50 protein-coding genes and 4 pseudogenes (1 of these 54 running past the window's edge) are annotated in these 56,234 nt (G+C 72.4%); 23 read left to right on the top strand and 31 right to left on the bottom strand.

The genetic code is table 11. The annotated features are described in order from the left end of the window. The 4 genes from ACFXI4_RS21905 to ACFXI4_RS21890 form a co-directional block, all read left to right on the top strand. On the top strand, positions 1-622 hold the 3' portion of the coding sequence (locus ACFXI4_RS21905; RefSeq protein WP_384993370.1) for an ABC transporter ATP-binding protein. It extends 164 nt beyond the left edge of the window; only the last 622 of its 786 coding nucleotides appear in the window; its start codon lies beyond the left edge, outside the window; its stop codon occupies positions 620-622. Next, on the top strand, positions 609-1,487 hold the full coding sequence (locus tag ACFXI4_RS21900) for an ABC transporter permease (RefSeq protein WP_362719464.1): 879 nt from the start codon (positions 609-611) through the stop codon (positions 1,485-1,487). Before ACFXI4_RS21905 ends, ACFXI4_RS21900 begins: the two co-directional genes overlap by 14 nt. Before the next feature lie 8 nt (positions 1,488-1,495). Beyond that, positions 1,496-2,233 carry a sirohydrochlorin chelatase gene (locus ACFXI4_RS21895; RefSeq protein ID WP_384993368.1) on the top strand — a complete coding sequence of 246 codons (738 nt, stop codon included), beginning with the start codon at positions 1,496-1,498 and terminating at the stop codon, positions 2,231-2,233. A 287-nt stretch (positions 2,234-2,520) separates the two neighbouring features. Continuing rightward, positions 2,521-3,375 (top strand): transglutaminase-like domain-containing protein, encoded by an 855-nt coding sequence (locus ACFXI4_RS21890; RefSeq protein WP_384993365.1) that lies wholly within the window; start codon positions 2,521-2,523, stop codon positions 3,373-3,375. Here the strand turns inward: ACFXI4_RS21890 and ACFXI4_RS21885 are convergent. Then, complete coding sequence (locus ACFXI4_RS21885) at positions 3,356-3,907, bottom strand: DUF1697 domain-containing protein (RefSeq protein ID WP_384993363.1); 552 nt, start codon at positions 3,905-3,907, stop codon at positions 3,356-3,358. The genes ACFXI4_RS21890 and ACFXI4_RS21885 overlap by 20 nt on opposite strands. A gap of 395 nt (positions 3,908-4,302) precedes the next feature. Here ACFXI4_RS21885 and ACFXI4_RS21880 point away from each other — a divergent pair, with 395 nt between their 5' ends. Beyond that, the gene (locus ACFXI4_RS21880; protein ID WP_384993361.1) at positions 4,303-6,552 is read left to right on the top strand and encodes an MMPL family transporter; all 2,250 of its coding nucleotides are present in this window, start codon (positions 4,303-4,305) and stop codon (positions 6,550-6,552) included. A gap of 79 nt (positions 6,553-6,631) precedes the next feature. On the opposite strand, the gene ACFXI4_RS21875 is transcribed toward ACFXI4_RS21880, so the two are convergent. From ACFXI4_RS21875 to ACFXI4_RS21865, 3 genes are read right to left on the bottom strand one after another with little or no spacing between them, the layout of a single operon-like run. Then, positions 6,632-7,912 (bottom strand): ABC transporter substrate-binding protein, encoded by a 1,281-nt coding sequence (locus ACFXI4_RS21875; RefSeq protein WP_384993358.1) that lies wholly within the window; start codon positions 7,910-7,912, stop codon positions 6,632-6,634. Continuing rightward, positions 7,912-8,745 (bottom strand): carbohydrate ABC transporter permease, encoded by an 834-nt coding sequence (locus ACFXI4_RS21870; RefSeq protein ID WP_362723152.1) that lies wholly within the window; start codon positions 8,743-8,745, stop codon positions 7,912-7,914. The genes ACFXI4_RS21875 and ACFXI4_RS21870 overlap by 1 nt, the downstream gene beginning before the upstream one ends. After that, positions 8,742-9,656 (bottom strand): carbohydrate ABC transporter permease, encoded by a 915-nt coding sequence (locus ACFXI4_RS21865; protein ID WP_384993685.1) that lies wholly within the window; start codon positions 9,654-9,656, stop codon positions 8,742-8,744. The genes ACFXI4_RS21870 and ACFXI4_RS21865 overlap by 4 nt, the downstream gene beginning before the upstream one ends. Before the next feature lie 199 nt (positions 9,657-9,855). Here ACFXI4_RS21865 and ACFXI4_RS21860 point away from each other — a divergent pair, with 199 nt between their 5' ends. Further along, the gene (locus tag ACFXI4_RS21860) at positions 9,856-10,719 is read left to right on the top strand and encodes a phosphotransferase enzyme family protein (protein WP_384993355.1); all 864 of its coding nucleotides are present in this window, start codon (positions 9,856-9,858) and stop codon (positions 10,717-10,719) included. Between the two features lie 128 nt (positions 10,720-10,847). On the opposite strand, the gene ACFXI4_RS21855 is transcribed toward ACFXI4_RS21860, so the two are convergent. The 4 genes from ACFXI4_RS21855 to ACFXI4_RS21840 form a co-directional block, all read right to left on the bottom strand. Beyond that, positions 10,848-11,567, bottom strand: a complete 720-nt coding sequence (locus ACFXI4_RS21855) for a 3'-5' exonuclease (protein ID WP_384993351.1) — start codon at positions 11,565-11,567, stop codon at positions 10,848-10,850. A gap of 102 nt (positions 11,568-11,669) precedes the next feature. After that, positions 11,670-12,911 (bottom strand): SAV2148 family HEPN domain-containing protein, encoded by a 1,242-nt coding sequence (locus ACFXI4_RS21850; protein WP_384993348.1) that lies wholly within the window; start codon positions 12,909-12,911, stop codon positions 11,670-11,672. A gap of 102 nt (positions 12,912-13,013) precedes the next feature. Beyond that, on the bottom strand, positions 13,014-14,330 hold the full coding sequence (locus ACFXI4_RS21845; RefSeq protein ID WP_384993345.1) for a copper amine oxidase: 1,317 nt from the start codon (positions 14,328-14,330) through the stop codon (positions 13,014-13,016). Between the two features lie 68 nt (positions 14,331-14,398). Further along, positions 14,399-15,214: a Tat pathway signal sequence domain protein gene (locus ACFXI4_RS21840; protein WP_384993342.1), complete on the bottom strand. Its 816-nt coding sequence runs from the start codon at positions 15,212-15,214 to the stop codon at positions 14,399-14,401. A gap of 195 nt (positions 15,215-15,409) precedes the next feature. On the opposite strand from ACFXI4_RS21840, the gene glgX reads away from it, so the two are divergent. The 3 genes from glgX (at position 15,410) to ACFXI4_RS21825 (ending at position 21,566) form a co-directional block, all read left to right on the top strand. Then, entirely contained in the window at positions 15,410-17,518 is a 2,109-nt protein-coding gene (gene glgX / locus ACFXI4_RS21835; protein WP_384993339.1) for a glycogen debranching protein GlgX, read from the top strand. A gap of 94 nt (positions 17,519-17,612) precedes the next feature. Next, positions 17,613-20,039 (top strand): malto-oligosyltrehalose synthase, encoded by a 2,427-nt coding sequence (gene treY, locus ACFXI4_RS21830; RefSeq protein WP_384993337.1) that lies wholly within the window; start codon positions 17,613-17,615, stop codon positions 20,037-20,039. 273 nt (positions 20,040-20,312) lie between these two features. Further along, the gene (locus ACFXI4_RS21825; RefSeq protein ID WP_384993334.1) at positions 20,313-21,566 is read left to right on the top strand and encodes a M14 family zinc carboxypeptidase; all 1,254 of its coding nucleotides are present in this window, start codon (positions 20,313-20,315) and stop codon (positions 21,564-21,566) included. Between the two features lie 58 nt (positions 21,567-21,624). Here the strand turns inward: ACFXI4_RS21825 and ACFXI4_RS21820 are convergent, their stop codons facing one another. From ACFXI4_RS21820 to ACFXI4_RS21810, 3 genes are all read right to left on the bottom strand, one after another. Then, positions 21,625-22,041, bottom strand: coding sequence for a subtilase-type protease inhibitor (locus ACFXI4_RS21820; protein WP_384993331.1), 417 nt, complete (start codon positions 22,039-22,041; stop codon positions 21,625-21,627). Next, a complete protein-coding gene (locus ACFXI4_RS21815) occupies positions 22,038-23,363 on the bottom strand; it encodes a M14 family zinc carboxypeptidase (protein ID WP_384993329.1) in 1,326 nt (441 codons plus the stop codon). Before ACFXI4_RS21815 ends, ACFXI4_RS21820 begins: the two co-directional genes overlap by 4 nt. A 160-nt stretch (positions 23,364-23,523) precedes the next feature. Then, on the bottom strand, positions 23,524-24,075 hold the full coding sequence (locus tag ACFXI4_RS21810; protein WP_362727805.1) for a DUF1707 and FHA domain-containing protein: 552 nt from the start codon (positions 24,073-24,075) through the stop codon (positions 23,524-23,526). Between the two features lie 175 nt (positions 24,076-24,250). Between ACFXI4_RS21810 and treZ the strand changes: the two genes are divergently transcribed. Beyond that, positions 24,251-25,996, top strand: a complete 1,746-nt coding sequence (gene treZ / locus ACFXI4_RS21805; protein ID WP_384993326.1) for a malto-oligosyltrehalose trehalohydrolase — start codon at positions 24,251-24,253, stop codon at positions 25,994-25,996. 31 nt (positions 25,997-26,027) lie between these two features. On the opposite strand, the gene ACFXI4_RS21800 is transcribed toward treZ, so the two are convergent. The 3 genes from ACFXI4_RS21800 to ACFXI4_RS21790 form a co-directional block, all read right to left on the bottom strand. Beyond that, positions 26,028-26,972 (bottom strand): phosphotransferase, encoded by a 945-nt coding sequence (locus ACFXI4_RS21800; RefSeq protein WP_384993323.1) that lies wholly within the window; start codon positions 26,970-26,972, stop codon positions 26,028-26,030. 61 nt (positions 26,973-27,033) lie between these two features. After that, positions 27,034-28,164 carry an aminopeptidase P family protein gene (locus tag ACFXI4_RS21795; RefSeq protein WP_384993322.1) on the bottom strand — a complete coding sequence of 377 codons (1,131 nt, stop codon included), beginning with the start codon at positions 28,162-28,164 and terminating at the stop codon, positions 27,034-27,036. 118 nt (positions 28,165-28,282) lie between these two features. Beyond that, positions 28,283-28,855, bottom strand: a complete 573-nt coding sequence (locus ACFXI4_RS21790; protein WP_384993319.1) for a PDZ domain-containing protein — start codon at positions 28,853-28,855, stop codon at positions 28,283-28,285. A gap of 178 nt (positions 28,856-29,033) precedes the next feature. On the opposite strand from ACFXI4_RS21790, the gene ACFXI4_RS21785 reads away from it, so the two are divergent. After that, positions 29,034-29,867 carry a hypothetical protein gene (locus ACFXI4_RS21785; protein ID WP_362724101.1) on the top strand — a complete coding sequence of 278 codons (834 nt, stop codon included), beginning with the start codon at positions 29,034-29,036 and terminating at the stop codon, positions 29,865-29,867. A 68-nt stretch (positions 29,868-29,935) separates the two neighbouring features. Here ACFXI4_RS21785 and cyc2 read toward each other — a convergent pair whose 3' ends face one another. After that, positions 29,936-32,098, bottom strand: a complete 2,163-nt coding sequence (gene cyc2, locus ACFXI4_RS21780) for a germacradienol/geosmin synthase Cyc2 (protein ID WP_384993316.1) — start codon at positions 32,096-32,098, stop codon at positions 29,936-29,938. 219 nt (positions 32,099-32,317) lie between these two features. On the opposite strand from cyc2, the gene ACFXI4_RS21775 reads away from it, so the two are divergent. After that, the gene (locus tag ACFXI4_RS21775; RefSeq protein ID WP_384993314.1) at positions 32,318-33,577 is read left to right on the top strand and encodes a cytochrome P450; all 1,260 of its coding nucleotides are present in this window, start codon (positions 32,318-32,320) and stop codon (positions 33,575-33,577) included. Here ACFXI4_RS21775 and ACFXI4_RS21770 read toward each other — a convergent pair. Both ACFXI4_RS21770 and ACFXI4_RS21765 read right to left on the bottom strand, forming a co-directional pair. Continuing rightward, on the bottom strand, positions 33,549-34,700 hold the full coding sequence (locus ACFXI4_RS21770; RefSeq protein ID WP_384993311.1) for a damage-control phosphatase ARMT1 family protein: 1,152 nt from the start codon (positions 34,698-34,700) through the stop codon (positions 33,549-33,551). The genes ACFXI4_RS21775 and ACFXI4_RS21770 overlap by 29 nt on opposite strands. A gap of 53 nt (positions 34,701-34,753) precedes the next feature. Beyond that, entirely contained in the window at positions 34,754-35,401 is a 648-nt protein-coding gene (locus ACFXI4_RS21765; RefSeq protein WP_384993309.1) for a ScbR family autoregulator-binding transcription factor, read from the bottom strand. Positions 35,402-35,832: 431 nt separating this feature from the next. On the opposite strand from ACFXI4_RS21765, the gene ACFXI4_RS21760 reads away from it, so the two are divergent. Continuing rightward, a complete protein-coding gene (locus ACFXI4_RS21760; RefSeq protein WP_384993306.1) occupies positions 35,833-36,765 on the top strand; it encodes a lytic polysaccharide monooxygenase in 933 nt (310 codons plus the stop codon). A gap of 17 nt (positions 36,766-36,782) precedes the next feature. Here ACFXI4_RS21760 and ACFXI4_RS21755 read toward each other — a convergent pair whose 3' ends face one another. After that, entirely contained in the window at positions 36,783-37,433 is a 651-nt protein-coding gene (locus ACFXI4_RS21755; RefSeq protein WP_384993303.1) for a Tat pathway signal sequence domain protein, read from the bottom strand. 615 nt (positions 37,434-38,048) lie between these two features. On the opposite strand from ACFXI4_RS21755, the gene ACFXI4_RS21750 reads away from it, so the two are divergent. From ACFXI4_RS21750 to ACFXI4_RS21740, 3 genes are all read left to right on the top strand, one after another. Continuing rightward, entirely contained in the window at positions 38,049-38,747 is a 699-nt protein-coding gene (locus ACFXI4_RS21750) for a DUF6230 family protein (RefSeq protein ID WP_384993300.1), read from the top strand. Next, positions 38,747-39,199, top strand: coding sequence for a DUF6114 domain-containing protein (locus ACFXI4_RS21745; RefSeq protein WP_384993297.1), 453 nt, complete (start codon positions 38,747-38,749; stop codon positions 39,197-39,199). The genes ACFXI4_RS21750 and ACFXI4_RS21745 overlap by 1 nt, the downstream gene beginning before the upstream one ends. A 191-nt stretch (positions 39,200-39,390) precedes the next feature. Next, the gene (locus ACFXI4_RS21740) at positions 39,391-40,362 is read left to right on the top strand and encodes a sporulation protein (protein WP_384993294.1); all 972 of its coding nucleotides are present in this window, start codon (positions 39,391-39,393) and stop codon (positions 40,360-40,362) included. An 8-nt stretch (positions 40,363-40,370) separates the two neighbouring features. Here the strand turns inward: ACFXI4_RS21740 and tatA are convergent, their stop codons facing one another. The 3 genes from tatA to ACFXI4_RS21725 all read right to left on the bottom strand — a co-directional run bounded on the left by tatA (position 40,371) and on the right by ACFXI4_RS21725 (position 43,622). Next, positions 40,371-40,637 (bottom strand): Sec-independent protein translocase subunit TatA, encoded by a 267-nt coding sequence (gene tatA, locus ACFXI4_RS21735; protein ID WP_384993292.1) that lies wholly within the window; start codon positions 40,635-40,637, stop codon positions 40,371-40,373. 140 nt (positions 40,638-40,777) lie between these two features. Further along, a complete protein-coding gene (gene mgtA / locus ACFXI4_RS21730; protein WP_384993289.1) occupies positions 40,778-43,273 on the bottom strand; it encodes a magnesium-translocating P-type ATPase in 2,496 nt (831 codons plus the stop codon). After that, positions 43,263-43,622: an ArsR/SmtB family transcription factor gene (locus tag ACFXI4_RS21725; RefSeq protein WP_384993287.1), complete on the bottom strand. Its 360-nt coding sequence runs from the start codon at positions 43,620-43,622 to the stop codon at positions 43,263-43,265. Before ACFXI4_RS21725 ends, mgtA begins: the two co-directional genes overlap by 11 nt. 187 nt (positions 43,623-43,809) lie before the next feature. Between ACFXI4_RS21725 and ACFXI4_RS21720 the strand changes: the two genes are divergently transcribed. Next, positions 43,810-44,265, top strand: a complete 456-nt coding sequence (locus ACFXI4_RS21720; protein WP_362726591.1) for a TerB family tellurite resistance protein — start codon at positions 43,810-43,812, stop codon at positions 44,263-44,265. 51 nt (positions 44,266-44,316) lie between these two features. Here the strand turns inward: ACFXI4_RS21720 and ACFXI4_RS21715 are convergent, their stop codons facing one another. Together ACFXI4_RS21715 and ACFXI4_RS21710 are read right to left on the bottom strand one after the other, a co-directional pair. Next, a complete protein-coding gene (locus tag ACFXI4_RS21715) occupies positions 44,317-44,445 on the bottom strand; it encodes a hypothetical protein (RefSeq protein WP_384993283.1) in 129 nt (42 codons plus the stop codon). A gap of 20 nt (positions 44,446-44,465) precedes the next feature. Beyond that, complete coding sequence (locus tag ACFXI4_RS21710) at positions 44,466-45,428, bottom strand: ABC transporter substrate-binding protein (RefSeq protein WP_384993280.1); 963 nt, start codon at positions 45,426-45,428, stop codon at positions 44,466-44,468. Between the two features lie 343 nt (positions 45,429-45,771). Between ACFXI4_RS21710 and ACFXI4_RS21705 the strand changes: the two genes are divergently transcribed. Genes ACFXI4_RS21705 through ACFXI4_RS21690 form a run of 4 tightly spaced genes read left to right on the top strand, consistent with a single transcriptional unit; the run spans position 45,772 to position 49,738 of the window. Continuing rightward, entirely contained in the window at positions 45,772-48,228 is a 2,457-nt protein-coding gene (locus tag ACFXI4_RS21705; RefSeq protein WP_384993277.1) for an ATP-binding protein, read from the top strand. Next, positions 48,225-48,704: a roadblock/LC7 domain-containing protein gene (locus tag ACFXI4_RS21700; protein WP_362731920.1), complete on the top strand. Its 480-nt coding sequence runs from the start codon at positions 48,225-48,227 to the stop codon at positions 48,702-48,704. The genes ACFXI4_RS21705 and ACFXI4_RS21700 overlap by 4 nt, the downstream gene beginning before the upstream one ends. A gap of 34 nt (positions 48,705-48,738) precedes the next feature. Beyond that, positions 48,739-49,155 (top strand): DUF742 domain-containing protein, encoded by a 417-nt coding sequence (locus tag ACFXI4_RS21695; RefSeq protein WP_384993274.1) that lies wholly within the window; start codon positions 48,739-48,741, stop codon positions 49,153-49,155. After that, positions 49,142-49,738, top strand: a complete 597-nt coding sequence (locus tag ACFXI4_RS21690; RefSeq protein ID WP_362731916.1) for an ATP/GTP-binding protein — start codon at positions 49,142-49,144, stop codon at positions 49,736-49,738. Before ACFXI4_RS21695 ends, ACFXI4_RS21690 begins: the two co-directional genes overlap by 14 nt. An 87-nt stretch (positions 49,739-49,825) precedes the next feature. Here ACFXI4_RS21690 and ACFXI4_RS21685 read toward each other — a convergent pair whose 3' ends face one another. The 6 genes and pseudogenes from ACFXI4_RS21685 to ACFXI4_RS21660 form a co-directional block, all read right to left on the bottom strand. Further along, on the bottom strand, positions 49,826-50,494 hold the full coding sequence (locus ACFXI4_RS21685; RefSeq protein WP_362729999.1) for an ABC transporter permease: 669 nt from the start codon (positions 50,492-50,494) through the stop codon (positions 49,826-49,828). Beyond that, on the bottom strand, positions 50,491-51,141 hold the full coding sequence (locus ACFXI4_RS21680) for an ABC transporter permease (protein ID WP_384993271.1): 651 nt from the start codon (positions 51,139-51,141) through the stop codon (positions 50,491-50,493). Before ACFXI4_RS21680 ends, ACFXI4_RS21685 begins: the two co-directional genes overlap by 4 nt. After that, the gene (locus ACFXI4_RS21675) at positions 51,138-52,268 is read right to left on the bottom strand and encodes an ABC transporter ATP-binding protein (RefSeq protein ID WP_362730005.1); all 1,131 of its coding nucleotides are present in this window, start codon (positions 52,266-52,268) and stop codon (positions 51,138-51,140) included. The genes ACFXI4_RS21680 and ACFXI4_RS21675 overlap by 4 nt, the downstream gene beginning before the upstream one ends. A gap of 220 nt (positions 52,269-52,488) precedes the next feature. Continuing rightward, positions 52,489-53,158 (bottom strand): annotated as a pseudogene (locus ACFXI4_RS21670) (FAD:protein FMN transferase); the annotation flags it as partial. Between the two features lie 23 nt (positions 53,159-53,181). Next, entirely contained in the window at positions 53,182-53,574 is a 393-nt protein-coding gene (locus ACFXI4_RS21665) for an FMN-binding protein (protein WP_384993266.1), read from the bottom strand. A 10-nt stretch (positions 53,575-53,584) separates the two neighbouring features. Further along, positions 53,585-53,776: pseudogene (locus tag ACFXI4_RS21660) on the bottom strand (oxidoreductase); the annotation flags it as partial. Here ACFXI4_RS21660 and ACFXI4_RS21655 point away from each other — a divergent pair. Beyond that, a pseudogene (locus ACFXI4_RS21655) lies at positions 53,716-54,349 on the top strand (sensor histidine kinase); the annotation flags it as partial. The pseudogenes ACFXI4_RS21660 and ACFXI4_RS21655 sit on opposite strands and share 61 nt — an antisense overlap. Here the strand turns inward: ACFXI4_RS21655 and ACFXI4_RS21650 are convergent. Both ACFXI4_RS21650 and ACFXI4_RS21645 read right to left on the bottom strand, forming a co-directional pair. Continuing rightward, positions 54,309-55,544 carry a PP2C family protein-serine/threonine phosphatase gene (locus tag ACFXI4_RS21650; RefSeq protein WP_384993263.1) on the bottom strand — a complete coding sequence of 412 codons (1,236 nt, stop codon included), beginning with the start codon at positions 55,542-55,544 and terminating at the stop codon, positions 54,309-54,311. The pseudogene ACFXI4_RS21655 and the gene ACFXI4_RS21650 sit on opposite strands and share 41 nt — an antisense overlap. A gap of 289 nt (positions 55,545-55,833) precedes the next feature. Continuing rightward, positions 55,834-55,929, bottom strand: a pseudogene (locus ACFXI4_RS21645) (ArsR family transcriptional regulator); the annotation flags it as partial. Here ACFXI4_RS21645 and ACFXI4_RS21640 point away from each other — a divergent pair. Continuing rightward, positions 55,912-56,100, top strand: a complete 189-nt coding sequence (locus ACFXI4_RS21640; RefSeq protein ID WP_384993707.1) for a hypothetical protein — start codon at positions 55,912-55,914, stop codon at positions 56,098-56,100. The pseudogene ACFXI4_RS21645 and the gene ACFXI4_RS21640 sit on opposite strands and share 18 nt — an antisense overlap. Positions 56,101-56,234 lie beyond the last annotated feature (134 nt).

Genomic DNA, 56,234 nt, shown 5'->3' with positions numbered 1-56,234 from the left:
CTCGGGCTGCGGCAAGTCCACGCTGCTGAACCTGGCGGCGGGTCTTGACCGGCCCACCGCGGGCTCCATCGCGACGGACGGGCGGCCCGCCCTGATGTTCCAGGAGCACGCCCTCTTCCCGTGGCTGACCGCGGGCAAGAACATCGAACTCGCCCTGAAACTCCAGGGGGTTCCCAAGAACGACCGCCGTGCCAGGGCCGAGCAGCTGCTCGAACTGGTCCGGCTGAAGGGCGCGTACGGCAAGCGCGTCCACGAGCTGTCGGGCGGGATGCGCCAGCGTGCGGCGCTGGCCCGGGCGCTCGCCCAGGAGAGCAACCTGCTGCTGATGGACGAGCCGTTCTCGGCCCTGGACGCCATCACCCGGGACGTGCTGCACGACGAGCTGACCCGGATCTGGCAGGAGACCGGGGTCTCCGTCCTGTTCGTCACGCACAACGTGCGCGAAGCGGTGCGGCTCGCCCAGCGGGTGATCCTGCTGTCGTCCCGCCCGGGCCGGATAGCGCGCGAGTGGACGGTCGGCATCCCGCAGCCGCGCCGGATCGAGGACGCGCCCGTGGCCGAACTGTCCCTTGAGATCACCGATGTACTGCGTGGGGAGATCCGCCGTCATGGCCAGCACTGAGACGACCGCGGCCAAGGACGCCGGAAGTGTCGAGGCGGGCCTCGACGCGCTGGAGACGTCGACCGTCGGCCGCCCGACCTTCCGGCAGGTCTTCACCGCCAAGATCCTGCCACCGATCATCGCGCTCGCCGTGGTCCTCGTGGTCTGGACGCTCCTCGTCCCGGTCGTCGACGACCCGTCCAAGCTGCCCTCGCCCACCGCGGTGGGAGACGCGTTCAAGGACGCCTGGCTCAAGGGCGACCTGCTCGGCTACATCTGGACCAGTGTCAGCCGTGGCCTCCTCGGGTTCCTCTTCGCGCTGGTCATCGGCACCCCGCTGGGTCTGCTGGTGGCCCGGGTGAGGTTCGTGCGCGCCGCCATCGGCCCGATCCTGTCCGGCCTGCAGTCACTGCCGTCGGTGGCGTGGGTGCCGCCGGCCGTGATCTGGCTGGGCCTGAACAACTCGATGATGTACGCGGTGATCCTGCTCGGCGCGGTCCCCTCCATCGCCAACGGACTGGTCTCCGGTGTCGACCAGGTGCCCCCGCTGTTCCTGCGCGCCGGACGCACCATGGGCGCGACGGGCGTGAAGGGCATCTGGCACGTGGTGCTGCCGGCGGCGCTGCCCGGCTATGTGGCGGGCCTGAAGCAGGGCTGGGCGTTCTCCTGGCGCTCTTTGATGGCGGCGGAGATCATCGCGAGCTTCCCGGACCTCGGCGTGGGCCTGGGCCAGCTCCTGGAGAACGCGCGCACCGCCAGCGACATGGCCATGGTGTTCGAGGCCATCATCCTGATCCTGTTCGTCGGCATCGCGATCGACCTGCTGATCTTCAGCCCGCTGGAGCGCTACGTGCTGCGCAGCCGCGGTCTGCTGGTGAAGGGCTGAGGTCGCCCGTGCGCAGGCCGGTTCTGGTCGTCATCGCCCACGGCAGCCGCGATCCCCGGCACGCGGCGACCGTGCACGCCCTGGTACGGCGGGTACGGTCGCTGCGGCCCGGGTTGCGCGTGGAGACCGGCTTCCTGGACTTCAACGTCCCCTCGGTGCAGGGGGTGATGGAGTCCCTGGCGGCGGAGGGCGTCCGTGACGTGGTGGCCCTGCCGCTGCTGCTGACGCGCGCCTTCCACGCGAAGGCCGACATACCCGCCGTGCTGCGGGGCGCGCCCGCCCGGCTGCGGATCCGGCAGGCGGACGTGCTCGGGCCGTCCCCGCTGCTCCTGGCGGCCCTCGAACGGCGGCTGCACGAGGCGGGGCTGACTCCCGCCGACAAACCCTCGACCGGGGTCGTGCTGGCCTCGGCGGGGTCCAGTGACCCGGAGGCGATCGCGGTGATCGCAGAAATCGCGCGGGAGTGGCGGCACACCGGTTGGTGCGCCGTGCGGCCCGCGTTCGCCTCCGCATCCCTCCCGCGTACCGAGGACGCGGTACGGGAGCTGCGGGAACTCGGCTGTGCCCGGGTCGCGGTGGCCCCCTACGTCCTCGCCCCCGGCTTCCTGCCCGACCGGATCGCGCGAGGCGCGGCGCGGGCGGACGTGCTGGCCGAGGTGCTCGGCCCGGCCCCGGAGGTGGCCCGGCTGCTGCTGGAGCGGTACGACGCGGCCCGTACCCCCGCCCTGACGGCCGTAGGAGCCTGAGCGGGGTCTGCTTCGGGGTTCGCGGTCCGGCGCTCCCCTGTGACGTCGGACCGCGAACGGCCGGGCGGCGGCGCTCCGTCGAGCGGTGCCGCCGAGCCCGGCTCTTACTTCTGCGCCGTGGCCGGCGAACGTGTCACACCGGGTCCCTTACCGGTACGGTTGCCGACAACCCGCCCCGTGCGTCAGTCGACCGGGTGAGCACGGCGACACGGCGCAGGTGTATACGAACTCGGCATCCGGCTCGTGGCGCTGGACCCTGCCCCTGGGGCAGGGTCGAAAGTGCGGTCATGGACAGCTGCCTGAACCAGACGCCGTACAGCGATCCGGGCCCGCTCGACACCGCCGGCCTGCCCCGTGACCCGCGCGAGCTCACCCGCCTCGTCCGCGGGCTCGTCGTCCACCGGCTGGAGGGCGAACGGCTCGGACACGAGATCCCGCGGGACCGGCTGCACCACGACGGTGAGGCCCGCTACGTCCGCGAGATCCTGCGCATCCTGCGCGAGCGCAAGGACGCTCCGCTCACCGAGCCACGCTCCTACGACGAGCAGTTCGTCGGAACCTGCCGGGACTACTCCCTGCTGCTGTGCTCGCTGCTGCGGGCCACCGGGACGCCGGCGCGCCTCCGGGGCGGCTACGCCACCTACTTCGCCGAGGGTTTCCACGACGACCACTGGGTGACCGAGTACCAGCGGCCGGACGGCGGCTGGCGGCTCGCGGACGCGCAGGTGTCCGCGGACGTCTACGACGTGCCCTTCGACCCGCTGGACGTGCCCAGGGACCGGTTCGTGGTGGCGGGCCGGGCCTGGCGGGCCTGCCGGGCGGGCGAGGCCGATCCGGGCACGTTCGGGGTGTGGGCCGATCCCGGACTGCGCGGTCTGTGGCTCGTGCGCCACAACCTGGTCCTGGACCTCGCCGCCCGGCACGGCACCGAACCGCTGCCCTGGGACGGCTGGGGCCTCGCCGGTGGGCCGGACACCCCGGTCACGGCGGACGACCTGGCGCTTCTCGACACCGTGGCATCCACCGACGACCCCGACGGGCTGCGCCGCCTGGCCGCGGACCCACGGCTGGCCGTACCGCGCGAGATCGTGTCGGCGGCGCCCTTCCTCGGCCGGCGGACGGTCACGCTGCCGGGTCGGTGAGCTCCACCAGCTTGACGACCGTGTTCCAGTTGCGGGTGGTGGCGATCAGCCCCTTGTTGACCCGCGGCCGGGACAGCGCCTCCGCCAGCTTGGAACGGCCGAGGCCGTCCGGCGCGTACAGGTACAGCGCACGGTCGCCCAGGCGGAACTCCTCGGGGAGGTGGGCGGCGGGATCCATGTCCGCGAACCGCTCCGGCGCGAGCGGCGCGGAGAAGTAGGTGACGTGCAGTTGCCTGGCCTCCAGTTCGGCGGCCGGGAACGGGCAGGACTCGGCGACCGCCCTCAGATAGGCGTGGTCGCGGACGAGCACGTCGACGACGAAACCGAACCGCTCCTCGACCGCCCCGGCCAGCTCGGCGGCCAGCGATTCGGCGTCCCCCCGGGCGGCGGCGAAGACGGCCTGTCCGCTCTGGAGGTAGGTCTGCACCGACTCGTACCCGAGGCCGGTCATGAGCGCCCGCAGCTCGGCCATCGGGAGCTTCTTCCTGCCGCCCACGTTGATCCCGCGCAGCAGTGCCGCATACATCGTCATTCGAACACCTTAGAACGGCCGTCGTGCCCCGTGGGGGTGGGCACGACGGCCGTGCCGGGCATGCCGGACTGCCCGAAACTCTGGCCGATCGGACCGCTCCGGATCAACTCCTACACGCACCTGTGACTTGTTCAACAAGGTTCTGTAATCACAAAGCGGATCCCCGTCGTCGGAAGGGACAGCCCTGATCATCACCCCCGAGATGGGTCGATAGATGTAAGGGCCCGACATCCTCCCGGGCGACGAGAGCCGGCCGCCGGACTTCACCGGCCAGCACGAGGAGTCGGTCTCGTCCGCCCCATACCTTCGAATCGAACAGAGGAAGTCGTGAAGAATCCGTGGCGGCCGGGGCCGCCACCGCACACGAGGGGGGCGATCCGGTCATGGATCCCGTCATGGGAAACGGAGAGACGCGGGTGCGGGGCCTGGCCGCCCGGGCCGGCGGCTGGAGCGCCCGGCACCGCTGGGCCGCCGTCGGCATATGGGTGCTGTTCGTCGTCCTGGCCATGGGACTCGGCTCGGCGGCCGGGCGGGTCGACGTCGACGAGAGCGACCAGCTCAAGGGCGAGACCCACACCGCGGCGCGGATCATCGACGACGCGGGGATCAGGCAACCGGCGAGCGAGACGGTCCTGATCCAGTCCGAGGACCCGTCGGTCAAGGCCACGGACGCCGGGTTCAGGGCCGCCGTCGCGGACGTCGTCAAGGCGGTCGGCGGCACCGGCAGGGCCACCGGCATCACCTCGCCGTACACCTCCGGAACCATCTCGAAGGACGGCCGCAGCGCGCTGGTCCAGTTCGACATGCGGGGCGACGCGGAGACCGCCGCCGACCGGGTCGAGCCGGTCCTGGACGCGGTGGCCGGGGTGCAGAAGGCGCACGGCACGCTGCGGATCGCGGAGATCGGCGGCGCCAGCATGAACAAGCAGTACGCCGACGCCTTCGGCAAGGACTTCCAGCGGGCCGAGTACTCCGCCGTGCCGGTGGCCTTCGGCATCCTGCTGATCGCCTTCGGCGCACTGGTGGCGGCGCTGCTGCCGGTCGGTCTGGCGGTGACCGCGATCATGGCGACGATGGGCCTGATGGGCCTGGTCAGCCATCTGCAGCCGATGAGCGACACCGCCAACTCCGTGATGCTGCTGGTCGGCATGGCCGTCGGCGTCGACTACTGCCTGTTCTACCTGCGCCGGGAGCGCGAGGAGCGGGAGGCCGGCCGGGGCGCGGACGCGGCACTGCGGATCGCCGCCGCCACCAGCGGCCGGGCGATCATCGTCTCCGGCGTCACGGTCTGCGTGGCGATGGCGGGCATGCTGTTCACCGGCCTCGCCGAGTTCGAGGCGATGGGCCTGGCCTCCCTGATGGTCGTCGCGGTCGCCATGGTCGGCTCGGTGACCGTCCTGCCCGCGCTGCTCTCCCTGCTGGGCGGTCGGGTCGAGAAGGGCCGGATCCCGTTCCTGCGTCGCGCCAGGCGCGCCCACGGCCCCTCCGAGAGCCGGTTCTGGACCGCCGTGCTGCGCGGGGTGCTCGCCAGGCCGCTGGTCTCCGTGCTCGTCGCGGTCGGGGCGCTGCTCGCGGTCGCCGCGCCCGCCCTCGGCATGAAGACCTCCCAGCTCACCCTGGACCAGGAGTTCGGCGGCTCACTGCCGATCGTGCAGACCTACGACCGGGTCAACGAGGCCTTCCCCGGCGGTTCCGAACCGGCCGAGGTGGTCGTCAGGGCGAAGGACATCAACGCCCCCGAGGTCCGGCGGGCACTGACCGACTTCCGCGAGCAGGCGATCAGCTCGGGTGCCTCGCGCGGCCCGGTCGACATCAGGGTGCACGACGCCCAGAACGTCGCCCTGATCTCCGTACCGCTGGTCGGCGGCTCCGACCTGGACAGGGCCGGCGACAGCCTGGTGAAGCTGCGCGAGGAGGTACGGCCCGCCACGCTCGACAGGGTCGACGGGGTGCAGGCACCGGTGACCGGGAACGTCGCGGGCAACGAGGACTTCAACGACCAGCTGATGGGCTCGGTCGTGCCGGTCTTCGCCTTCGTGGTCGTCTTCGCCTTCCTCCTCATGCTGCTGTCGTTCCGCTCGCTGACGGTCGCGATCACCTCGATCCTGCTCAACCTGCTCTCGGTCGGCGCCGCCTACGGCATTCTCGTCGCCGTCTTCCAGCACGGCTGGGGCGCCTCCCTGGTGGGCGCGGAGGGCGTCGGCGCCATCGTCAGCTGGCTGCCGCTGTTCCTCTTCGTGATCCTGTTCGGCCTGTCGATGGACTACCACGTGTTCGTGGTCTCCCGGATCCGCGAGGCGCGGCTGCGCGGCCGGTCCACCAAGGACGCGATCCGGCACGGTGTGGTCACCACGGCCGGGGTCGTCACCAGCGCCGCCGTCATCATGGTGGCCGTGTTCGCGATCTTCGGCACACTGTCCATGCAGTCCATGAAGCAGATGGGCGTGGGCCTGGCCGCCGCGGTCCTCATCGACGCGACGCTCATCCGGGGTGTGCTGCTCCCGGCGGTGATGGCCCTGCTCGGCGAGCGCAACTGGTACCTGCCGCGCTGGCTGCACTGGCTGCCGGACCTCACCCACGACGAGTCCCCGGAGCCGGTGGCGCCCGCCGTGAACCGGGGGGAGCCGGACCGGCTGCCGGTCTGAGCTCCGGGCAACGCCCCCCGGCACAGGGCCCGTCGGTCTCCGGGTGAGCCGGCGGGCCCTGTTCAACGCCCGCGGGTGTTCAGCGCTGGTAGCGGGCGAGGACGAGGTTGCCGTCGTGCTCCAGGCGGTGGCGGAGTTCACCGAGGCCCATGGCGCCGCTGTAGTACGACTGGAGGGCGGGGGTGGCCACCTTGTCCTTCCACTCCGGGTAGCCGCGGACCGTCTGGGCGGGTGCGGGGCTGAGGTGGCCGGCCAGGGCGGTGCCGGTGGCCCAGCCGTCCGTGGCGGTGTGCAGGGCCGGGTCGTCCAGGGCCTGGGTGCCGGTGGGCAGCATCCAGTCGCCGAGGGCGAGCCGGACCATGTTCTCCGGCCGGAGCAGGAAGTCGATGAACTGGACCGCCTCCTTCCGGTGGGGGCTGTCCGCGGCGACGGACAGCGTCTGCGGGCTGACGCCCTGGGCGAGTCCGCCGGCGCCGGCCGGGGCGGGCAGCACCTGCCAGCGGAAGCCCTTCGGCGCCTGCTGGACGATCTGCTGACGGTAGGAGAAGCCCAGCGGGACCATCGCGTACTTGCCGCCGAAGAAGCCCGGCAGGGTGTCCGAGCCGCCGCTGCCCAGGGTGGACCCGGGCGCGCTGTGGTCGACGTCGACCTGGTCGTGGACGGTGCGCGGCACGACCTGGTCGGCGGCCCCGAACCGCACGGTCACCCTGCCGTCCGCCCCACGGTGGAAGAGTTGTCCGCCCTCCGACAGGGAGAGGTTGAGCGTGGCCGAGACGGGCTCCCTGAGCGGCCAGGCGACGCCGTACCTGCCGTCGCCGCTGAGTTCCCTGGTGACCTGCCGGAACTCGTCCCAGCTCCAGGGGTGCCCGGGGGTCGGTATGCGCACTCCCGCCTTCGCGAGCCAGGTGCTGTTGGCGATCAGCACTCTCGGCTCCTGGAGGAAGGGCACCCCGTAGATGCCGTCACCGAAGGTCGCCGTCCGCCAACTCCGCTGCGGGATGTCGGACTTGAGCCGCTCGGGCAGCAGGCCGGTCAGGTCGGCGAGGTAGCCGCCGTAGGCGAAGTCGGCGAGGTCGTCGGAGGCGTCGTGGATGATGTCCGGGGCTTCACCGCCCTCGAAGGAGGTGAGCAGCTGGTCGTGAACGCTGTCCCAGCTCCCCTGCACGTACGCGACCTTGACGCTCGGATGGGTGTCGTTCCACTCCTTCACCAGTTCCCTGTTGGCGGCGACCGAGTCCTCCTGCCAGGCCAGGGACTGGAAACGGAGGGTGATCGGACCGCCGTCGGCCCTCCCGCCCGCCGAGCAGCCGGCGAGCACGAGCAGCAGGACGAGGAGTGCCGTGCCGGTTCTGGTCCGCATCAGCTCTTCACCGCCCCGGTGAGCATCCCGCCCGTGATCCGCCGCTGGACGAGCGCGAAGACGACCAGCGAGGGCAGCGTGGCCAGGAAGGCGGCCGCGGCGAGGGGTCCGAGGTCGGCCACGCCCTCCGCGCCGATGAAGTGCGTGAGGACGACCGGCAGGGTCTGCTTCTCCGGTGTCTTCAGCAGCACCAGGGCGAAGAAGAACTCGTTCCACGCGGTGACGAAGGCGAACAGCCCGGTCGCCACGATCCCGGGCGCCAGCAGCGGTGCCGTCACCGACACCAGGGTCCGCAGCCGACCGGCCCCGTCCACGGCCGCGGCCTCCTCCAGTTCGACGGGGACCGCGCGGACGTAGCCGCCGAGCATCCACAGCGCGAACGGCAGCGACCACACCACGTACACCATCACCAGCCCGAAGAGGGAGTCGATCAGCCGCAGGTTCTTCAGCACCAGGAACAGCGGGATGATCACCAGCACGAACGGGAAGGCCTGGCTGACCACCACCCACCCGGTGGCCGCCCTCGACAGCGCCCCGCGCCGCCGGGCCATGACGTACGCCATCGGCGTCGCGAGCAGTACGGCGATGACCGCGGCGGCGAGCGCGGCGAGCAGCGAGTTGAGGCCGGCGCGCAGCAGGGGCTGTTCGTCGAAGGCCTGCCGGAAGTTGGCCAGGGTCGGGTGCCGGGGGATCCAGGTGGGGTGCAGACTGCCCAGCTCGGTCGGGGACTTGAAGGCCGTGGAGAGCAGCCACAGCAGCGGGAAGGCCAGGAAGACGAGGTAGCCGAGGAGGGCCGCGTACTGGGCGACGCGAGCGCCGGTGCGGGTCCTCACTCCTCCTCGCCTCCCCGCAGCCGTCCCGCCAGGAAGACGGCCAGCACAATGGCGATCACCGCGACCATCACACAGCCCATTGCCGCCGCGTAGCCGAACTGTCCGTAGCGGAAGGCCTCTTCGTAGGCGAACAGCATGGGCAGCCTTGTCTTGCCGCCGGGACCTCCGCTGGTCAGGACGTAGACCAGGGCGAAGGAGTTGAAGTTCCAGATGAGGTTCAGCGCGGTGACCGCCAGGGCGACGGGTCTGAGGGCGGGCCAGGTGACCGTCCGGAAACGGCGCCAGGCGCCCGCGCCGTCCACGGCCGCCGCCTCGTGCAGTTCGCGCGGGGTGTTCTGCACTCCGGCGAGCAGGGCGACCGTGGTCTGCGGCAGGCCGGCCCAGACGCCGACCACGATCACGGCGGGCAGCGCGGTGCCGAGGCCGCTGAGCCAGTCCCGGCCGTCGCCGAGACCGAGGTCGCGCAGGGTCTCGTTGAGGATCCCCGCGTCCGGGTTGTAGACCAGCCGCCACATGACGCCGACCACGACCTCGGGCATCGCCCAGGGCACGACGGCCAGGGCGCGGGCCAGCCAGCGCAGCCGTAACTCCTGGTCGAGGAGGAGGGCGAGACCGAGGGCGAGCAGGAACTGGGGGACGGTGACCCCGACGGCCCACACCAGGCCGATCCGGAACGACTCCCAGAAGAGCGTGTCGTGCAGGAGGTCCTGGAAGTTGAGGCCGCCGATCCACCGGGTGGCGGCCGTGCGGCCGGACTGCGCGTCGGTGAAGGCCAGCAGGATCCCGTAGAGCAGCGGGCCGACACTCAGGACGAGGATCGGGATCAGTGCGGGCAGGACCAGGAACCAGGCGCCGTGGCCGGTCAGGCGTGCGGCGGCCGGTCGCCGCACGGTGGCCACGTTCGTCGCCAATGCCACGTCATCCCCCTTTGCGCGGCCCGGTCGGGCCCCGTCATGGTCGTGAAGGCAGGTGCTCCCGTCAAGGCACTGCGCACATGGCGCGACCTCCGTGGATGCGAGACTGGCCGGCGGACGGCGCGCAGACGGTGCCGTGTGCACCCGCACAGCGGTGGGCGCGTGGGCGCCGGGAAAACGGACTCGGAGGCGGACGATGGACGAGGCAACGGCGCGGGACGTACTGGCCGCGGCGGGCGTACTGCCCGGTGCGGGGGCCGGCGCCGCGCTCCTCGCCCTGGGCGAGAACGCGGTGTTCGGCGCCGGGGACCTGGTGGTGAAGGTCGGCCGGGACGCCGAACTCCTCGACCGGGCCCGGCGCGAGCTGGAGATCGCCGGGTGGCTGGCGGAGGCGGGCGTCCCGGCCGTGCGGGCCGCCGAGCCGAAGGCACGGCTCGTGGAGGGCCACCCGGTGACCGTGTGGCACCGGCTGGCAAACCCGGTGCGGCCGGCCGAGCCGCGTGATCTGGCCGGACTGCTGCGGATCGTGCACGCGCTGCCGGCCCCTTCCTTCGTGTTGCCGCCCCGCGAGCTGCTGGGCGGTGTGGAGCGCTGGCTGCGGCTCGCGGGCGATGCGATCGACCCTGCCGACGCGGCGTATCTGCGCGCGCGCCGGGACGGATTCGCGGCGGCCGCGGCCGCGCTGACGCCGCGACTGGCTCCGGGGCCGATCCACGGGGACGCACTGCCCCGCAATGTGCACGTCGGACCGGACGGGCCGGTCCTGGTCGACCTGGAGACCTTCTCGTCCGACCTGCGCGAGCACGACCTGGTGGTCATGGCGCTGTCCCGGGACCGGTACGGGCTGCCGGCCGATGCCTACGATTCCTTCGTCGCCGCCTACGGGTGGGACGTGCGGGAGTGGGAGGGGTGCGGCGTGCTGCGCGGGGCCCGGGAGACGGCGAGCTGCGCGTGGGTCGCCCAGCACGCGCCGAGCAACCCGAAGGCGCACGCCGAGTTCGAACGCCGGGTGGCGTCGCTCCGGGACGGCGACGAGTCGGTGCGCTGGTATCCCTTCTGAGCCGCGGACGCTGAGCAGCACCCTCCCCGAAGGCCCGCGGGGCCGTGTCGGATGTGCGGCTACCGCCGCGTGGGCGCGACCGGCCCCCACCGGCCCGCGCCGGACGAATCAGGTGACCGGCCCGGCACTCAGACCGCTTCGGCCAGCTCCCGCAGCGGCCACGCCCCGTCCACCACGGCGTCGGCCTCTCCCTTGCGCCGCAGGAACTGCTGGAAGTCCGCCGCCCATTGCGCGTACCACTCCACCTGACGCCGGTGGAGTTCGGCCGGGCCCAGGGCCGCGATCTTCGGATGACGGTCGGCTATCGCCCCGGCCAGCCGGGCCGCGGCCACCGCGTCGGCCGACGCGTTGTGGGCGGCGGCGAGGGTGACACCGTACTCGGCGCAGACCGCTTCGAGATTGCGCTTGCCGCGGCGGTAGCGGTCGACCCAGCGGTCGATGGTGTACGGGTCGATGACCGGCGCCGGGTCGAGGCCGCCGAGGCGGTCGGAGAGCGACGGCAGGCCGTGCCGGCGCAGTTCCGCCGAGAGCAGGGTGAGGTCGAAGGTCGCGTTGTACGCGACCACCGGGACGCCCGTCTTCCAGTATCCGGTGAGGACGTCCGCAAGGGCGTCGGCGACCTGGTCGGCCGGGCGGCCCTCGGCGGTCGCCCGCTCGTTGCTGATGCCGTGCACGGCCACCGCGTCGGCCGGGATCTCCACGCCCGGGTCCGCCAGCCACTCGCGGCGGCCCAGCTCCTGCCCGGCCCTGACCTCGATCACGGCGCCCGTGACGATGCGCGCCTCGCGCGGATCCGTACCCGTCGTCTCCAGATCGAAGCCGATCAGGAGTTCCTGGTGCCAGCCCATGGGCGGTCCCCCTTCTTGGTGGTGCTTTCCCCCAGTGGTGTCCACCCTCGCATGCGCCACTGACAATCAGGGGACCGCGTTCCGCTTACCGTCGCGCCCGCCTCAGGAGACAGGGCGCGAATCCGCCCAGGCCATTTCGAACTCCTCACGGTATGTCGGGAAGAGTCCCGCTTCCAGGGCGTCGACCGACTTGACCACCTTGTCGCCGTTGCGCAGCACGAGCACCGGCGACTCCATGCCCCGCGCACCGCGCAGATAGGACTGGACGATCGCGACGCCGTCGGCGCCGTCGCCGTCCACCAGGTAGGCGGAGAAGCGGGGGGTGTCGTCGTAGACCTGGATCTCGAAGGCTCCCGGATCGCGCAGCCGGGAGCGGACCCGGCGCATGTGGAGGATGTTCATCTCGACCGAACGGGAGAGTTCGCCGCGCTTCATCCCGAGCTCGCGCTCGCGGCGCTTGATGGCGCTGGAGGCGGGGTTGAGGAAGAGCAGCCGGACCCGGCAGCCGGTCTCGGCGAGCCGCACCAGGCGGCGGCCGGAGAAGTTCTGCACCAGCAGGTTGAGGCCGATGCCGACGGCGTCCAGCCGGCGGGCACCGCCGAAGAGGTCCTCGGCCGGGAACTGGCGCATGAGGCGGACCCGGTCGGGGTGGACGGCGACGACGTCCGCGTAGCGGTCGCCCACCAGGTCCTCCACCGCGTCCACCGGCAGCCGGCGCGCGGAGGGCACGTCACCGCCGGTGCCGAGCATCTCCAGGAGCCGGGCGGAGGCCCGTTCGGCCTGGCCCAGGACGGCCTCGGAGAGCGCCCGGTTTCGGGAGACGACGTTGCGGGTCACCTCCAGCTCGTCGAGGGCGAGTTCGACGTCGCGGCGTTCGTCGAAGTACGGCTCGAAGCACGGCCAGTGCTGCACCATCAGCTCGCGCAGCTGCGGGAGCGTCAGGAAGCTGATCACGTTGTCGTCGGCCGGATCCAGCAGGTAGCCCTTGCGGCGGCTGACCTCGCGGACCGCGACCGCCCGCTGGACCCATTCCTGACCGGCGGGCCCGGCCGCGGCGACCACCCACTCGTCGCCGTGGACGGGTTCGTAGATGGGCCGCAGCACGGCGGCCACGACCGTACGCAGCCGCTGTTCGACGAGGTTCAGCCAGATGTAGGCACGGCCGGCCCGCTGGGCGCGCGTACGCACCTCCAGCCAGGCGTCGGCGTCCCACTCCAGCTCCGGACCGATGGAGCCCGAGGCGTCCATCGGCCGGGCCAGGGACACCGCGCCGGGCGGGACGTCTGTGGAGTTCCCCTCGTGACCCTCGTCACCAGGGGGCAACTCCAGGCCTCCCGAGCCCACCCGTGCACCGCCTTCCGCTCCCCCGAAACTACCCCGTGCCAACGATCAAGGAAGGGTACTCCGGGAGCGGTAGGCGGTGCAGCAGGATGGACAGGTCGTTTCTCAACTACCGTTTCCGGGCTGTCCGTTCTGATCAGCGAGAGCGGCCGGAGTGAGCGGATTCATAGCGGTGACGTCCCGCGGGGCGATGGAGAAGCCCTGCCAGTGGACCGGCATCGGCTGCTGGTCCTCGTCGCGCGCGATGTGGTGGAAACCGACGTTCACCCAGACCACGGGGTTGGTGAGGGTCTGCCCGTTCACCCACCGGTCGACCGTCCTCGGGTGACCGTTGGCGCAGCCCGGGTTGTTGCTGGCGAACAGCTCGCACTTGTCGTACTGGGTGAAGTAGACGTCGTGCTTGGTGAAACCGTGACCCGGGTACTTGTTGGTGGCGCCCTGGACGATCTCGTACGAACGGGCGTGCCCGTCCTTGTTCTTGCCCGCCGTGCTGACCACGCGCCACCAGCGCATGTTCTTGGAGTCGCCGGCGAGTTCCTTGGTGACGTTGGTGCGGGTGGTCTTGTTGGTGGGCGCCTCCTGACCGTGCACGGGCGCGCTGACCACCGAGTCGTACTGCTCGACGCGGCTCTTGGAGGAGCCGTCGAGGTCGAAGTCCAGCTTCCAGAAGACGTTGTGGCTGTGGCTGGTGGCATAGGCGTGGGCGCCCTTGCCGATCGGCCAGCCACGGCCGTCACCGGCGTCGTAGTCGCCCGGCGAAAGGCTGCCGGTGGCACCGACGTTCATGTTGATCGTGCCGTCGTCCTGGAACCGCCACTCGGTCATGTACTCGTACCAGCCGACCTTGTTGACGGTGTAGACCAGCAGGTCCTTGCCCTGCTGCTGGTACACCCGGTTGCCGGTGTCGGCCTGCATCCGGTACGCGTGTCCGCGCGAACGGGTCGTGGTGCACAGGCCGTTGACGTTCGGGTGGGCCGGGTCCCAGGCGTCGGGGACCTTGACGGTCCTGATGGTGCCGCTGGGGCACTCGGCCGAGGCGAGCGGGACCAGGCCCTGGGCGAACCCGAAGCCGGTCAGGTCGTCGTACTCGACGCTGCCGTCGTCGTAGGGGACGTCGATCTGGCCGAGGCGGGCGCTGGAGAGGACCTTGATCGGGGCAGACTCGCCCTTGGGCTGGTAGGAGATGTGCTCCAGGACCAGCCCGGCCTTGCTGTCGTAGCGCCAGCACATCCGCCAGGTGGTACCGGTGGAGAGCTTCTGCTCGATCCGGTAGGCGGCGGAGCAGTCGGCGGCGGCTGCGGCGGCCTGCTTCGGCTGGGCGGCCGCGGGGCCTGCCGCCGTGGTCGCGCCGGCGGCCAGCGCCGCTGCGGACAGGCCCACGGCGGCCGTCCGGCGGGCGCGACGGATTCTGTTCGGTTGCATGACGAAGTGACTCCTCGTGCGGGAGATGCAGTCGAGATAAGGAGTGAGGACGGGCGGGCCCGGCCGGTTCAGCGGGCGAGCTTCACGACCTTGCGCGCGCTCAGGTCGACGATCAGGGAACGGGCGTCGATCCAGGGTCCGTTCTTGACCTTCGGGAAGAGCCGCACGCAGCGGTGTTCGCCGCACTTGTCGAGCGCGGCCGGCTGGGCGCCCTCAGTTGCGCGGTAGACCGCGCTGTTGAGCAGCAGCTGCTGCTCCGGGGAGGTGAGGTCCGCGCCCGTGGCGTCCTTGAAGTCCGCCTTCAGTCCGGCGCCGAGCGGGTCGGCGACGAGCAGCTGGAGCGCCTCGACGTTCTCGTCATGGCTGAGCGGCGGCTGGACGCCCTGCCGGGTGGTGGTCCGCTCGACCTTCCCGGTGTCGAGGTTGACGGTCCGGGTGACGAGGCTGTCGTCCCGGTAGTCGTAGAACGTCACGTCGGCGCGCCGTGGCGCGTTCGTGGCGTCCAGTTCGCTCGCGTCCGGCTCGGCCAGGTCGATGCTGATCCGCTGTGGGCCGCGCCGGCCCTCGACGTTCTCCCCGGCGTTGAACATCTGCTTGGTCAGAGCGAGTTGTTCGACGCGCTTGGTCTCGTCGTCGGTCAGCGGGTCACTGCCCGTGCCCTTCTTCCCCTCGGCCGGCGCCCGTTCCACCACGCCCGGCTCGACGGCGGCCGTGCCCTGCCCCGCCTGCTGGGCGACGACCGAACCGGTCCCGTCGCTCCCTCCCGAGTCGTCAGCCCCGGCCGTACCCGGCAGGGTTATCCCGACCATCACGGCGGTCCCCGCCACCGCCAAGCCCGCACCGGCCACCACCTTGCCCAGATGGCGGTGCACTATCTTGCGCACATCTTCCCCCTACTCCCCCTTGGTCACAGGGAGTACGTGTCTGCCCCACTGGTTCGGCACACTTCGCCCCGGGGGCGCTGTGTGCACTGGTCGCGGGGTAAGAGGGACGTAAGTCACCTGGGGTTCCATTACTTTCGGGCAGACTCATGACCAAGGCGCCCCCGCGCGCCATGCACACCTGGAAGAGTCGACTTCATGCAGGTCTGGCCTGGAGAGGCATATCCGCTCGGCGCCACGTACGACGGCGCCGGGACCAACTTCGCGGTGTTCACGGAGACCGCGGACCGAGTGGAGCTGTGTCTGCTGCACGACGACGGCTCCGAGACGGCGGTGGAACTGCGCGAGAGCGACGCCTTCGTGCGCCACGCGTACCTGCCGGGGGTGATGCCCGGGCAGCGTTACGGCTTCCGGGTGCACGGTCCGTACGACCCGGGACGCGGGCTGCGCTGCAACTCGGCGAAGCTGCTGCTCGACCCCTACGCGAAGGCGGTCAGCGGGTCGGTGCGCTGGGGCGAGGAGGTGTACGGCTACCACTTCGGCGACCCCGACAAGCGCAACGACCTGGACTCGGCCCCGCACACCATGACCTCGGTGGTGATCAACCCGTACTTCGACTGGGGCGACGACCGGCGGCCGCGCACCGAGTACCACCACACGGTGATCTACGAGGCCCATGTCAAGGGCCTGACCATGCGCCATCCGGGCCTGCCCGAGGAGCTGCGCGGCACCTATGCGGGTCTCGCGCACCCGGCCGTCATCGAGCACCTGACGGAGCTGGGCGTCACGGCGCTGGAGCTGATGCCGGTCCACCAGTTCGTCAACGACCACCGGCTGGTCGACATGGGCCTGAACAACTACTGGGGCTACAACACGATCGGTTTCTTCGCCCCGCACAACGCGTACGCCTCCTGGGGCGACCGCGGCCAGCAGGTCCTGGAGTTCAAGTCGGCGGTCCGGGCGCTGCACGAGGCCGGTATCGAGGTGATCCTGGACGTCGTCTACAACCACACCGCCGAGGGCAACCACCTGGGCCCGACGCTGTCATTCCGGGGCCTGGACAATCCGTCGTACTACCGGCTGACCGACGACCCCCGCTACTACATGGACACCACCGGCACCGGGAACTCCCTGCTGATGCGGTCCCCGCACGTGCTCCAGATGATCATGGACTCGCTGCGGTACTGGGTCACCGAGATGCACGTCGACGGCTTCCGCTTCGACCTGGCGGCCACGCTGGCCCGGCAGTTCCACGAGGTGGACCGGCTGTCGTCCTTCTTCGACCTGGTGCAGCAGGACCCGGTGGTCTCCCAGGTGAAGCTGATCGCCGAGCCCTGGGACGTGGGCGAGGGCGGCTACCAGGTGGGCAACTTCCCGCCGCTGTGGACCGAGTGGAACGGCAAGTACCGCGACACCGTGCGGGACCTGTGGCGCGGCGAGCCGCGCACGCTCGCGGAGTTCGCGTCCCGGCTGACCGGCTCCTCCGACCTCTACCAGGACGACGGCCGCCGCCCGCTGGCCTCCATCAACTTCGTGACCTGCCACGACGGGTTCACCCTGCACGACCTGGTGTCGTACAACGAGAAGCACAACGCGGCCAACGGCGAGGACAACCGGGACGGCGAGAGCCACAACCGCTCGTGGAACTGCGGGGCGGAGGGACACACCGACGACCCGGGGGTCCTCGAACTGCGCGAACGGCAGATGCGCAACTTCATCGCCACGCTGATGCTGTCCCAGGGCGTGCCGATGATCGGGCACGGCGACGAGTTCGCGCGCACGCAGCAGGGCAACAACAACGCGTACTGCCAGGACAACGAGGTGTCCTGGGTGGACTGGCCGGGTCCCGAGGACGAGAGCGGTCTGCTGGCCTTCACGCGCGCGATGGCGCGGCTGCGCAAGGAGCACCCGGTGTTCCGGCGCCGCCGCTTCTTCCACGGCCGCCCGGTGGAGGGCACCCACGACGAGCTCTCCGACATCGCGTGGTTCACCCCCGAGGGCCACGAGATGGCCCAGCAGGACTGGGGGTCGGCACAGGCGTCGGCCCTGACGGTGTTCCTCAACGGCAACGCGATCTCGGAACCGGGCACCCGCGGGGAGCGGATCGCCGACGACTCCTTCCTGCTGATGTTCAACGCGTCACCGGAGCCGCTGGAGTTCCTGGTGCCGATCAACCACGGCCGGCAGTGGGAGGTGGTGGTCGACACGGCACGCGCGGAGCCGGTGCCACCCGGGCCGAAGGTGGACGGCGGGACCCGCCTGACGTTGGTGGGCCGGAGCCTGACCGTTCTGCAGAGGCCGGCGTAGAGCGCCCCTTCAGGGACGCGGAGAACTGCGCGACCCGCCCCCACCGGACCCGCGCTGTGACACAAACGTCCACAGCGCGGGTACGTAGCTCTCCATGACAGCCGAGCCGATCCCCGCCGCCACGCCCACCTCCACCTACCGCCTCCAGCTCCAGCCCGGCTTCCCCTTCTCGGCCGCCGAGGCCGCCGTGCCCTATCTCTCCTCGCTCGGCATCTCCCACCTGCACCTCTCCCCCGTCCTGGAGGCCGTCCCGGGCTCCACGCACGGCTACGACGTCGTCGACCACGCGCGCGTGCGGGAGGAGCTCGGCGGCGAGGAGGGGCTGCGTGCGCTCGCGCACACCGCGCGGGCGCACGGTCTCGGTCTCGTCGTCGACATCGTGCCGAACCACATGGCCATGTCCCCCCGGCACAACCACGCCCTGTGGGAGGTGCTGCGGGAGGGCCCCAAGTCTCCGTACGCGCGCTGGTTCGACATCGACTGGCAGGCGCAGGGCGGGCGACTGCTGGTGCCGGTGCTCGGCGGCCCGGTCGGCGAGGTGCTCGAACAGCTCACCGTCGACGGCGACGTGCTGCGCTACCACGAGCACGTCCTCCCGCTCCGGGAGGGCACCTCGGACCTGCCGCTGCCGGAGCTCCTGGACGCCCAGTGGTACCGCCCGGTGTGGTGGCGGCTGGCCCGGACCGAACTGAACTACCGGAGGTTCTTCAGCATCTCGGAGCTGATCGGGGTGCGGGTGGAGGACCCGGAGGTCTTCGAGGCCACCCATGCCAAGATCCTCCAGCTGCTGCGCGAGGGGGTGGTGGACGGGCTGCGCGTCGACCACCCCGACGGGCTGGCCGACCCCGACGGTTACCTCGCCCGGCTGCACGAGGCGGCCGGCGGACGCTGGACGGTCGTGGAGAAGATCCTGGCCGACGGCGAGCGGCTGCCGGGCGGCTGGCCGGTCGCGGGGACCACCGGGTACGACGCGCTGCGCCAGGTGGACGGTCTGTTCACGGATCCCGCCGGTGCCGGTGATCTGCTCGCCGGCTACCGGCGGTTCGCGGCGCCCCAGACGGACCGGGGCGGCGACTGGGCGGCGACCGTGCGGCGGGCCGCGTACAAGGTCCTCACCCACGAGCTGGCGGCCGAGACGGACCGGCTGACCCGGGCCGCCGCGCGCGCGTGCACGACGTCGCCGGACCCCGCGCTGCGCGACCGGGCGCCCTGGGCGCTGCGCATCGCGCTCGAGGAACTGCTGGTGCGGATGCGGGTGTACCGGCCCTACGCCTCCGGTGACGCGGCCGAGGTGGTCACCGGACAGGCGGCCGAGGAGGCCCGGTCGGCCTTCATGGTGCCCGAGGAGGGCGGGGCGGTGGACGTGGTGCGCGGGCTGCTGCTGTCGGGGGACGACGGGCCCGTGCCCGCGGAGTTCCGGACGCGGTTCGCGCAGACCTCCTCGGCGCTGCGGGCCAAGTCCGTGGAGGACACGGCGTTCTACCGCTACGTGCCGCTGCTGGCCGCGACCGAGGTGGGCGGATCTCCCGGCAGCCCGGGCGTCCGCCCCGGCGACTTCCACGCGTACTGCGCGCGCGTGCAGCGGGACTGGCCGCTGACCGGGACGGTGGTGACGACGCACGACACCAAGCGCAGCGCCGACGTGCGGGCGGCGCTGGCCGTGCTGACGGAGTGCCCGGAGCGGTGGGCGGACGTGCTGACCGAGGTGACCGGGGACGGCGCTGGCGTACCGGACGCGCAGCTGGCCTGGGCGGCCTGGCAGACGGTGTTCGGGCTCGGTCCGGCCGCCCCCGAGCGGGTACAGGGGGCGCTGCTGAAGCATGTGCGGGAGGCGGGCCTGTTCACGAGCTGGACGGAGCAGGAGCCGCCGTACGAGGAGGCGGTGGCCTCGTTCGTCGCGGCGGGGCCGTGCGGGCCGCCAGGAGAGCGCGTGGCGGCCTTCCGGGCTTCGGTGGCCCCGCACGTCCGGGCGAACGTCCTCGGCACGGCCCTGGTCCATCTGACGATGCCGGGTGTGCCGGACGTCTACCAGGGCACGGAGGGCGAGTTCCGGGCGCTGGTGGACCCGGACAACCGGCGGCCGGCCTCCTTCCCGCCCGAGCACCCGGGTGAGAAGGACGCGGTGACGGCGGCGGCGCTCCGCCTGCGGGCCCGCCGCCCGGGCGCCTTCGGCGTCACGGCGACGTACGCGCCGCTGCCGGCCGAGGGTGCGGCCGCCGCGCACTGTCTGGCGTTCACGCGCTCCGGGGAGGTCGTCACCGCGGTGACCCGGCTGTCGCTGCGGCTGGCCGGGGCGGGCGGCTGGGGCGACACCGTCCTGCCGCTGCCGCCGGGGCGCTGGGCGGACGTGCTGGCACCGGAGCGCGAGTTCACGGGGCACGCGCGCGTGGCCGAGCTCTTCGGGGCGCTGCCGGTGGCACTCCTCGAGCGAGTCGACGGCGACGGCGAGGGCGAGGGCGACGGCGACGGCGACGGCGACGGCGACGGCGACGGCGACGGCGGGGAAGCCGACGGGCGCTGAGGGTCCCGCCGACCTCACATTCACTCGAACGGGTGAATATGAGGCCGGGTCGCGGGGTTGCCGAAACCCGGCGGCCACCCGGCCGCGTCGGTAAAGGTGCGCGGAGCCGTTCCGCGCCCCGTAACGGCTTCGCACCCCGGCCGGCGCCAACCGTCCCGTCGGCCGACGGCGCATGCACCTGGGCGCCCCCTGGAGCCTCCCCCGGGAGGTTCTTGACAGTTCACCTATGCCGTGCGGGACTGGGGAATGCGAAGCCGGGCGGACAAGTCGGGGGTGAGTCTCCTGCCGGAGCTGCGTTACCCCAGTGTTCCCGAACTCGTCGTGACCGCCCGGGCGCTGGCCGCTCACCGGCCCGGCCTGTGCACGTTGCGGCAGATCGGCGTCTCCCGCGCGGGCAGACCGCTGCACCTGCTGTCCGTCGGGCACGCCCGGCGGGCGGTGCTGGTGGTCGCGGGCGCCCACGCCAACGAGCCGGCCGGCGGCGGCACCCTCCAGGTGCTCGCCGAACGGGTGCTGAAGGAGCGGGACCTGCGGGCGGAGACCTCCTGGCACTTCCTGCTGTGCGCGGACCCGGACGGGGCGAGCCTGCACGTCACCCCGGCACCGCGCAGCCTGCTCGACTACCACCACGGCTTCTACCGCCCGGCGGGGCCCGAACAGCCCGAGTGGTCGCCCTCGGTGCTGCCCCCGGACCGGCTGCCGCCCGAGACACTGGCCCTGCTCGGCGTGATCGACGAGGTGCGGCCCTACCTCCAGGTGACCCTGCACGGCACCGATCTGGGGGGCAGCTGGGTGCAGTTGACGAAGGACGTGCCGGGGCTCGCCGAACCGTTCGCCAAGTCCGCGGCGGAGCTGCACATCCCGGTGGAGACGGGCGCCTCGGACGCCGCGGGCTGGCCGGCCTCCGGTCCCGGGGTGCGAGTGATGCCGGATCCGGGGTCGGGGGTCGCCTACCCGAGCCTGCCGGACGACGCACGGCACAGCACCTGGTACCACGCGCACCGCTACGGCGGGCTGACGGCCGTGGTCGAGGTGCCGATGTGGGCGAGCGACCTGGTCGACGACCCGACGCCGCATCCGGCGCCGGCCGCGGCGATGCGGCGGCTGGCGGGCCGGCTGCTGCGGGACTCGCGGGAGGTGGAGCGGGTGCTGGCCGAGGCGCTGCCCCGGCTGAACGGCCTCCTGGACGGTCCGCTGCTGCGGGCGGCCCGCTGGGCGCTGGAGCTGATCCCCGGGCTCGCCGAGGACTGGATCCACCGGCCGCCGATCGATACCACGAGGGCGTACGTGGGCAGCGTGGACGCCTTCGGGAGGCGGCTGCCGTTGCGGGCCGCGTCGATGCTGCTGCGGGTGCTGCGGGAGGCGGACGACCGTACGGCGCCCCGGCTGGAGGAACTGGTGTCCGGCTGGTGCGACGCGTACGGGGAGCGCTTCCAAGCCCGCTGGGTGCCGTTGGAGCGCCAGGTGGAGCACCAGTCCAGGACGGTGCTCGCGGCCGCGCAGCACGCCCGCGAGCGGGCGGCGTGAGGCTCCGGGGCCGGGCCGGTGGAGCATGTCCCCCGGGAGCCGCACGCCGCCGGCGGGTTCAGCGGTCGAGGGCGAAGACCGGTCCGGTGCGGGCCGCCAGCCCGCAGGAGTTCGAGAACGTCTCGCGGTACTCGATCGGCCGGCCGTTCCACTGCCCGCGCGCCTGCGCGGTCACGGGGGCGTAGATCATCGGGCACACGGCGTCCTTGAGCGGGGTGAGGCGGTCGATGTCCCCGCCCACCGCGTCGAGTTCGGCGCAGGCCTCGGCGGCGCGGGCATGCCCCTGGAGCGGGTCGCACAGCAGGAACGTGCCGCGGGTGTCGCCGGACCCGCTGTCGCCGCTGGTGACGGTCAGATACAGGTAGCCGCCGTCGCGGGCGGCGCCGGGCGCGGCCTGGGCCGGGCCGGCGGCGAGGAGGGCGGCGGCCGCCAGCAGGGCACCGCCGGCCGCGGTCGCTCTGATCAGATGAGTCATTCCCTGTGCATCGGCACGGCGGGCTCGGCGCCCCAGCCCGGCTCACCCGAACGGGCACGCACGCGCGCGTGGCGGTGCGCCAGCTCGAAGGCGCTCAGGACCACCCGCGTCTGGTACTCGGCCTGCCGGGCGACCGGGATCCAGCGAGCGCCGAAGGCCTGCTGGTAGTCCGCGCACCAGGTGTCGATCAGCCGGTCCAGGTCGGGCAGGGCGCCGGTGGGGTCGTGCCCGGTGGAGCGCAGCAGGCGGTGCAGCAGCCCGGCGGTACGCAGGACCAGCCGGCGTCCGGCGATCCGCAGGGCGGCCAGATGGGCGGTGCCCAGCGGGGGCAGCGGGCGGGCGCTGCCCGCGTCGGCACCGGGGTCCCACGCGTCGGCGAGGCCCGGCCAGACCAGCAGGTAGTCGTCCACCGGCGCGAGCAGCCGGGCCGCGTCCGGCGCGGCGGACAGCTGGGGCCGGATCCGGGCCAGGACGCCCTCCAGGAGGTGGGCGTCGTGCCGCAGGGTCCGGCTGACGGCGCGCAGCGCGTTGTCCCGGTCGGCGAGCGGTGCGCCGTCCTGGACGGCGGCCACACCCCACATGGGCGCCTCGACGATGGCGGTGACGGTGCCGTGCCGGTGCGGACGGAACCAGGTGGACTCGACGGCCGCCTCGGTGATGGCCGCGGGCAGACCGCCCCGCCGGGGCGGCGGTACCCGGTAGACGGCCGGGCCCAGGGAGGGCCAGTACAGGGTGTCGTAGGGCCCGAGTTCGCGGGGGATGCCGAGCCGGCTCGCGGTGTGGGCGAGCCGCGGGGCGAGGCCCGGCAGGTCGTCGGTCAGCTCGACGAAGCCGCCGCCCACGTCGACGCCGTGCAGCGAGCACTGGAGGACGGGCCGCAGTTCGTCCTGGAGGTCCAGCAGGGCCCGGGTCTCGGGCAGCGCGACGGCGTCGGCCCCGTCGGGCAGCCATTCGGGCTGCTCCAGGAAGCCGGGCCGGAAGAAGTTCCGGAAGTAGTGGCCGAGGGTGTACGGGCCCGCCAGCCAGCCCTCGTTGCGGCGCGCGCCGTCCGGGTCCAGACACAGCAGCAGGTTCCAGGTGGCGTCGGCGTCCTCGGTCAGCCGGGGGCCGGCCAGGACCCGGTCGGCGAGGCGGAGCACGGTGGCGCCGCCGACGGGTTCGTTGGCGTGCGGGCCGGCCACCACGAGGGTGTGCCTGCTGCCGTGACCGATCGAAAGCAGCCACAGCGGAGTGCCCGCACGGGAGGTCCCGATCCGGCGCAGCCGAGCGTCCCGGGGATGGTCGGCGACCAGTGCGGCCGCCCGCGCGGACAGCTCGTCCACAGACAAAAAGCGGTGGAGGGGCGGCAGGGCACACCTCCACGATGCTGCGCCGTCGAGTCACATGATGTACATGGAGTACGCACAGTCAGTCACGACTTGGGGGGTACGTCAACACCGCGGCGGACATACGTTTTTCAGCCACTCAAGACAAGGCGCGAACTCAGTGCGCGGAGAGCCGGAAGCACACCCGGCCGAAGCCGATCTGGTCGCCCTCGCGGACGACGGCGGCGCCGGTCACCCGGCGGCCGTTGACGGTCGTGCCGTTGGTGGAACCGAGATCCCTGAGGACCCACAGGCCGCCCTGGCGGCGGAGTTCGGCGTGCACCCTGGAGACCGTCTCGTGGTTGAGCCGCAGCCCGTTGGCCGGGTCGCGGCCGATGCGCAGCGGGTGTCCGGTGCCGGGGTGCGGCAGCAGCAGTTTGGGCAGCCGCTCGGACTGCCAGGCCCGGCGCAGCCGTGCCGTGAACCCGGAGACCGCCTCGACGGTGCCGAAGAGCACGCGCGCGAAGCGGTTCTCCTGTTGCAGGTCGGCGGTGAGCACGGCGAGTTCGTCCGCACGCCGGGCGGCCAGCGCCAGCTCCATACGGCGCACGAACGTGTCGTGCGACAGCCGTCCCATGGCGACGCCGTCGCGCAGCACACTCAGCGCCTTCTCGCGCTCCGCGTCGGACAGCCGCGCGGGAAAGGTGTTGAACTCGAAGGACGACGTCACGCTGCCGATTCTGGGTCAGTGAACCCCGAGTGTCCAGAAAACGGGGAAACGGCCGTCACGCGCGCGTACGTAGGCGACACCCGTCGGCAAAGCCGGGATTCAAAGCGGATTGATCTCTTTTCACGGCACGATGGACGGACTACCTCACGATGAGCCAGACGAAGGGGAACCGTCCGTGCAGTTCGAGGTGTGGGCACCGCAGGCAGACCGTGTGACGCTCCATTGCGACGGCGCCGTACGCGCGTTGGAGCGCGATCCGCGGCGGCCGGGCTGGTGGGCCGGGGAGGCGGACGCCGAGGACGGCACCCGGTACGGCTTCGCGCCGGACGACGGCCCCGTACTGCCCGACCCGCGCTCGCGCCGCCAGCCGGACGGACCCGACGGACTCAGCGCGGTCGTCGACCACGCAAAGTACGAGTGGCGTACCGCATGGCCGGGACGCGCGCTGCCGGGCGCGGTGCTCTACGAGTTGCACGTGGGCACGTACACCCCCGAGGGCACCCTGGACGCGGCCGCCGACCGGCTGGAGCACCTGCGGGAACTGGGCGTCACCCACGTGGAGTTGATGCCGCTGTGTCCGTTCCCGGGCCGGCACGGCTGGGGGTACGAGGGGGTCTCGCTGTGGGCCGTGCACGAGCCCTACGGCGGACCCGGGGCGCTGAAGCGATTTGTCGACCGGGCGCACGGTCTCGGGCTCGGGGTCGTCCTGGACGTGGTCCACAACCACCTGGGCCCGTCGGGCAATCACCTGCCGGCGTTCGGGCCGTACTTCACGGAGACCCACCACACGCCCTGGGGCGCGGCGGTCAACCTGGACGCGCCCGGTTCCGACGAGGTGCGTGCCTACCTGGTGGGCAGCGCGCTGGCCTGGCTGCGCGACTACCGGATCGACGGGCTGCGCCTGGACGCGGTGCACGCGCTGTGCGACACCCGCGCGTGCCACTTCCTGGAGGAACTGTCGTCGGCCGTGGCCGGTCTGGCGGCCGAGTCGGGCCGGCCGCTGTTCCTGGTCGGCGAGTCCGACCTGAACGACCCCCGGGTCATCACCGCCCGCGCGGAGCACGGGCTCGGCCTGGACGCGCAGTGGAACGACGACTTCCACCACGCCCTGCACACCGCGCTGACCGGGGAGTCCCAGGGCTACTACGCCGACTTCGCGCGCGCCCCGCTGGCCGCCGTCGCCAAGACGCTCACCGGCGGCTACTTCCACGACGGCACCTACTCCAGCTTCCGGGGCCGTCACCACGGCCGCCCGCTGGACCGGGCCCGGGTGGCGGGGCACCGGCTGCTCGGCTACACCCAGACCCACGACCAGGTCGGCAACCGCGCCCAGGGCGACCGGCTCTCGGCCACCCTCTCCCCCGGCCTGCTGGCGTGCGCGGCCACGCTGACGCTGACGGCACCCTTCACGCCGATGCTGTTCATGGGCGAGGAGTGGGCGGCGGGCACCCCCTGGCAGTTCTTCACCGACCACACGGACCCGGAGCTGGCGGAGGCCGTACGGCGCGGCAGGCGACGGGAGTTCGCGGCCCACGGATGGGCCGAGGAGGACGTCCCCGATCCGCAGGACCCGGCGACCCGGGACCGGTCCTGCCTGGACTGGGCGGAGCCGGAACGGGATCCGCACGCGCGCGTACTGGCCTGGTACCGCAGGCTGATCGCCCTGCGGCACGAGCGGCCGGACCTCACCGCCCCCGACCTCGCCGACACCAAGGTGGCCTACGACGAGGAGGCGCGCTGGCTGGCGTTCCGGCGCGGTGACGTGCGGGTCGCCGTCAACCTGGGCAGGGAGCCGGCGGCGATCCCGCTGGGCACCGCGCGGGTGGAGGTCCTGGCCGCGTGGGACACCGTGACGGCGCCGGACGGGTACGGGCTGCTGCGGGTGCCGGGCGAATCGTGCGTGGTCCTGACCCAGGCGTGAGCGCCCGTGCCGAGGAGCGGTGGCGGGCGCGTCACGGCTCCTCGCCCGTGTCGTCCTCGCGCAGGTCCGACACGCGCTCCAGCATGATCGCCTCCCAGGCGCGCCGGAGTTGGGTGCGCAGCAGGGGCAGGGGGCTGTCGTCGCGGCCTTCGAGGCGGTCGGTGAGACGGATGACCGTGTCGCAGCGGGCGAGCCACAGGCCGCGCAGGCAGGGCCGGACGCCGTAGCCGGCGAGGGTGGCCGCGCGGACGGCGGCGCCGGAGCCGACCGCGAGGGCGAGCCCGGCGATGTCCTCGGCGGGGTCGCCCACCGCCGCGTCGGTCCAGCCGAGGACGCCGCGCACCCTGCCGTCGGCACCGACCACCAGGTGCTCGCCCTTGAGGTCGTGGTGGGCCAGCACGGCCGTACCGGGCTGGGCGGTGAGCTGGGCGGCGCCCGGCGAGGTGAAGTGGAGCAGGGGTGAGGGGTCGAACTCGTCGGCGACGGCGAGGCGTTCGGCGGCGGGCACGGCCATCCTGCGCAGCGCCTCCAGGGAACGCGGCGGGGTGCGCGGCACGCCGAGCGTCTCAGCCTGCCGTACCGGCACCTCGCGCAGCCCGGTGAGCAGCCCGGCCAGGTCGGTCTCGCCCACCGCGGAGACGTCGTGCTCCTCGGCCGTACCTCCGGGGATCGCGGTGTCCAGCGTGTAGGTCAGCCCCGGCGCCCACTCGCCGTGCGCGACGCCGGCCGGGACGGCGACGGGCAGGTGCGGGCGTACCAGGTCGCGCAGGCGCAGTTCGCGGCGCTGGCGCGCGGAGGCCTCGCGGTCGGGTGCCAGACGCAGCACGTAACGGGTGCCGACCCACCAGGTGGAGTGTTCACCGGCCGCCGTCACGGGCCGGACGTCAAGGCCCGGGGTGCCGGCCGCGCCCTCCTTGAGCAGTGAACGGACCAGTCGGCGGACGGTGTCCGCGGTGGGTGTCGGTGCCTGGGTCATGGATCGCGCCGTTGCCGTTCGGGGTGGGGTGGGGCGAGACGGTGTGCCGGAGCCGGGCCGGTCAGCCCACGGTGACCATCTCGCGGGTGGTGTTGTTGAAACGACGCCCGCCCTCCTCGGTCACCGTGACGATGTCCTCGATCCGGACCCCGAAGCGTCCGGGCAGGTAGATGCCGGGTTCCACGGAGAAGCACATCCCGGGCACGAGCGGCTGTTCCTCGCCCTCGATCATGTACGGCGGCTCGTGCGTGGTGACGCCGATGCCGTGGCCGGTGCGGTGGATGAAGAACTCGCCGTACCCGGCGTCGTCGATGACCGCGCGGGCGGCCCGGTCGACCTCCTGGCAGGCGGCACCGGGGCGTACGGCACGGCAGCCGGCCTCCTGGGCGGCGCGCACGATGTCGTGCACCTCGCGTTCCTCGGCGGTCGGCGCGCCCACGTGCACCGTTCGGGTGGTGTCGGAGCCGTAGCCGTCCTTGAGACCGCCGAAGTCGAGGACGACCATGTCGCCGTCCTGGATGACCCGGTCGCCCACCTCGTGGTGCGGGTTGGCGCCGTTGGGGCCGGAGCCGACGATGGTGAAGTCGACCTGCTCGTGGCCGAAGCGGCGCAGCAGGTCGGCGAGGTCGTGCCCGACGTCGGACTCGCGGCGGCCGGCGAAGGGAACCTTGCGGATCTCCTCGAACGTCGCGTCGGCAGCCGCTCCGGCGGCGGCGAGGAGTTCGAGTTCGGCCGCGTCCTTCACGGCGCGGAGCATGGGCAGCGCGTCGGTGAGGGAGGCGTAGGAGGTGTCGGGGAGTGTCTTCTGCAGGCCCAGCAGATGCATGGCCCAGGCGTTGTCACTGATGCCGAAGCGGCCGTCCCCGGCGAGCAGGCCGGCGGTCACGGCGTAGGGGTCCGTGCCGTCGGTCCAGTCCCGCAGGCCCAGCACGGCCGCGCCGTCGGCCTTCGCGGCGTCGGGGGCCTCCAGGGTGGGGACGATCAGCACGGGGTCCCTGCCGGGGGTCAGGACGAGGAGGGTGAGGCGTTCGGTGATCGCGGTGGGGGTGTACCCGGTGAGCCACACCATGTCGGGGCCCGGGGCGATCAGGAGGCCGGCGAGGCCGGCGTCCGCCGCGGTGTGCGCCGCGCGCGTCATGCGGGACCTGTAGTCGTCGGCGGTGAAGGGGACGGCGGGGGTGGTGCCGGTCATCGGGCCTCCGTGCACGGGGTGAGGGTGCCTCCGGGAGCATCCTGCCGGGTGCGGCGGGGCCGCGCGAGCCGATTCGCGCAGAGCCGCACCGGTATGCGGCCCCGCGGCCCTGGACGGATCAGGTCACGACGCCGGGAACCACCGTCAGCTGCTGGTACCCCCCGCTCTCGTGCCGCACCGTGAGCCTGGCCTCCTTCCCCGGGTGCGCCTCGGCGACCGCGCGCGTCAGGTCCGCGGCGCTGTCGATCCTCCGGTCGCCGAGTTGGAGGAGCACGTCGCCGCGCACCAGGCCCGCCGCGTAGCCCGGCCCCGGCACGTGGACGCCCACCACCAGCGCACCCACCTTCTCGGCGTCCACGGCCTCCACGCCGAGGGTCGCGGCGGCCGTCGGCGAGGGCGCCGGGCTGGCCGGGTGTGCGGGGGCCGGTGCCGGCGGCGGGGCCTGCTGCCGCAGTTCCGCCAGTCTGCTCAGGCCGATCACCGTGGCACCGGCCGTGCCGAGTCCGACCCCGGTCAGCACCAGGACCGAGCCGACCAGCAGGCCGAACAGCAGGGACCTGACCCGCCGGCCGCGCCGCCGTGCGGCGTGCGGGCGCCGGGACGGTCCGGGGGCGGGTTCGGGTTCGGGGTCGGGGTCGTCCCGGCGTTCCTGACCCGGGATCGGCTTGGGACGCAGTGCGGTCTGTTCCATGGTTCGCCTCCACCCGCAGCTCTACCCGGCGCACACGGGCGCGACGAGACACGAACGAGTGAGACTGACGCCGCGGGCGGCTCGCGCCCGGGGCCGGTGGGTCCCGCCCCGGGCCGGGCGCGAGCCGGTGTGCCGCGGCCGGAGTCCGTTGTCAGGGGCCACTGTTACGTTCTGTGACATGACCGATCATTGTCTGCGGCTGCTCCGGCTCCACCGCCCCCTGGCCGAACTGGCGGCGTTCCCCTTCGACTTCGACCTGGACCGTGCCGTCGACGGCCATGCCGAGCCGGTCCGTCTCGCCTCCGGTGGCTCCCTGGAGGCGGTGGCGGGATCCGACACCGGCGGCACGTATTTCGTCTGCGCGGACGGCTCGTTGCTCTACGCGGACTCGGAGGGCTCGGCCGGAATCATAGGGGCGTCCGTCGACGAGGCACTGGAGACCGTGATCGGCCTGCCCGGCTGGCGCGACTGCCTGGGCCTGACTCCGGCGGACGGCGAGGAGAGGATCCTCGCGCACGTGGCCGAGACCGAGCAGGAGATCCGGGAGTACCACGGCATCGACGCCGAGCGCGCCGAACTCCGGGCCGCCCTGGGCCTGCCCGACCGCTCCCCCGTCGACCTGCTCGGCATGCTGCATGCGGCGCTGCTGCGCACGGAGCCCGACTTCCTCCTGCTGAACGCGGAGGAGGGCTGCGCCTACGACCTGCTCGACCCGCACCCCCGGCCGCCCCTGTGGGAGCGGGTACGGCACGAGGTCCCCGGCGATCCGGCCGCCGAGCCGCTGTGGACCTGGACCCGGCTGGCGGCCGAGCAGGGGATGACCGAGGCCGCCCGGGTGGCGCTGATCCGCCGGCTGGACGACCTGTACATGGACCAGAGCCGGCTGCTGCGGCCGGGCAGCAGAAGGGACCTCGACCTGTCACCGCTGCTCCGGCTGGCCGAGGAGTTCGAGCGGCTCGGCGACCTGCCGCAGGCCGAGCGCGCCCGGGGGCTGCACACCGCCCTCCGGTAGGCCGCCACGCGGTGCAGGGCCGGCGCGGACCCTCCGGGAACGGTCCGCGCCGGTGGCGCCGGGTGTGGTCAGCCGGCGGGGAGCGCCGGGGCGAGCGGGGGCCGGTCCGGCAGGAAGCCGTGGGCCCGGCGGGCGAGGTGGTCCGGCTTGTAGCGGTCCACCCGCTGATGCCAGTTCAGGATCCCGGCCATCCAGTTCTGCAGGTCGCGGACATAGCCGTCCATGGCCTCGCGCGCCTGCGGCGACAGCTCGAAGTCGTCGTACACGAGCGGGAGTTCATTGGCGACGACATGCTCGAACTGCTGCATCCGCTGGGTCATCAGGTCGTGCACGACGCGGAGCGCGCTCGGGTAGTCGACGCCGAAGAAGTTCTGGACGACCAGGATCGCGTTGTGGAACTCGCCCTCGTACTGGATCTCCTTCTGGTAGGAGAAGACGTCGTTGATGAGCATGCCGTAGTCGATGGCGGCGTTCTCCAGCGAGCGGACCGGGCCGCTGCGGTGGACCTCCGCGGGGATCGCGGGGCCCAGGCCACGGCGGGCCAGGCTCAGCGTGAGGTCGGAACCGAAGGTGGCCCGGCGCATCTCCAGGTAGTCGACGGGGTCGGGGACGCGGTGCTGGAGGTGGTTGGACAGTTCCCAGAGCCAGCTCTCGGTCATCCGGTCGACGGACTGCCTGAGTGCGAGCCGGTCCTCGGGGCTCGCGTCGGCGGTCGTGCGGGCCCACAGGTCGATCAGGCCGTGCTCCATGCCGCTGGCCGGCACCGGGACGGGCTCGTCGCCGAGGGGCATGCAGGCGGAGAGACGGGCCGTGGCGAGCCGGGCGCCGGCCAGGTCGCGCCGGGTGCCGAAGACCAGGGGGTAGTAGTCGTCGGCGTAGGTGCCCCAGGCCAGCCAGTGGGCGCTGAGGTCGAGTTCCTCCGGGGTGGCGTCCGGGTCGAGGCCGGCGGCGCAGAGCACCAGGTCGGAGGCGGCCAGCTTGTCCTCGTCCCAGACGCCCTCGGCGAGCATGCCGGTGCCGTGCATCCAGGCGGTCAGCCGGGGCCTGGCGGCGTCGAGGTGCGGGCTGAGCTCGACTTGGTAGGGCATGTGGAAGGCGGGCAGCAGGGAGGGACCGACCTGCTGGAAGGGCACATGGGAGTAGGCCCGCAGCCGCTCGGCCGCGGCGGACGCGAGCAGGGCGCCGACGGCGGCGGCGGAGGTGCCGGGGCCGGTGAGGTGCTGCCAGGAGGAGGACCGGGTGGCGCCCTGGTTCATGTAACGGCTGGAGCGCAGGTGCCACTCGTGGCCGCCGGACTGCCAGTCCTGCAGGCCCTTGGTGTAGGCGGCGATCGCGCCGGCCTGACCGGGTGTGAGGCCCTTCTCCGCGGCGAGGGCGGGGACCTCGGTGAGGGCGGTGTGCTCGAACTGGTGGAGGCGGGAGGTGAGGATGTCGTTGACCGTGTCGGCGGCCTCCTGGGTGGTGCAGTCGAAGAAGGTCTCCAGGACCAGCACGCCGTTGCTGTTCTCGCCCTCGTCCTCCACCTCACGCTGGTAGGAGAACAGGTCGTTGCGCAGGTGGACGGCGTCGGCGAAGGTCTCCATCAGCACCCGCAGCGGACGCGTCCCGGCGGCGGGCGCGGGCACCTCGGCCGTCGCGTACTCGACGAGCCCCGCCGACCAGGGGGCGCCGCCGACCTTGCGGCGCATCTCGATGTACTCGACGGGGTTGGCGATCCGCCCCTCGTTGATGTTGGCCAGCTCCCACATCGACTCGTTCAGGAGATGCTCGGTGGCGACCGAGAAACGGCGGCGCCAGTCGACCGACATCGACGGCACCGTGCGTGCCCACAGGTCGGCGAGGCCGGCCTCGACCGGGTTCCGCGGCTCCGGCACCGGCGTCGCCGGGTCGAGCGGCATGAACAGCGGGAGCCGGTCGAGATGGGCCTTGCCGGCGGCGCGGTCCTGGGTCCGCTTGTACATGTCGAGGAAGTGGTCGTCGAAGAAGAACACCCACACGTACCAGTCGGTGATCAACGACAGGGCGGGGCCGTCGCAGTCGGGGTGGGTGTAGCTGCACAGCAGGCCGTAGTCGTGTGCCTCCAGGTCGGCCTCGGTCCAGATCCCGGAACCCTCCAGCATGCCCATCCCCCGGGCCCACTCGGCGGAATGGGTGCGGGCCTCCTCCAGGTGCGGGTTGAGCCGCGCGGGAAACGGCATGTAGAAGTGCGGGAGTTCGAACGGCTGCGTCATGGCCGGGCCCTACCCGGGGGCTCCAACGGCCATCCGCCGGGGTACACATGATCACACCATCGCGTGAACCGGGACGGAAACCGGGAGACTTCGGGCGGTCTTTGTGGCGTCCGCCCCGCGCGTCGCCGTCGCCGCCTTCCCGACGACGGACCGGCCATCCGGCACAGGGCCCGCACCTGTCCTCTTGCCGGGTCCCGCGGGGCGGGTCACCGTGGGTGTATGACCACCTCTGCCGGCGGCGAGGGTCCGTCCGTGCCCGACGTCTTCGATCCGCGCCGGTACGCCACCGCCGTGCCGTACGACGACTACCGCGTCCTGCGCGACCACCACCCGGTGTCCTGGCAGCGGGAGCCGGAGGTGCTGGGGTGGCCGGCCGGGCCGGGGTTCTGGGCGGTGGCCCGGCACGCGGACGTCGTGCGGGTGCTCAAGGACCCGCTGACGTACTCGTCGCGCCTGGGCGCGACCCAGATCCGGGATCCTGACCCGGCGGACCTGCCGTTCATCCGGCGCATGATGCTCAATCAGGATCCCCCGGACCACGGCAGGCTGCGGCGCCTGGTGAGCCGGGCCTTCACACCGGGCCGGATCGGCCGGTTCGAGGCGGTGGTACGGCAGCGGGCGCGCACCCTGTTCGCCGGGGCGGTGCAGACGGCCCGGGAAGGGGACGGCACGGTCGACCTGGTCGCCGCCGTCACCGACGAGTACGCGCTGCTCAACCTCGCCGACCTGCTGGGCGTACCGGACGCCGACCGGGGCCTGCTGCTGCACTGGACGCAACGGGTGATCGGCTACCAGGACCCGGACGAGGCAGGCCCCCGGGTGCGCGACGGCTCGGGCAGGCCGGTCGACCCGCGGTCACCCGCGCTGCTGCGGGACATGTTCGGGTACGCCCGTCAGCTCGCCGCGTACAAGCGCCGAAACCCCGCCGACGACATCATGACGGCGCTGGCCCGGGACCCCGACCCGGCCGAGGGTGAGCTGGAGATGTTCTTCTTCCTGCTCACGATCGCGGGCAACGACACCGTGCGGTCGGCCGCCCCCGGCGGGCTGCTGGCGCTGGCCGGACACCGCGACGAGTACGCCCTGTTGCGGGCGGGGAAGGTGCGGGCCGACGCCGCCGTGGACGAGTTGCTGCGCTGGCACCCCCCGGTACTGACCTTCCGGCGGACCGCCGCCCGGGACACCGAGCTGGCCGGCCGGCGGATCCGGGCGGGGGACAAGGTGGTCGTCCTGCACGCGTCGGCCAACCGTGACGAACGGGCCTTCGCCGCCCCCGACCGGCTCGACCTAGGCCGGACGCCGAACCCGCACGTCTCCTTCGGTGACGGGCCGCACGTCTGTCTCGGCGCCCACTTCGCGCGGCTCCAGCTGCGTACCCTCTACGCACAGGCGCCCGCCCTGGAGCCGGCCGGGCCCGCCGAACGGCTGGTCTCCAACTTCATCAACGGCCTCAAGTCACTGCCGGTGTCCGTGGGTTGACCTGAATCAGGGCGTGAGTGCCGGCGGTGCGCCAGCGCTGCCCCTCGGCCCTGTCCAGGGCCGCCTCGGTCTCCGGTGCCAGGCCGGTGATCACATCGGACTTGAGGGTGCGCGACGCGGCCACCGGGCCCGGGAACCAGGTGGTGACGTCCGCGAAGGGGATGGTCGGCGGCCAGAGCCGATCGCCCACCAGGCGGCGGTAGTTGAGGTCGCCCTTGAAGAGGGTGAGGTCGGCGGAGGCGAACTCGGCGCGCAGGTCCTGGGGCATCTCGGCGTAGGGCAGCGGGGCGCAGGAGAAGGGGTGGGCGCGCACGGTCAGCCGGCCGTCCGACAGCGCCGACCAGAGGGTGCGGCCGTAGGCGGCGGCCGCACCGGGTGCGGCGGTGAGCCGGCGCAGGGCGTCGAGCACGTCGGCGGTCGTGGCGTCGGAGACGTAGTAGGGGTACGGCTTGATGTGCAGGACCGCGTCCGCGATACGCCCGGTGTCCAGGAGGTGGGCGATCAGCAGCAGATCGGGGACGAGTTCGCGGCCCGCGTTGTCGGCGACGAGGCACAGGGTGCCGCCGCGCAGGAGCCGCCACAGTCCGGCGCTGTCGTCGGCGACCAGGGCGGAGACGGCCTCACCCGACTCGGCGGAGAGGCGGAACCCCAGGTCGGCGCGGTTGCCCCAGAGGGAGCCGTGCAGCAGGGCGCGGTCCGGGTCGTCGCCGAGGGTGTCGAGTGCGGCCAGTTCCTCGTCGGTCTCCTTGGCGTCGAGTTCGGCGAGCTTGAAGGGGCGGAAAGGGTCGATGCCCTGCCAGGGGCCGGGGCCGAAGTAGCCGACGGCGTCCAGGAGCCGGCGGTAGAAGTAGCTCTCCGACCACAGCCACGGCACGTCGAACCAGGACTGTCCGAGGTAATCGTCCAGGCCCCAGCCGTGCCACCGGTGGTCGCCGGGCAGCGGTTCGATCACGCCCTCGGTGCAGTTGTGCAGCAGCGTGTCCAGGTCGCGGTGCTGTGCCGGGCCGTAGGGGAAGGCGTCCCGCACCTGGCGGATGATCGCGGGGTGCCGTTCGGCCAGTACACGGTGCGGGAAGGGGCCGGTGGTGCCGAGGATCACGGGTGCGGCGGCGGAGTCGGGCATGACCGCCACGCTATCGCGCGGGGTGCCCGGCTCCGCCGAACCGACGGCGCCTGTCACGCCGTTCTGATCTCGCGCTCCAGCTGGGTGGCGAGGGTCATGTAGCGGGCCCGCCGGTGCACCGGGACCAGGCCACGGATCATCAGGTACCACATCTCCGCGACGCGACGCGGCAGTCGTCCCACCGGTTCCAGGTTGCGGCCGGCCACCCGGGTGCCGACGAAGAAGCAGACCAGGGAGTGCGCCACCGCGCCGATGTCTATGTCCGGGTGGACGTCGGACTCCTTGACCGCGCCCTGGAGTTTGCGCGTGGCGAACTCCAGGCCCTCGGTGAACGGGTGCCTCAGCGGCGGCCGCACGCTGACGTCCGCGGTGGCGAGCCGCAGTCCGGCGCGCGGGATCGGGCCGTCGACGGAGAGCCGGGCGATCGCGAACGTGATGCGCATCAGGGCCTCCAGCGAGGAGTACCCACGGCTGTCCAGCTCCCTCACCAACTGACTGGAGGTACGGGACTGGAGCTCCATGATGGCGTGCGCCAGATCCTCCTTGGCGGCGAAGTGGAAGTAGAGCGCCCCCTTGGTGACCTTCGCCTGTTCGACGATCTCACTCAGACTGGTGGATTCATAGCCACGCCGGTCGAAGAGGTCGGCGGCGGCCGTGATGATCGTGGCGCGGGTCTGCTCCGCGCGTAACTGCCTCGCCATCGACTCAACACTCCTCACGGCTCCAAACCGACGGGGCATGCGGTTTGTTTCTTACCCCGTGCACACGATAGCTCACCGTGCGCCAACGGGAGGCGACTGTGCGGACCTGGTGACGGACACACGCAAGTGGCGGGCGTGACGCGGCGATCAGGGGTCACACTGCGCGAACGCACGAGACCGGGACGCGCCACTCCCTTGTGTGCACCCCGGTCCACGGAGGCGATGCGGCGGCCGGACGCGCATCGGCGATCACAACAATACGAGCCGGACGGTCGGTTCTCAATGACGCCTGCGCGGTCCGCAAAACGGACGCCCCGGTCGGCGCCCGCACACCACCCCGCCCCGCCCTCGACCGCGCTGAACGGCGCGCGCCCGAATTCCGTATCTCCTCGGCAGACTTCGTACCCGTGCCTGCCGAGGAGAACGTCCCGATGACCCGGACGACCGCCCGTGTGACGGGAGCCGCCGTCGCGGCTCCGCTGCTGCTCCTGTCGTGTGCGGCGGGGTCCGCCCAGGCGCACGGCGCGCCCACCGCCCCCGTCAGCCGGGTCTACGCCTGCTCCCCCGGCGGCGGCAGCGCGGCGACGGCGGCCTGCAAGGCGGCGATCGCGGCGAGCGGGCAGAACTTCGTGGCGTGGGACAACCTGCGGGTGGCGGGGGTCGACGGCCGCGACCGGCAGGTGATTCCGGACGGCAGACTGTGCAGCGGCAACCTGCCGGCGTACCGGGGGCTGGACCTGGCGCGCACGGACTGGCCCGCGACCCGACTGGCCCCGGGCGCCCGGATGACGATGACGTACGCCTCGACGATCGCGCACGCCGGCACGTTCAGGCTGTACCTGACGAAGCAGGGGTACGACCCGGAGAAGCCGCTGAAGTGGTCCGATCTGCCCGCGCAGCCCTTCGCCGAGTTCAAGGACCCGGCGCTGTCGAACGGTGCGTACCACTTCACCGCGACGCTGCCGGCCGACCGGACGGGCCGTCAGATGCTGTACACGATCTGGCAGAACAGCAGTACGTCGGACACCTACTACTCGTGTTCCGACGTGGTGTTCCCGGCGAAGAGGAACGCCGGGGCCGCGGCGGCGAGCGCGCGGCCGCGGGCGAGCGCCACGCCGGTTCCGAGAGCCTCCGCGAAGCCGGCTCCTTCGGCTTCGCGGAGTCCCGCCGCCCCGACACGGCGGACGGCGACGGCGGCACCGGTCTCCCCGAGCGCCACGACCGCCGCCGCCGACAGCACTCCCGTGGCCTCCGACACGAACTCGGGCACGGGCCCGTCGGCGCCGCTCATGGCGGGCGGCGCCGCCGCGGTGCTGGTGCTCACCGGGGGCGCCGCCCTGGCGTTGCGTCTGCGTCGACGCTGACCGCCCTTGTGTGCGGGTCAGTTGACGAAGACGGTCGCGCCGTTGTCGGTGACCGGGGCGTACTTGGCGGTGAAGTATCCGGCCGCGAAGCAGAGCGAGGAGCCGGAGGTCTTCGTGAACGCCTGGTTGGTGAAGCTGATGCTGTTGTCGGTGTTGCTGGCCGTACCGGTCAGGCTCGGCGCCTGGTAGACACAGGTGATGCTGCCCAGCAGGGTCTTCAGCTTGACGGTGGTCTGGATCGTGGAACCGCTCGCCGGCGTGACCGTGAGGGTGCCGTCCGAGGCGACCGTGGTGGTGTACGGCAGGTTGTCGACGGTGATGCTGGTGACGCCGGTGACACCGAGGACGTTGCTGCTGCAGCTGCTGGCGTCGAAGGTGTGCCCGCTGACCGACTCGGTGGCGGTGCCGGGGGCGGCCGGGTTGTCGGTGACCGTGGCCGTGAAGACCGAGGACGTGCACTTCACGCCGCTGGTGCCGGTGGCGCTGGAGTAGAGGGTGGCGCTGGTGCCGGTGGCCAGCGGGGCGCTGAGGACGTCGCCGACGGCGACGGCGGTGCCGCCGGCACTGCCGGTGGTGAGCACCGCGCCGTCGGCGGAGGCGGGAACGGTGGCGGCGGCCGAGAGGGCGACAACGGTACCGGCGAGGGCGAGCAGGGATCGCGTACGCATGCGGGTGCCTCTTTCCTTGGGGGGACTTGCCTGAGGTGAGGAGAGGTGGGGGGTTCAGGGCGGGCGCGGCTGCGCCGCCGGCCGTTGCCGGCCCGTGACGCCTTCTCCGTACGTGACGGACCGACAACGGCAGTCGAGCCGGACACCGGCCGAAGGCCTGGGGGGGTTAGGCCTCCGGCCGGGCCGGTTGCGGGCGTTCGGGCACGGCCCCCGGGGGGAAGCGGCCGTGCCTACGCCGTGAGCGGAGCGGTGGTCGAAGAGGCCGGGAGACGGCCGATGCCGCTCGGCGGATCCGGCGCCACGGATCCGAAGGAAACCAGGGAGATTTGTAGACCTGATCAACCGTCAACGTCAAGGCTCAACAAGGGAGTTGAGCATTCGATCAAGGAAATGCGAGGCCGGAACGGAACTGACGCGAATTCAACACCCTTTTTTCACAACTGCCTTGACCCATTAAAGTAACCGCCGGTAACTTGCGGCGTGGCTACTGCTGCGTAACGAGAAAGCCCTTGCGTCCGCCGGGAGTTGCGAGGAGGCGTGCGTGGCAGCCGCTGTCCGCGCCAGGACAACGTGCCACTGAAGCCCAACCCGCATGACTAATGCATGGGAGCAGACATGGCCTCGTCCCCGGACGTTCCGTCCGCCGACAACACGCCTGAGAACCCGGGAAGCGGTTCTCCTTCCGACATACCAGACACCGCCGGCGCGACCGGAGGGCCGCACAGACGGGGGCGGGTCCGCGCGCGTCGGGCCGCGGTGATGGCGGTGCCGGCCACCCTGGCCGTCGCCGGCCTCGCGGTCTTCACCGCGCAGGGCGTGCTCGGCGTCCAGTTCGCCATCTCCGGCATGCCCTTCACGGTCACCGCCAAGTCGCTCGACGGCACCGGTTTCGAGCAGTTCGGCGGGCTCGACAACATGATCAAGGACAGCCCGAACGAGGGCGACACCGGCGGCCAGGTGCTGATCGTGACCTCCGCGATCAAGAAGGCGACCCTGGACAGCCTGTGCCAGAGCGTCGACCTCGGCGGCATCAACCTGCTCATCAAGGCGGGCAGCGGCTCCTCGAAGGTGGAGGCGACGGATCTGACCACCGACTCGACCGAGCTGTCGGGCAACGCGTCCTTCAACAACATCGAGATCGGCAACGACGCGAGCACCCTCGACAAGGCCGGGGTCAAGGGTCCCGCGGGCGTCTTCAGCCAGCAGGCCGACACCGTGCACATCGACAACCTGCGGCAGACCAACTACGCGACCACGGCTGCGGTCTTCAAGCTCCCCGGCCTGAAACTCAGCTTCAGCGACACGGGTTGCTGATGTCCGGCTCAGACACTCCACGCCAGGGGTGGCGGCCCGCCTTCCGCGGTTGGCGCGCCCGTCGGCCGTTCTGGGGCGGGCTGCTGCTGACCCTGGGCGGCGGGTGGATCCTGCTCACCGAGAAGGCCGCGTTCAAGGTCGTCATCCATGTCGGCATGCAGGGCCTGGCGGGCTATCTGCTGCCGCTGGTGATGGTCGTGTGCGGCCTGCTCGCCCTCTTCAGCCCCTCGCAGCGCCTCTTCTACTCCATCGTGGGCATCCTGTGCTCCCTGGGCTCCTGGGTCACCTCCAACCTGGGCGGCTTCTTCGTCGGCCTGGCCCTCGGGGCCGTCGGCAGCTGCCTGATCTTCGGCTGGCTGCCGGACCAGGAGCCGCGCGTCGGCCGGCGCAGGCGGCGCAGGACCGCGCGGGCTGCCGCGCGGGGGTGGGGAGAGGGAACGGAACCGGTGTGAAGCGGGTCGAGAGGCGGGCCGGCGGTTCCCGGTCCGCCTCTTTTCCGTGTCGAGGGGCACGGGCCGCCGCGTGTCCTCCGAACAGGTGACTTGGGAACTTCTTTGCCGTCGCCGTCAGTTCATCGGGCAGCCGGGTGGCGTGTGGTCCGCCCGGGCGTGAGTGACGAGTGCGGCGAAGGAGCGGCGGCTTCATGGTGTTCAAACGGCTGCTGGGCGCGATCGGGGTCGGCGGCCCCTCGGTGGACACGGTGCTGGACGGTGCCGCGGTGGTGCCCGGCGGGGTGTTGTCGGGGCGGGTGCTGCTGAGAGGCGGCTCGACGGCGGTGGAGGTCGGGCACATCGGGCTCGACCTGCTCGCGCGGGTCGAGGCGGAGCACGAGCAAGGGGAGAGCGAGGGCGCGGTCGTCTTCGAGCGGTTCACCGTGGGCGGAGGGTTCCGGCTCGGTGCGGAAGAGGAGCGGGACGTGCCGTTCGGCGTGCCGCTGCCGTGGGAGACACCGGTCACCGAGCTGTACGGGCAGCCGCTCGGGATCGTGCTCGGGGTGCGCACGGAGGTCGGGGTGGCCGGCGCCCGGGACACGGGCGACCTGGACCCGCTGACGGTGCGTCCGCTGCCCGCCCAGGAGGCGGTGCTGGAGGCGCTCGGACAACTGGGGTGCGGCTTCCGCTCGGCGGATCTGGAGTACGGCCGCATCGGCGGTACGGGCCGGCGACTGCCCTTCTACCAGGAGGTCGAGCTGATCCCGGCGCCCCGGTACGCGCACGCGGTCAGCGAGATCGAGCTGACCTTCCTCGCCTCACCCACCGGTCTGGAGGTCGTGCTGGAGGCCGACAAGCGCGGCGGGCCGTTCTCCTCCGGGCAGGACACGCTGACCCGTTTCACGGTGCGCCACGAGGACGCCCACACGCTGGACTGGAACAGCGAGGTGGACGGCTGGATCCGCCAGTTGATCACGCACCGAGCGGCCTACGGCACCCATGCGGCGTACGGCCACGAGGGACACCACGGCGGACAGCACGACGACCCCCACCGATCCGGACCGGGCCTCGGCACGGCGGTCGCCGCCGGTGCGGCGGGGCTGGCGCTGGGCGTGGTCGGCGGAATGGTGGCGGCCGAGGTGGTGGACGAGATCGGGGACTTCTTCGAGGGGGACGAGGCCTAGCGGGCCCGTCAGCCCGCGGCGACGGTCGGCTCGGCGGTCTTCCCGGCTTCCGGCTGCACGGGGGCCGCGGTCGGCTCCGCCGCCATCTGCACCGACGTCGGGGCTACGGGTGCGGCCGGGTCGTCCGCCTTCATCGCCTTCGCCTCGCTCCTGAGGATGCGCATCGACTTGCCCAGGGCCCGGGCGGTGTCGGGCAGCTTCCGGGAACCGAAGAGCACGATGAAGACGATCGCGACGACCAGCAGGTGCCAGGGTTCGAGTCCGTTACGGAGCATGACCGCCCCCTCCCTTTCTCACGTTGTTCCGTGCCGGCGAGGGGCGCTTTCCGCGCCCCGGCCGGACAGCGACGATTGCCACATTGCGCAACTGTACAACCCTGGCTCGGGAAGACCCCCCCGCCCCGGCCGCGCGATCGCTACGGCCGCCGCCGGTCGTGACGCGCCCGCACCGCCCTCAGGGCCGGCGCGTACAGCCCCAGGACGGCAGCGAGCAGCGGCGGGCAGGCGGGCGGCAGCCCGGTCATGCCCAGGGCCCCGCCCAGGGGGCCGGCCGGAAGCAGCAGGCCGACGGCGGCGAGCGCGGCGGCGGCCCGCCCGACGGGTCCCGGCCGGGTGCCGCCGCGCAGCAGGAACATCGCCAGGGCCTGGGTGAGCAGGTTCTCGGTGAACCAGGCGGAGTGGAAGACGGCCTGGTCGTCGAGGACGTCGGGACCGCGCAGGGCGAGCGCCAGGACGCCGAAGGTGGCGAGGTCGGCGACCGCGTTCAGTACCCCGAAGCCGGTGATGAACCGCAGGAAGGCGCGCGGCCGAAGCACGGTCGGGCGGCGCAGGGCCGCCGGGCCGGGGCGGTCGTACGCGAAGGCGAGCTGGGCGGCGTCGAAGCAGAGGTTCTGGACCAGCACCTGGACCGGGAGCATCGGCAGGAAGGGGAGCAGCAGGCCGGCCAGGAGCATCGCGATGACGTTGCCGAGGTTGGAGGAGAGGGTGACCCGTAGATAGGAGGCGATGTTGGCGCTGCTGTACCGGCCGGCGGTGACGGCGTGCCCGATCGCGCCGAGGTCCTTCTCGGCGAGCACCACGTCGGCGGTCTCGCGGGCGAGGTCCACCGCGACGCGGGGCGCGATGCCGACGTCGGCCGCGCGCAGGGCGGGGATGTCGTTGACGCCGTCGCCGAGGAAGCCGACGGTGTGCCCGGCCGCGCGCAGCCCGCTGACGATCCGGGCCTTGTCCTCGGGGGTGCAGCGGGCGACGACGTCCGCTTCGAGCTCGAGGGGATCACCGGGCACGGCCACCCGCCCCGCCTCCAGGCCGAGGTCCCGGCAGGCGCGGGCGGCGGTGGCGGGGTGGTCGCCGGTGAGCACACGGACGCCGACGCCCAGGCCGGTGAGGGTGCGCAGGGCCTCGGCGGCGCCGGGGGCGAGGGCGTCCCGGAAGGTGACCAGACCCCGGAAGGTGAGGCCGTGTTCGTCGGCGTCCGGGCAGGGGCGGGCGCGGGCGGGGCCTTCGGCGGTGGCGACGGCGAGGACGCGCAGCCCGGCGCCGGCCTCGCGGGCGGCGAGGGCGAGCAGGCGTTCGTGTTCGGCGGGGTCGAGGCCGCAGCGGGTCAGTACGGCCTCGGCGGCACCCTTGGTGACCAGGACATGGGTGCCGAGACCGCCCGCGACGACGGCGGTGGCGGTGCGCCGCCCCGGGTCGAAGGGCACCGCGCCGATCCCCTCGTACTCCTCCCCCACCGGTCCGGCGGCCGTGAGCAGGGCCTCGTCCAGGGCGTCGGCGGCGGGCAGTTCGGCGAGCTGGAGCGTCCACCAGGCGCCGACGGCCGCCCAGTGCAGCACGTCCGGGTCGGGGTGCCCGTCGGGGCCGAGGGCGCCTTCGACCACGGGCCGGTCCTGGGTGAGTGTGCCGGTCTTGTCGAGGCAGAGGACATCGGCCGCGCCGAGGTCGTGCAGCGCGGGCAGCCGCCGCACGACGACCCGGTGGGTGCGGGCGAGCAGGGCGGCGGCCCGGGCCAGACAGGTGGTGACGATCACCGGGAGCATCTCGGGCGTGAGCCCGACGGCGACCGCGACCGCGAAGGGCAGCGTCTCCAGACCCCGGCCGCGCAGGGCGGCGTTGGCCATGAGGACCAGCGGCGGGGTGAGCAGCATGAACCGGATCAGTACCCAGGAGATGCCGTGCACGGACCGGTCGAAGGCGCTCGCCTCCCGCCGCCCGGCCCGCGCGCTGTGCGCGGCGGCGAACCGGGTCCGCTCCCCCGTCGCCACGACCACCGCCGTGGCACTGCCCGAGGCGACCCAGCTGCCCTGGAAACAGAGGTGAGGCTCCCGGAAGGGACCCGGGTCGGCCGCGCCGGGGACCTCGACGGCGGCCTTGGCGACGGGCGCCGACTCGCCGGTGAGCACGGCCTGGTGCACGCTCAGCCCGCGGGCGCGCAGGAGCCGTACGTCGGCCGGGACCAGGTCGCCGGGGCCGAGCCGTACGACGTCGCCCGGGACCAGATCGGAGACCGGGACCTCCCGGACCCGCGGTGGCGTCGTGTCCCCGGTGCGGCGCAGCACGGTGGCGGTGCCGGCGACGAGTTCGCGCAGGGCGGCCAGGGAGCGGTCGGCGCGGTGTTCGCCGGCGGCGCGCAGCCCGCAACTGACCGCGACCAGGGCGAGGCTCACCACGGCCGTGCCCCAGGAGGCGACGAGGGCCGAGACCAGGCCGAGGGTGAGCAGCACGGCGGTGAAGGGGTCGCGCAGGGCGCGGGCACAGCGCAGCGGCCAGGAGCCGGAGTGCGGGAGGGGCGGGGTGTTCTCGCCGACGCCGGCGAGCCGGGCCGCTGCCTCGGCCTCGGTCAGCCCGCGCGGTCCGGTGTCCAGCCCGCGCAGCACCTGCAGTGCGGTGGCGGCCTCGCCCTCAGAGGCCACGGAGGCGGGGGGCCGGGAGTCCGGCGGCGGTGGCGCGTGCGGTGAGACGGCCGACGAGGAGGCGTGCGACCTCGACCACGTCCGGGTCGTCCACCAGGTACACCTGGCGGCGGCCCTCCCGGCGGGAGCGGACCAGACCGGCGAGCTTCAGCTTGGTCAGGTGCTGGCTGACGGCGGGCAACGCGCCACCCACCCGCTCGGCGAGGCCCGTGACGTCGCTCTCGCCCTGGGCCAGTGCCCAGACGATGTGCAGCCGGGCGGGCGAGGCGAGCAGTCCGAAGGCCGCGGCGGCCTCCGTGAGCACGTCCGCGGAGGGGTCGTCGTAGCCGCTGGCGGGCGCTGGCGCCACTGTCGTACTCCTCCTGTCCACCGCGTCGAGGGCATCCCTGCCGGATCGGAGGGAACAGTCTAGGACGCGGGAACTTCTGGGCGGCCGTGTCAGTTTCTACGTTGTTGTAGAAGTAAATTCCTGACACCCAGGACTCTTGGCAAGCAGGACTCCTGGCGAGCACATACCGACCGAGGAGTGAGTGCGCATGGCTCTGTGGGACCGCATCAAGGACTCCGCGAATCAGATGCAGACCCAGCTCGTGGCGAAGAAGAACGACTTGAAGAGCGGTGCGTTCCGCGACGCGAGCATGGCGATGTGCGCGCTCGTGGCGGCCGCCGACGGCTCCATCGACCCGTCGGAGCGCCAGCGGGTCGCCCAGCTCATCGCCACCAACGAGGTGCTCCAGAACTTCCCGGCCGACGACCTGCGCCGGCGCTTCGAGGAGAATCTGAACAAGCTGACCGCCGACTTCGCCTTCGGCAAGGTGAGTGTGCTCCAGGAGGTCGCCAAGGCGAAGAAGAAGCCGGCCGAGGCGCGTGCCGTGATCCAGATCGGCATCGTGATCGGCGGCGCGGACGGCGACTTCGACAAGACCGAGCAGGCCGTGGTCCGCGAGGCCTGCTTCACGCTCGACCTGCCGCCGCACGAGTTCGACCTCTGACCGGCCGCCGGGGGTGAGGGGTGGGGCGCGCTCGGCACCTCGGTCGCGCCCTCACCCGTTGCTTCCCTCCAGGCCGTGGGAGAGGGCCGTGCACCAACGGCCGCGCGGCACGACCGGGTCGGCGACGGCGCCGGCGAGCCGGACGAGTCCGGACAGGCCGAGGCCGTCGCCGTCGAGCACGGCACGGGGCCGCGTGCGGGTCAGCTGCTGAGGCCGGCCTTTTTCAGCCAGGCCTGGGCCACGTCCAGCGGGTCCTTGTTGTCGGACTGGACCTGGGTGTCGAGGTCGAGCAGGGTCGCGGTGTCGAGCTTGGCGGAGACCGCGTTGAGGGCGTCGGTGGCCGTCTGGTTCAGGGCGCTCTTGAAGACCAGGGGCTGGACGTTCTCGAAGCCGAAGAGGTTCTCCGGGTCCTGGAGGACGACGAACTTCTCCTTGGAGATGGTCGGGTCCGTGCTGAAGATGTCGCCGGCCTGCACGGCGTTCTTCGTCAGGGCCGCCTCGGTGAGCGGGCCGCCCGCGTCCAGGGCCTTGAAGGACTTGAACTCCAGACCGTACACGGACTTCAGGCCGACCAGGCCCTGCTGGCGGGTCTGGAACTCCGGCGAGGCGCCGATGACCAGGTCCTTGGCGATGGCCTTGAGGTCCGCTATGGAGGACTTCTCCGTGAGGTTGTACTTGGACGCGGTCGTCGCGTTGACCGTCACCGTGTCCTTGTCCTGCGCCTCCGCCGGGTCCAGCAGCGTCAGCTTGGAGTCGAGCTTGGCCTCGATGGCCTTGGTGGTCTCCTCGACGGTCTTCGGGGCGGCCTTGGGGTCGAGGTAGGCGAGCAGGGCGCCGTTGTACTCGGGCAGGACCGAGATCGAACCGTTCTTGAGCAGGCCGTAGGTGGTTTCGCGGCTGCCGATGTTCGACTTGTAAGTGACCTTGACGCCCTTGGCCTTGAGGGCTTCGCCGTAGATGTCCGCGATCAGGATGCTCTCGGCGAAGTTGTTCGAGCCGACGACGACGGTGTCGCCGCTCGCCTTGCTGTCGGACAGCGGGTCGGACTTGCTGTCGTCGGAGGAGGAACAGCCCGCCAGCAGGGCCGTCGTCGCGGCGAGCGCGACGGCCGCCGCACCTCGGTATGTCCGGATTGACCTGCTGGTAAGGGTGTTGGAAGTCACGGTTGCCGTTCCGGGAGCTGTGGACAGAAGGGTGGGGGTGTCGCGAACCACGTGGGGTTGTTGCGAACCACTCCACACGATCCAATCCAGCCGGTTCTCGGTCAGTCAAGTGCCTCCGGGTCACCGATTGGCTTCAATCCGTGGCCACTTGTGGACGGAGAGCGGTCTCTTTGTAACGGATTCTTGATAAAGAGCAAGCGGAATCGAGCTTCAATAACGCTGTAGTCTCACGGCAGTTGATATCGGTCACAGCGGTGCACGGGGCCCGCTACTCGGTGTCGTTCCACAACAGCTCGGGGTGAAGACGCCCCCACAGTCGAGACACCTTCATGAAGGAGGCCCGGTGTCCACGAACCAGGTGGACGCGCCCGTCCGGCCCGCCCCGGAGCGCGCCGGGATACGGGGTTTCGCCGACCGCTGGCCCTTCCGGCGCAAGCTCAACCTGCTGGTCGGTGTGCCGCTCGCCGTCATCGCCGTACTCCTCGCCTATGTCTTCAGCGACCTGGTGCAGCAGTCCACCAGCGCGGACGACGCGGCGCAGCTGGTCCGGGACAGCACCCAGGTGGCACGCCTGGTGGACAAGGTCGAGGCGGAGCACCAGCAGGCGATCCTGCTCTCGGCACGGTACGAGTCCGGAGACAGCGCCCCCTCCCCGGCCGCCTACCAGGCGGCCCAGGAAGCGGTCACCGCCCAGGTGCAGACGGTCCGTGACACCTTCGGCGACCGGCTGCCGGGCACCGAGTCGGACGCGCTGCGGCAGGTCGAGGGTCTGAGCAGCCTGCGCGGTACCGTCGAGCAGTCGTACCTGCCCGCGGACAACATCGACCCGGCGTACTCCAACGCGGCCAACGACCTGATCGACGGCCTCGGTCTGGACCGCAACGCCGACCTCGCCGCCACCTTCACCGGCAACCTGCTGGACTCGCTGCTGCGCGCGGACGCCGCCCACGGCGCCTTCGAGACCAACGTGCTCGCGGCCACCACCGGGGACACCAACGCGCTGATCGAGTTCACCAACGCGGTCGGCGCCTTCGACCAGTACCAGCACCAGGCCGACCGCTTCGCCCGGTTCGCCACCGAGGGGCAGGCGGCCCAGCTGGCCTCCGTCGAGCACACCAAGGCACAGGGCGAGATCGCGGAGTCCTACGCCGGGCTGCAGATCGACCCGAGCCGGCTGCAGGCCGGCAGCCAGGCCGCCATCCGCAAGGCGGTCAAGGACGCGCTGGCCGACTACCCGGACTACCTGGACCAGGCCACCGCCCGGCTGAACATCACCGCCTCGCTCATCGGTCAGATCGCCGACCGGGCCGACGCCACCGCCGACTCGGCCAAGTGGCGCGCCGTCTACCTGCTCACCGCCACCCTGCTCGGCTTCGTCCTGTGGATCGCGCTCGCCGCGCTGGTGCGCCGCTCGGTGATCCGCCCGGTGCAGGCCCTGACCGGAGTCGCGCACGAGGTCGCCGAGGTGGCCGGCCGTGAACTCGCCCGGGTCGCCGACGACGACGCCGAGGACGCCGGCCCGCCCCGGCTGCGGGACATGCCGGTCACCGCCCGCGACGAGATCGGCGACCTGGCCGAGGCGTTCAACCAGGTGCAGACCACGGCCGCGGCGCTCCTCGAACGCCAGGTGCTCAGCCGCCGCAACACCGCCGAGATGTTCGGCAACGTCGGCCGCCGGGTCAGCAACCTGACCACCCGCCAGCTGGCCTTCATCGACGCGGTGGAACGCGCCGAGACCGACCCGGCCCTGCTGGAACGCCTCTACTCCATCGACCACATCGCCGTCCGCCTGCGCCGCAACGCCGACAGCCTGATGCTGCTGGCCGGCATCCGCGAGACGGTGCTCTCCTCCGGTCCCACCCCGCTGTCCAACGTGGTCCGGGCCGCGCTCGGCCAGATCGAGGGCTACCAGCGGGTACGGCTGTACGCCGGCACGGACGCCATGATCGAGCCGGACATCATCGGCGACCTCACCCTGATGGTGGCCGAACTCCTGGAGAACGCGGTGTCCTTCTCGCCGGAGGGCAGCCCCGTGGAGGTGACCGTCCGCACCGGCGACCACGGCGCGCACATCGTCGTCACCGACCACGGCCTGGGCATGAGCACCGAGCGGCTGGCCGAGGAGAACGCCCGGCTGATCCGCCGTGCGCGCCTGGACCTCATGCCGACCAAGGTGCTCGGCCTGTTCGTGGTGGGTGCGCTGGCGCGCCGCTGGGAGATCGGCGTCGAGCTGACCCGGACCCCGGGCGGCGGTGTCACCGCCGAAGTGACGCTGCCCTCGCGGCTGCTGCTGACGATGAGCGCGGTGACGACCACCTCCGGCGCCTCCGGCACCCCGCTCGCTCCGGAAGCGACGGCGTCCGCCGAGCCGACCGGACCGACCCCGGCCGCCTCCGTCCCGGCCGCCTCCGTCCCGGCCGCCGCCGAGCCCGAGAGCCCGCTCCCCCGGCGGGTGCCGCGCCGCGATCCGGCCACCGGGCCGGAGGCCGCACCGGCCCCGCTGATCCCGGCCGCCCGCACCGGCGAACCCCCCGCCGACTCTCCCGACGGGTCGCGGCCGCTGCGCCGCCGGGTACGCGGCGCGACCCTGCGCACCACCGCCGGTGCCGCCCAGACCCTCGCCCAGCCGGCACGCAACCGCGACGCCGACGCCGAGCGGGACGCGCTGGAGGAGTTCGAGGCCGCGGTGGAACGCGCCCGGCGCGAGAGCGACACCGCAAGCCACGAGCGGCCCGCGCCGCCCTCCGAGACCAACCCGTCGCACCACCAGATCCACCTTCCGGAAGGAGCCGAGCAGTGAGCACGTCGACAGGTGACACCCCGACGGGCGGCGCCGCCACGCCGACCGACCTGCAGGCGGCCGCAGCCGACTTCACCTGGCTGCTGAACCGCTTCGCGACCGAGACGGCGGGGGTGGTGGACGCGATCGCCGTCTCCTCCGACGGCCTGCTGATCGCCGTGTCGGAGCTGCGTGAACGCGCGCACTCCGAACGCCTCGCGGCGATCGTCTCCGGCATCACCAGCCTGGCCGCCGGCGCGTCCGGCAACTACGGCCTGGGCGGCCTCAACAAGGTCATCATCGACCTGGAGGGCGGCCATGTCATCGTCTCGGCGATCGGCAGCGGCGCCGTGCTCGGCGTCGTCGCGGACAACGAGGCCAAGCTCGGCAACATCGCCTACGAGATGACCCTGTTCGCCAACCGGGCGGGTACCGCGCTCAGTCCGCAGCTGGTCCTGGAGCTGAAGAACAGCGTCGGCGTCCCACAGACGCGCTGACCGGCGGAGCCGGTCGAGAGAGGAAGACACAGCCATGGCGGACGGCTTCCAGCCCCCGGGCCCCGACCCGGTAGGTCCGGCTTCCGCCGTACGGCCGTTCCTGGTGACCGCCGGCCGGGTGGCGGACAGCGCCTCCGGACCGGCGATGCCGGTCGAGACCCAGGTGGTGGCGACCACCGCCGGGCTCGACGCCCTCGCCCGGCTCTCCTTCGAGCAGCACGACATCATCGCCGCGTGCCGGATCCCGCAGTCGCTGGCGGAACTGGCGGCACGGCTGCGACTGCACCTGAACGTGGTCCGGGTGCTCGCCGAAGACCTGCGTGAGGCCGGGCAGCTGACAGTGCACGTGCCCGACTTCGAAGCCACCCACGACTCGTCCGTCCTGCGCAGGGTTATCGACGGCCTGCGGGCCATCCCAGACTCCCGAGGGGTACTCCGTGACACCGACTGACTCGCTGACCCGGGGCCCCGGGCGTACGGCCGTACGGCCGCCGCTGCCGGTGAAGATGGTCATCGCGGGCGGTTTCGGCGTGGGCAAGACCACCGCCGTCGGCTCGATCTCGGAGATCGAGCCACTGACCACCGAGGCGTCCATCACCGAGGTCGCGGCGGGCGTGGACGACCTGACGCTCACCCCGCGCAAGACGACCACGACCGTGGCGATGGACTTCGGCTGCATCACCATCGACCCGACGCTGAAGCTGTACCTGTTCGGGACACCCGGGCAGGAACGGTTCGGCTTCATGTGGGACGACATCGTCGAGGGGGCGCTCGGCGGGCTGGTGATCGTGGACACGCGGCGGCTCGACGACTGCTACGCGGCGGTCGACTACTTCGAGCACCGCGGGATCCCGTTCGCCATCGCCATCAACGCGTTCGACGGACAGGTCGAGCACACGCTGGACGAGGTGCGCTGGGCGCTGGACGTGGCGGAGGGGACTCCGCTGGTCGTCTTCGACGCGCGGGAACGGGGTTCGGTGCGGGACGCGCTGCTCGTCGTCCTGGAACTGGCGCTGGCGCGGCGCGAGGGGTAGTGCGGCGGACGGGGACGCGTCCGCCGCGTGGGGCTGGTCGCGCCCACGCGGCGGTCCGCATGCCGATGCGGTCCCCCGCACCTGACGTCAGACGCTCCTGCGTACGCCGGGAGAGACCGTCAGCCGCGCGACCACCCAGAAGATGCCCAGCGTGGCCAGGGCCATCGCCGCGACCAGCGTCGCGCCGCCCACCACCTTCTCGTAGTTCTTCTGGTAGAGGCCGTCGATGATGTAGCGGCCGAGGCCGCCCAGGCTGACGTAGGCCGCGATGGTCGCCGTCGAGACGATCTGGATGGCCGCCGAGCGCAGGCCGCTGAGGATCAGCGGGAGGGCGACCGGGAGCTCCACCTGGAACAGGACGCGTGCCTCCGCCATGCCCATGCCGCGCGCCGCGTCCACCGGGGACGGATCGACCGAGCGCATCGCCTCGTACGTGGTGACCAGGATCGGCGGCACCGCGAGGATCACCAGCGGGATCATCACCGGCAGCATGCCGAAGCCGAGCCAGATGAACATCAGGACCAGCAGGCCGAAGCTGGGCAGCGCCCGGCCGGCCGTCGCGATCAGGGCCAGGGTGTTGCCGCCACGGCCGAAGTGGCCGGTGACCAGGCCGATGGGCAGGCCGATGACGGCCGCGTAGGCGAGCGCCTGCAGCGAGTACTGGATGTGCTCCCACAGGCGGGTGGGGATGCCGTCGTAGCCGTGCCAGTGCGCACTGTCGCTGAAGAAGGCGTGGATGAAGTTGAGGACGTTCACCGGGTGCTCTCCTTCGGCATCCAGGGCGTCAGCACACGGCGCACGAGGACGAGGAGGGCGTCCGCCAGGATCGCCAGCACGGCCGTCGTCACCACCGAGTTCACCGCCAGCTCGGGACGGTGGTAGATGTTGGCGTCGTTGAGCAGGTTGCCGAGGGCGCCCTGGTTGCCGATCAGCATGCCGACGCTGACCAGCGAGATGCTGGAGACGGTGGCCACCCGCAGGCCCGCGATGATGGCGGGGACGGCGATCGGCAACTGCACCTGGAAGTAACGGCGTACCGGGCCGAGACCCATGGCGGTGGCGGCGGCGAGGGTCTCGGCCGGGACCGAGCGGACGCCGTCCACGATCGCCGGGACCAGGACCACCAGGCTGTACACCGCGAGCGGGATCATCACCGTGGTCTCGGTCTGGCCGGTGTAGTCGATGAGGACCACGAAGAAGGCCAGGGAGGGGATGGCGTACAGGATCGTGGTCACGCCCAGGACCGGCGGGTACAGCCAGCGGAAGCGCACACAGAGCTGGGCGATCGGAAGGGAGACCACCAGCCCCGCCAGCACCGGGATGAGGGCCTCGCGCAGGTGGAGGCCGATCAGCCCGAAGTAGGTGTTCTGGAGGTCGCTGGGGATGTCGAAGAAGCCGCTCATCCCCCGGCCTTCGCGTCGTCGCGGCCCTCGGCGTGGGCGGCGCGGATCGCGGCGCCGATGACCTGCTGGGAGACGACGCCGACGGCGCGCCCCTCACCGTCCACGGCCACCGCCCAGCCGGTCGGCGAGAGCACGGAGCCGTCGAGGGCGGCGCGCAGCGAGTCCCGGCCGGGCACGAACGGCAGCCCGAACGACAGCAGTCGGGCCGGGTCGATCGAACCGGCGGTCAGGGTGTGCGGCTCGCCCCAGCCGAGCGGCCTGCCGTCCAGGTCCGTCACGAGGAGGTACGGGGCGTCCGTCGAGGTCCGGGCGTCGAGCTTGGCGGCGTCGGCGTCGACCGGCACGATCGGGGCCCGCTGCAGCTCCAGCCCGGCGGACGGGAAGAAGGAGAGCCGGCGGATGCCCCGGTCGGCGCCGAGGAAGTCCTCGACGAAGGCGTCGGCGGGGTCGGTGAGCAGTTCGGCGGGCGGGGCGAACTGGGCGAGGTGGCCGCCGGTACGCATCACGGCGACCGTCGTGCCGAGCTTGATCGCCTCGTCGATGTCATGGGTGACGAAGACGATGGTCTTGCCCAGCTCGTCCTGGATGCGCAGGAGTTCGTCCTGGAGGCCCTTGCGGACCACCGGGTCCACGGCGGAGAACGGCTCGTCCATCAGCAGCACGGGCGGGTCGGCGGCGAGCGCCCGGGCCACGCCGACGCGCTGCTGCTGGCCCCCGGAGAGCTGGTACGGGTAGCGCTTGGCGAGGGCCGAGTCCAGGCCCACCCGCGCCATCAGCTCGGCCGCGCGGGCCCGCGCCTTCTGCTTGCTCCACCCCAGCAGCCGGGGCACGGTGGCGATGTTGTCGACGATCGTGCGGTGCTGGAAGAGACCGGCGTTCTGGATGACGTAACCCATCGACCGGCGCAGGGTGTTGACCGGCTGTGCCTGGATGTCGGCGCCGTCGAGGAGGATCCGGCCGTCGCTGGGCTCGATCATCCGGTTGATCATCCGCAGGGTCGTGGTCTTGCCGCAGCCCGAGGGGCCGACGAAGACGGTGATCGAGCGATCCGGTATCTCCAGGGAGAGCCGGTCGACGGCGACCGTACCGTCCGGGTACCGCTTGGTGACTGAATCTATCCGTATCAAAACGCCGAATGCCCTTCGGGTTTGGCTGAGGCTGCCCGGTTTCGACCACGGTCGCCGTGGCGCAGACCGTTGCGGGGAGAGTCTAGACCGCCAGTGTTTCAGCACTTTGGCGGCTGACTTGTCGTCTTCACTCTGTGACCTGCCACCCGTCCGGGCCGCTTCCGGCCCCCGGCCGGCGTTCGCCGGGCGGAAGCCGGCCGGGCCCCGGATCACACGGTCCCGGGAAACCCGCCGTCCGCAGTACCTGCCGGCCCGCGTCCACGGCGAGGACCTCGCGGCCCGGACGAGCCGCGGCCCGGACGACGCCCTCGGCGCCCATCGCGAACGCGGCCGTGGGCCACGGCGTCCGCCTCGGTCAGCGAGGCGGCCACGACCGTCAGGCTGCGCGGTCCGGTCGCCGGACGCCCCGTGCGGCCGGCGGCGATGTGGTCGCCGCGCTCGTAGCGGGCGGACGCGACCGCGGCTCCGCCGGTGAGTTCGAGGACCGTGCGCAGGCGGTCGGCGTCCTCGGGGTGCCGCACCCCGACACGCCACGGCCCGCCGGCGCCCAGCACGAACCGCCGTGCCCCGGCGGCCGACAGCGGCTCCGCCGCCCGCTGCACCGACCAGCCCTTCACCGCCGCGCACGGGTCGAGGCCCCGGCCCGGCAGCCGTACGTCGAACGCGCCGCCGCTCGCCGGCCGGTACTCCTCGCACAGCGCGAGCACCTCGGCGAGGTCCGGGCTCACCTCGGACTCGGGGAGTTCGCCCCGGTCGAGCCGGGAGACCTCGCTGTCCGGCCTGAACGGCCTGAACCGCTCGTCGACCGCGCGCAGCCACGAGAACACGGCGTCCGCCGCGCTCCTTGGGACGTGGTGGTCGTCGATCCGCAGGAAGACCGGGAAGCCCATGACGTGTTCGGCGCGCTGCGCGGTCAGCCCTTCACGTCGATGGCGGCCTGCAGGGACTCCTTGCAGCCGTCACTGGTGACCGTCGCACCGGACACGGTGTCGACGTCGGCGCTCTGCGCCTTCAGCGTCTCCGAGATCAGGACCGGCACAGCCGCCGTCGTCTGCGGACGGTCCGGCTGCCGGAGCATCCGCACCGCGGTGATCCGGTCGCCGTCGAAGGTCACCTGGACCTGGACGGGGCCCTTCTCGGTGTCGGTCGTCGCGCCCTGGACGACGGTGCCCGTGGCGGTGGTGGCCGAAGAACTCGGCGCGGGAAGGGCGGTGGAGGTCGTCGTACCGCCGGTGGACGGTTCGCAGCGCCAGACGGGGATCAGGCCGGCGATGCTCAGGGCGACGACGGGTACGGCTCGCTTCACGGTGTCTCTCTCATCCCGCCAGGCTGAAACGCTCGAAGTGGATCTGCGGCTTGGGCACGCCCAGGTCGCCCAGGGTGCGCAGGACCGCGTTCATGATCGGCGGCGGCCCGCACAGGAAGACCTCCCGGTCCGCGAGGTCCGGCACGAGCCGGATCAGAACGCGACAAGCACCTGGCCCGGCTGCGCGCCGAGGCGGCCCGGACGGGCATCCTCCTCGACGACCTGCTGCTCCTGGTCCGTCTGGACGCGGCCGAGGTGGAGGCCGCCGCGGCTGGAGAACACCGACCTGACGGAGCTGGTGCGGGAGGCCGCGGACGCGTTCCGGGCGGCGCACGCCGGCCATCCGCTGACGGTGACCGCCGGTCCGGACCCGGTCCCGCTGCGCCTGGACCCGGTCCGTGTCCGCCAGGTGCTGGACAACCTGCTGACCAACGCGGCGGTCCACACGACCGCCGGCACGCCGCTGGCGGTGACGGTCTCCACGGCCCCCGGATCGGCGACGGTCACCGTCGCCGATCTCGGTCCCGGCATTCCGGCCGCCGACCGCGTCCGGGTCTTCGACCGCTTCTACCGTGCCGACGAGGCCCGCAGCCGCGACCGCGGCGGCAGCGGGCTCGGGCTGTCGGTGGCCCGGGCCCTGGTGGAGGCTCACGGCGGCACCATCGGGCTGGGCGCCGGCCAGGACGGCACGACCACGTTCACGCTGACGCTGCCCGGGGAGCCGGCCGGCGGCCTCACAGGCCCGGTGTCCGTTCCTCCTCCGCGTCGGAGGTGAAGCCGCCCTGCCGCGGATGCGGGCGGGCCGCGAGCACGGCGACGTCGTCCTCGGCGTTGCGTGCGTCCAGGCGGGTGACGATCGACTCGAGGAGGGCGTCCACGCCGGCGGCCGGGGGGAAGCGCAGGTCGGCGAGGCGGTTCAGGGAGCGGTCGATGTCCTCGTCACGGTGTTCCACCAGGCCGTCCGTGAAGAGGACTAGGGCGTGGTCGGGGTCGAACTGGTGGGTGGCCGATTCGTAGCCCCCGAAGCCGGTCCCGAGCGGCGGACCCACCGGGACCGGCACGAGGGAGGTCCGGCCCTCCCCGGTGATCAGGGCCGGTGGGAGGTGGCCGGCGCTGGACAGGGTGATCTGACGGCGGCTCGGGTCGACGCGCACCAGCAGACAGGTGGCGGGTCTGCGGTCCGCCTCGTTGGCGGCGATGGCGTCCATCTGGCGCAGCACCCGGTGCGGGGGCAGTTCGGACGAGGCGATGTAGCGGAGCGAGGAGCGGTAGGCGTTCATGTCGACGGCGGCCTCGAGGCCGTGGCCCATCACGTCGCCGACGACGAGCAGGGAGCGGCCGAAGTGCAGTCGCACCGTCTCGCACCAGTCCCCACCGACCAGCACCCGGCCGCCTGCCGGGAGGTAGCGGATCGCCACGTCCAGGTTGGGATGCGGTCGGCCGGGCTCGGACAGCAGGGCGCGTTGCAGGTCACCGGCGGTGCGGTTGACGTGCTCGTACTCGCGGGCGTGCCGGATGTGGGAGGCGGCGCGTTCGGCCAGGAGGGCGAGCAGTTCGGCCTCCGCCCGGATGAAGGCCATGCCCTCACGGGCGCAGACCAGGACGCCGTACTGGTCGGAGCCGCTGTTCAGGGGTACGCACACGGCCGGACGGGTGCGGCTGCCGGCCGGGCGGGACAGCCAGGGGTCCACCCAGTGGTCGGCCGCCGTGGAGCACGCGTCCCGGGCCACCGCGGTGACCCAGCGGGCGTCGGGCAGCACGTCGGCGTCGCCGGTGATCGACTCGTAGCCGGAGACGGTCTCGCCCACCCGACGCATCACGGCGGCCCCGCCGCCGGTCAGCCGTACCGCCGCCCGGGTCAGTTCCGTGCAGGTCGTGGCCTCGTCGAGGGTGGTGCCGATGCCGGCCGCGGCCGTCCGCAGCATTCTGAGGGGCGCGCCGGTGTCGGCGCCCGTGGTGGACCCGTCCACTGACCCCGGGCCGTCGGCGGACGCGGGCCCCCTGTGGGACTGGAACCATCGCGCGACACCCAACACCCTCACAGAATCTCAAACAGCGCCGGACCAGGCACCATCCGGCCGCGTCACGGTCCCTCCCCACGCGGTCGGCCCGTGCGCCGCGACGGGGGCCCACCGCGCCCTTTCAGGGGCGCGGGGAACCGCGCGCGACACCACGGCGGCGCCACAGCGGGGAACCGGCCGCATCCTCACGCACACCCGAACGGCAGGCCGCGGCGGGCGAGGCGGAGGACCGCAGGGCTCAGACCTCGGCGGGCGTCCAGGCCGCGACCAGGTCGAGCAGGCCGGGGAAACGCGCGTTCAGGTCGTCGACGCGGACGTGGCTGCGGCGCTCAACGTGGGCGGTTACGTCCCGGCGGGCCTGCTGCCGGTCTCGGCCGGCTACCTCAGCGACGCGATCGGGCTGACCGACGGCGCCACCGTGTTCGCCGTCGTCCTGACGGCCCTCGCCGTCATCGGCGGCCTGGTGGTCCTCGCCTCCCGGCGCCGGGTGGCCGAGCCCGTGTGACCGGCCGGCCCCGGCACTCCCCCACCCCCGGCGCCCCCCGGGCAAGGCCGCCGGTCGGCGCCGAGAGCGCCACCGGCCGCACGGCACCGAACCGCCGGTGGGGCCGCGTCTCAACCGACAACACCAGCCGCCAC

Origin of the sequence: Streptomyces sp. NPDC059224, assembly GCF_042754285.1 — a bacterium.
In the GTDB taxonomy this organism is placed as follows: domain Bacteria; phylum Actinomycetota; class Actinomycetes; order Streptomycetales; family Streptomycetaceae; genus Streptomyces.
This window is presented reverse-complemented; position numbering and strand designations above follow the sequence as displayed.

Coding starts and splice junctions, on each gene's coding strand:
- ACFXI4_RS21900 (WP_362719464.1), top strand. CDS start 609: ATGGCCAGCACTGAGACGACCGCGGCCAAGGACGCCGGAAGTGTCGAG.
- ACFXI4_RS21890 (WP_384993365.1), top strand. CDS start 2,521: ATGGACAGCTGCCTGAACCAGACGCCGTACAGCGATCCGGGCCCGCTC.
- ACFXI4_RS21885 (WP_384993363.1), bottom strand. CDS start 3,907: ATGACGATGTATGCGGCACTGCTGCGCGGGATCAACGTGGGCGGCAGG.
- ACFXI4_RS21880 (WP_384993361.1), top strand. CDS start 4,303: ATGGGAAACGGAGAGACGCGGGTGCGGGGCCTGGCCGCCCGGGCCGGC.
- ACFXI4_RS21875 (WP_384993358.1), bottom strand. CDS start 7,912: ATGCGGACCAGAACCGGCACGGCACTCCTCGTCCTGCTGCTCGTGCTC.
- ACFXI4_RS21860 (WP_384993355.1), top strand. CDS start 9,856: ATGGACGAGGCAACGGCGCGGGACGTACTGGCCGCGGCGGGCGTACTG.
- ACFXI4_RS21855 (WP_384993351.1), bottom strand. CDS start 11,567: ATGGGCTGGCACCAGGAACTCCTGATCGGCTTCGATCTGGAGACGACG.
- ACFXI4_RS21845 (WP_384993345.1), bottom strand. CDS start 14,330: ATGCAACCGAACAGAATCCGTCGCGCCCGCCGGACGGCCGCCGTGGGC.
- glgX (WP_384993339.1), top strand. CDS start 15,410: ATGCAGGTCTGGCCTGGAGAGGCATATCCGCTCGGCGCCACGTACGAC.
- treY (WP_384993337.1), top strand. CDS start 17,613: ATGACAGCCGAGCCGATCCCCGCCGCCACGCCCACCTCCACCTACCGC.
- ACFXI4_RS21820 (WP_384993331.1), bottom strand. CDS start 22,041: ATGACTCATCTGATCAGAGCGACCGCGGCCGGCGGTGCCCTGCTGGCG.
- ACFXI4_RS21800 (WP_384993323.1), bottom strand. CDS start 26,972: ATGACCCAGGCACCGACACCCACCGCGGACACCGTCCGCCGACTGGTC.
- ACFXI4_RS21795 (WP_384993322.1), bottom strand. CDS start 28,164: ATGACCGGCACCACCCCCGCCGTCCCCTTCACCGCCGACGACTACAGG.
- ACFXI4_RS21790 (WP_384993319.1), bottom strand. CDS start 28,855: ATGGAACAGACCGCACTGCGTCCCAAGCCGATCCCGGGTCAGGAACGC.
- ACFXI4_RS21785 (WP_362724101.1), top strand. CDS start 29,034: ATGACCGATCATTGTCTGCGGCTGCTCCGGCTCCACCGCCCCCTGGCC.
- cyc2 (WP_384993316.1), bottom strand. CDS start 32,098: ATGACGCAGCCGTTCGAACTCCCGCACTTCTACATGCCGTTTCCCGCG.
- ACFXI4_RS21775 (WP_384993314.1), top strand. CDS start 32,318: ATGACCACCTCTGCCGGCGGCGAGGGTCCGTCCGTGCCCGACGTCTTC.
- ACFXI4_RS21770 (WP_384993311.1), bottom strand. CDS start 34,700: ATGCCCGACTCCGCCGCCGCACCCGTGATCCTCGGCACCACCGGCCCC.
- ACFXI4_RS21765 (WP_384993309.1), bottom strand. CDS start 35,401: ATGGCGAGGCAGTTACGCGCGGAGCAGACCCGCGCCACGATCATCACG.
- ACFXI4_RS21760 (WP_384993306.1), top strand. CDS start 35,833: ATGACCCGGACGACCGCCCGTGTGACGGGAGCCGCCGTCGCGGCTCCG.
- ACFXI4_RS21755 (WP_384993303.1), bottom strand. CDS start 37,433: ATGCGTACGCGATCCCTGCTCGCCCTCGCCGGTACCGTTGTCGCCCTC.
- ACFXI4_RS21750 (WP_384993300.1), top strand. CDS start 38,049: ATGGCCTCGTCCCCGGACGTTCCGTCCGCCGACAACACGCCTGAGAAC.
- ACFXI4_RS21745 (WP_384993297.1), top strand. CDS start 38,747: ATGTCCGGCTCAGACACTCCACGCCAGGGGTGGCGGCCCGCCTTCCGC.
- ACFXI4_RS21740 (WP_384993294.1), top strand. CDS start 39,391: ATGGTGTTCAAACGGCTGCTGGGCGCGATCGGGGTCGGCGGCCCCTCG.
- tatA (WP_384993292.1), bottom strand. CDS start 40,637: ATGCTCCGTAACGGACTCGAACCCTGGCACCTGCTGGTCGTCGCGATC.
- ACFXI4_RS21720 (WP_362726591.1), top strand. CDS start 43,810: ATGGCTCTGTGGGACCGCATCAAGGACTCCGCGAATCAGATGCAGACC.
- ACFXI4_RS21695 (WP_384993274.1), top strand. CDS start 48,739: ATGGCGGACGGCTTCCAGCCCCCGGGCCCCGACCCGGTAGGTCCGGCT.
- ACFXI4_RS21680 (WP_384993271.1), bottom strand. CDS start 51,141: ATGAGCGGCTTCTTCGACATCCCCAGCGACCTCCAGAACACCTACTTC.